The sequence below is a fragment of the Pseudomonas sp. BCRC 81390 genome (assembly GCF_030341915.1).
Taxonomy (GTDB): Bacteria; Pseudomonadota; Gammaproteobacteria; order Pseudomonadales; family Pseudomonadaceae; genus Aquipseudomonas.
In genome coordinates this window covers 21584-75753 of sequence record NZ_JATAAG010000045.1, presented here as the reverse complement: position 1 = coordinate 75753, position 54170 = coordinate 21584, and the positions used below count along the sequence as shown (strand labels likewise).

Sequence of the window (54170 nt, the reverse complement as noted above, 5' to 3'; positions counted from 1 at the left end):
GATGCATCGCCGATGGTAGTGTGGGGCTTCCCCATGTGAGAGTAGGTCATCGTCAAGATTCATTTCGCAAAACCCCTATCTGCGCACGCAGGTAGGGGTTTTGTCTTTGCGCCGCCCAGGCAACCGCGATCCCTGCAACCCCCATCTCCCTGGCCAACCGCGTCGCCTGTTTCGCGGCTAAAGCCGCGCTTACACCGATCGCGATGCAAGGCCGCGCTTACAGCGCTGGACAACATTAGCCCTCCCGCACCAAGCACGCACAGCGCTCAACCGCAATCATGAAAAGTGCGTCATTTAGGTCTGAGAATCCGCGCACAATGGTACGCTCGTGGAAACACTCAGCACGGAAACCCACCATGGAAATGAACTGGCACCAGGCCCTGCAAGAGAGCCTGAGCTGGCTGGCAATCGCCTCGTTCACCACCTTTGTCTGCTTTGCTGCAATCGCCACGCTGGCCGCCCGCTATACGCGCTGGGGCAGGCAGTTCTGGCAGCTTGCCGGGCCATATCTCAATGTCAGACGCAGCTGGCAACCGCTGTTGGTATTCGCCCTGCTACTCGTACTGACGCTGTTCTCGGTGCGCCTGAACGTGCTGTTCTCGTTCTGGTACAACGGCTTCTACAGCGCCTTGCAGGGCCTTGACCAAGCTGCCTTCTGGTACCTGCTCGGCGTCTTCGCGATATTGGCCACCATCCACGTACTACGCTCGCTGTTCAATTTTTATGTAAGCCAGGCGTTCAGCATCAAATGGCGGGTCTGGCTGACCGAGCGCCTGACCCATGACTGGATGCAAGGTGACGCCTACTACCGTGGCCAGTTCCTCGCCGAGCCGGTAGACAACCCTGACCAGCGTATCGAACTGGACGTCAATGCCTTCGTCAGCAACTCGGTAACCCTGGCGCTGGGCGCGGTCAGTGCGCTGGTGTCGTTGGTGGCTTTCACCGGGATCCTCTGGGGACTGTCCGCCCCGTTGGCGGTCGCCGGCGTGGAGATCCCGCGGGCGATGGTATTTGCCGTGTACCTGTATGTCATTGTCGCCACCTGGATTGCCTTCCGCCTCGGCCGCCCACTGATTCGCCTGAACTTCCTCAACGAGAAGCTCACCGCCAACTTCCGTTATGCCCTGATGCGCCTGCGCGAGAATGCCGAGAACATTGCCTTCTACCAGGGGGCACAGGTCGAGCGTGGCACCTTGCTGGGCCGCTTTGGCGCATTGATCGTGAACGCCTGGGCACTGGTTTACCGAAACCTCAAGTTCAGCGGTTTCAACCTGGGTGTCAGCCAGGTTGCGGTGGTATTCCCGTTCATTCTCCAGGCCCCACGCTTCTTCAGCGGGGCGATCAAGCTGGGCGATGTCATGCAGACCTCCCAGGCCTTCGGTCAGGTGCAGGATTCGTTGTCGTTTTTCCGCGAATCCTATGATGCGTTCGCCCAGTATCGGGCGACTCTCGACCGTCTTACCGGCTTCCTCGATGCCAACGAGCAGGCGAATGCCTTGCCACGTATTGCTACCCAAGACCAGGCGCACGCCCTGGAGATCTCTCGGCTGCAGGTGCTGCGCCCGGACGGGCACACCCTGATCGCCGATCTGGATCTTGACCTGCGCGCCGGCCAGGCCCTGCTGATCAAGGGCCCGTCGGGCAGCGGCAAGACCACGCTGCTACGTGCACTGGCGGGCCTATGGCCCTATGCCGACGGCGTGGTCAGGCGGCCGATGGGCCATCAGGCATTGTTCCTGTCGCAACGGCCTTACCTGCCGCTGGGGGATCTGCGCGCTGTCATTGCCTACCCGGAGGCTGGCAACCCGGAAGACGCAATACGCATGCAGCAGGTGTTGCGCCAGGTCAACCTTGGCCATCTCGCCGAGCGCTTGGAAGTCAATTGTGACTGGTCACACATTCTCTCGGTCGGCGAACAGCAGCGCCTGGCGTTTGCCCGAGTGCTGTTCAATCGGCCCCAGGTGGTGTTCCTCGACGAGTCCACATCCGCCATGGACGAAGGTCTCGAGCATGCCTTGTACTCGCTGTTGCGCTCGGAAATGCCAACCACCTTGCTGGTCAGTGTGGGGCACCGCAGCACGTTGGCCGGGTTCCATACTCATCGTCTGGAGGTGGATGGGCAGGGTGGTTGGTCACTATTGGAGCAGCACCCGGCGCTGGTGTAGTGGGTTTTCAGCGCACAACCGTGAATGGGTCTTCAGCCGGCCTCAGCGCAGCAATGCTATGCCCAGCAGCGTGAAGCCGGCAAACCCCGCCCCGGCCAGGAAGGTTGCATGGAAACCGGCTGCATCCCACAGCAGTCCAGCGACCACGCTGGCCGCCAGCAGCGCCACCCCAGTCAGCAGGTTGAACAGGCCGAAAGCCGTACCGCGCAACTCGGCGGGGGCGCTGTCGGCAATCATGGCGGCAAAAATGCCTTGGCTGAAACCCAGGTGCAGCCCCCAGGCGGCAACCCCCAGGGCCAGCCCGGCCCAGCCTGGCAGCAAGGCCAGCAGCAGGTCGGCGGCGACCAGCAGGCCCAACCCCATCATCAATACGGCCCGGCGACCCATGCGGTCCGACAGGGCCCCTGCGGGGTAGGCCGACAGCGAGTAGGCCAAGGCCATGAGCACCAGCACCGCCGGTGCCCACAACGGCGCCAGGCCCATGTCCTGTGCACGCAGCAGCAAAAACGCCTCGCTGAAGCGGGCGAGGGTAAACAGCGTAGCCAGGCCGATCAGCCGCCAATAGGCTGGCCCCAGGCGGACCAGTGCATGCAGTGCCAGCGGCGAACGCACCGGTCTGGAGGTGGCTGGCGTTTCGGGCTCATGCACGAAGGCGATGAGGATATACACCGCCAGGAACGCCGGAATCACCGCCACCCAGAACACCGTCTGGAAATGGCTTGCCGTGAACCACATCAAGGCGATCGCCAGCAACGGCCCAAGGAAGGCACCGACGGTGTCGAGTGCCTGGCGCAGGCCGAAGGCGGCGCCGCGCAGTTCGACCGGCGTGACATCGGCCACCAGCGCGTCCCGCGGCGCTCCGCGGATACCTTTGCCGACCCGGTCGACGAAACGCGCCGCGACCAGCCACTCCAGCCCCGAGGCCAAGGGGAACACCGGCTTGGTCAGCGCCCCCAGGCCATAGCCCAGCACTGTCAGCAGCTTGCGTTTGCCCAAGCGGTCGCTCAGGGCGCCAGAAAACACCTTGGTAATCGAGGCGGTCGCCTCGGCGATGCCCTCGATCACACCCACTGCTACCACCGAGGTGCCGAGCACCGTGACCATGTACAACGGCAGCAGGGCGTGGATCATTTCCGAAGAAATATCCATGAACATCGACACGAAGCCCAACGCCCAGACGCTGCGGGGAATCTTCAGCAGGTTTTTGCTGGCGCCCATCGGGCGGCTTTGCTCGTGGCTGTGCATCGAGGGTCTCTGCAGGGTCGCTACGCTCCAAACTGTAGGTTCCAGCGCGCAGGATGCAAAGGGTGACCGGCACATACCCGTCAGGCGTTTTGTGTCGCGACGGGGCTGTCGAGCACGATTGTTGCGGCAAGAACTGCCCCGGCATGCTAAACCATGCATCCCCTGCCACGCGTGAGAACAAACCGGTGAAAGCCGTACGCCTGACCCTGATCTGCCATGCCCTGACCCAGGCCCAGAAGACCGGGCGTCTGCATCATGCCGACGACGGTATCCTGCCCTTGGCCGAGCAGCCTTTCGCTGACCTTTCCGGGGTGTCGGTGCTGACTGCGCCGGAGCGGCGGGCCTGCGAAACGGCGGCATTGTTGTCAGGCCAGGTGGAGGTCGAGGCGGCGCTGGCCGATTGCGACCTGGGGCATTGGCACGGGCTGACACTGAAGCAGTTGCAGGCCGAGCAACCGCAGGCGTTGGCCGAGTGGCTGCAGAGCCCGACCAGCAACGTGCATGGGGGTGAATCGTTCGTTGCGCTTTGCCAGCGCATGGCCGCCTGGTTGGCGGCTTTCGACAGGCCGGGAGAATGGCTGGCGGTCACCCACCCGTTGGTCATGCGCGCGGTGCTGGTGGAGGTACTCGGTTGCCCGTTGAGTGCCGCCCAGCGGATCGACGTGTTACCGCTGTCGCGGCTAGCGCTGAGTTTTACCGGGCAGTGGCGCTTGCGCCTCGGGTGAGGTTCAGAACGCCAGCTTGTAGCCGATCAGCAACAGCATCGCCGCCAGGCACGGCCGCAACACACGGTCGGAAATCCGCCCGGTGAGGTGGCTGCCCAGGTAGATGCCCGGCAGCGAGCCCAGCAACAGGTAACCCAGCAGCGACCAGTCCATGTTGCCCATCCCCGCGTGGCCCAGGCCCGCCACCAGGGTCAGCGGCACGGCATGGGCGATCTCGGTACCGACCAGACGGCGCGTGACCAGGAACGGGTACAGCAGGAACAGCGCCACGGTACCCAGGGCGCCAGCACCGATGGAGGTGAGGGTGACCATTACCCCGAGCACCACGCCAGTGAGCACGGTAAGGATGTTGAGGCTGCGGTCGCTGAGGTGATAGTGGTCGCCGGCATGACGGCTGGCGAAGGCTTGCAGGCGCGACTTGAACAGGATGGCCAGCGCGGTGAGGATCAGCACCACCGCCAAGCCTTGCTTGATGATGGCGTTGAGTGCCGAGGTGTCGGTGTGCAGAGTGCTGAGGAACCACAGGGTCAGCGCCGCTGCGGGCACGCTGCCAAGGCTGAGCAGGCCGGTAATCTTCCAGTCGACGTTCTTGTTGCGGGCATGTACCCAGACGCCACTGGCCTTGGTCACGGCAGCATAGAGCAGGTCGGTACCGACGGCTGTTGCCGGGCTGATGCCAAACCACAACAGGATAGGGGTCATCAGCGAACCGCCACCGACGCCGGTCATGCCGACGATGAAACCCACGATCAGTCCCGCAATGGTGAAACCGAAAGAACCTACATCCATACGCTACTCGACTGCCCAACTTTGCCCGTTATCGGATGCAGCCAGCATATAGGTTTTTTTATAGCCAAATAGACTTGTTCGTTATTAGGTTATAACCGAGACGGGCTACGCCCCAGTAGCCTGACAGCGCGGGTCAGCGATCGGTCATCACCACCATCACGTGCGCATCGCCGCCGTCGTCACTTTCCGACAAGTAGATATGCCCCACCTGGCTGTCGAAATACGCGGTCTCCTGTGGCCCGATGCTCACGGCTTCGCCGGTTTCGAATTCAATGCGCACGCGCCCGCACAGTACCAGTGCGAACTCTTGCCCGGGGTGACGGATGAAATCGTCGAACTGGCCGCGCTCGCGCGCGATGATACGCGCGTAGGCCGGCGTCATGCGGCGCTCGGGGAAGTCGCCGGCGATCGGGTGATAATCATAGGTGCCGGTCGAGTAGCCCGCCGCCGCCGGCAGCGAATCGACCACTACGGTCACCGGTACCGGCGCCGTGACCGTGCCACCGGCACGCAACAGCTGGGCGATGTCGACGTTCAGCGCCCGGGCCGCAGCGGCGAGTTTTTCGTAGCTCACCGAAACCTGGGCCAGTTCCATCTTCGACAAGGTGGACACAGGCACACCACTGGCCTCGGACAATTGCTTCAGGGTCATCTGGCGTGTCTTGCGCACCTGGCGCAGGCGCTGACCGACTACGGCACGGTCCAGCAGGGGTAGGGCAGCGGGCATTCGGGTTCTCGGCATGCATCATGGGACGGGCATCTTACCTTGGACACTTGCATCTGCCGAAATTCTCATATATTAGAATTCTCATAAATGATAATTTCGCCGGGAGCGTGCATGACCCTTATCTACGACACCCTGATCATTGGCGCCGGCATCGCCGGAGCATCGCTGGGCTATCGCTTGGCGGGTCAGCAAAAAGTGCTGCTGATCGAGCGTGAAGCCCAGCCTGGCTACCATTCAACCGGGCGTTCGGCAGCGATGTTCATGGAGGCTTACGGAACCCCGCAGATCCAGGCATTGACCCGCGCCAGCCGGGCCTTCTACGACGCGCCACCGCCTGGCTTCTGCGAGCACCCGCTGCTGGAGGCGCGTGGTTGCCTGTACGTGGCCAGCCTGGAGCAGCGTGGGCTGCTCGAGCAGGCCCATGCGCAGAACCTGGCCAACGGCACCGAAGTCAGCCTGCTGGACCGCGACGCCGCCTTGGCCCTGGTGCCGTGCCTGCGTGGCGAAAAGCTGGCCGGCGCGGTGCTGGAACCGGGGGCGATGGATCTGGACGTGCATGCCCTGCATCAGGGGTTCCTGCGTGGCTATCGGGTGGCCGGCGGTGAGTTGCGCTGCAACGCCGAGCTGATCCAGGCCCGCTACCTGGATCAGCTGTGGCAGGTTGCCCTGGGTGATGGCAGCCATGTGCAGGCGCGGCGGCTGGTCAATGCTGCAGGGGCCTGGGCCGACCGCGTGGCCGAGCAGTGCGGCGTGGCGCGTATCGGCCTGCAACCGTGCCGGCGCAGCGCCTTCACCTTCCCCGGCCCGGCAGACCAGGACTTTGCCCGCTGGCCGGCGGTGATTGGCGTCGACGAGAGCTTCTACTTCAAGCCCGACGCCGGCCAACTGCTGGGTTCGCCAGCCAATGCCGACCCGGTCGAACCCCAGGACGCCGCGCCCGAAGAACTCGATGTGGCGTTGGGTATCTTCAACATCGAAGCCATGACCACCCTGGCAATCCGTCGGCCAAGCCACACCTGGGCCGGGCTGCGCTCGTTCGTCGCCGACGGTGACCTGGTGATCGGTTTCGACGCGCACGCGCCTGCGTTTTTCTGGTTGGCGGCACAAGGTGGCTATGGCATCCAGTCCGCGGCAGGGGCCTCGCGTCTGGCCGCCGACCTGCTGCTCGGCCAACCGCTGTGTGCCGAACTTGTCAGCCAGGGCGTGGCGCCCGAGCGCCTGTCCCCGGCCCGTTTCCAGCAACCCTGAAAGGAGCATCACATGAGCAATGAGATCGAGCGTTTCCCCAGCAGCCTGCCATTCCCGTTTTCCCGTGCGGTGAAGGCTGGCGGCTTTCTTTTCCTCTCCGGCCAGGTGCCGATGAGCGCTGCTGGCGAAGTGCTGCGTGGCGACATCCAGGCGCAGACCCGTGCGGCCTGCGAGCGTATCGGCGAAAGCCTGGCGGCCTGCGGCGCGCGTTTCGACCAAGTGGTGAAGGCCACGGTGTGGCTGTCGGACATGAGCCACTTCGCCGGTTTCAACGAGGTGTACAAGGAGTTCTTCGGCGCGGCGCTGCCGGTACGTTCGACCGTGGCCTCGGCGTTGGCGCTGGGGGTGGATGTGGAGATTGAAGTGCAGGCGTTCGTCGGCGAGTCCTGACCTGGCGTGCAGGAGCGGCCAGTGACACAACAACAATAAAATCCAGAGGTGCACATGCAAGAACAGCTGAAGATTGCCGGCGCGTTCGTTGGCGTGATCGTGGGGGCGGGGTTCGCCTCGGGGCGGGAACTGCTGTTGTTCTTCGTCGATTTCGGTGCCTGGGGGCTGGTCGGAGCCCTGCTCAGCACGGCCCTGTTCACCTTGCTCGGCATGGCCCTGGCAGGGTTGGGCAAGCGCCTGCAGGCCACCTCGCACAAGGACGTGATCGAGGCTATCTGCGGCCGTCACCTGGGCCTGTTCGTCGACTGGCTGATCACCTTCTTCATGTTCGCCGTCACCGTGGTCATGCTGGCTGGCGGCGGCGCCTTGCTGGAGCAGCAGTTCGGCATATCGGCACTGGCTGGCAGCGTGCTGGTGACGCTGGTAGTGGTGGGTATCGTGTGCCTGGATGTACGCAAGGTCATCGTGGCGATTGGCGCCATTACGCCGCTGCTGGTCCTGGTGGCGTCGGCAATCGCGTTGTATGCCGTGTTCACCCGTGCGCAAAGCTTCGCCCAGCTTGACCAGCTGGCCAGCCAGCAACAGCCCGGTGCTCGCCACTGGTTGCTGGGGGCATTCCTGTATGTGTCCTACAACGTGGTTGCCGGTGCGCCGATCCTGGCCATTCTGGGCGGCTCGGCCAAGACCGAGAAAAGCGCAATGTGGGGAGGGCTGCTCGGTGGCGTGGTGTTGGGTGGCCTGATGCTGGTGATGAGTGCGGGGCTGCTGTCACGCCTGGACAGCGTGGCCGACCTGCCGATGCCGATGTTGTCGATTGCCAACGAGGTCTCGCCATTGCTCGGGCTGGTGATGTGTCTGATCATCTTCGGCATGATCGTCAATACCGCAGTGGGTACGCTGTTTTCCTTCCTTTCGCGGTTGTTGCCGGCGGGTACCGCGAAGTTCCGTTGGGGCTCGCTGGTGACCGGGGTGGTGGCGTTCGGCTGCAGCCTGGCGGGGTTCATTAGCCTGGTAGGCGAAGTGTATCCGCTGTTCGGCTATCTGGGTTTCGTGCTGATGGCGGCGGTGTTGCTGGCCTGGGTACGGCGGGGCAGGGCTGGGAAAACAGCGGTGGCGTAGCGACGTCCCAGGCGGCAACTGGTTGTTGCCGCCTGGGACCAGGGGGTCAGATCCTGAAGCTGCCCACCAGCTGCTTCAGGCGCCCGGCCTGCTGGGCCAGCTGGTCGCAATGGCGCAGGGTCTCGTTGAGGTTTTCCACCCCTTGCTGGTTCAGCGCGTTGATCTGGGTGATGTCCAGGTTGAGGCTCTCGACCACGGCGGTCTGTTCCTCGGTTGCGGTCGCCACCGACTGGTTCATGCCATCGATCTCGCCAATGCGCTGGGTCACGCTGGCCAGGCGCTCGCCGGCCTGGTTGGCCACTTGCACGGTTTGCTCACTGGAGACCTGGCTGGTGTTCATGGTGTGCACCGCTTCCCGCGAGCCGACTTGCAGGCTGGTGATCATGCGGTGGATCTCTTCCGCCGATTCCTGGGTGCGGTGCGCCAGGTTGCGCACCTCGTCGGCCACCACGGCAAAGCCACGGCCGGCTTCACCGGCGCGGGCTGCCTCGATGGCGGCGTTCAGCGCCAACAGGTTGGTCTGCTGCGAGATGCCCTTGATCACGTCAAGGATCTTGCCAATTTCGTCGGTGCTGGCATTGAGCGTTTCGATTTGCGCGCAGGATTCGCTGATGCGCTGCGACAGTGCGGTCATGGCATTGATCGCTTCTTCGACCACCTCACGGCCCCCGTGGGCCTGCTCGCTGGCGCCACTGGCATGCTGCGAAGCATCGGCGGCATTGCGGGCGATTTCCTGGGTGGCCGCCCCCAGCTGGTTGATTGCCGCTGCGACGCTGTTGGTACGCATGCTCTGCTCTTCAGAGCCGATGATCGAAGCGTTCGAGGCGTTGATCACTTTCTCCGACAGGTCGTGCACCAGGCGGGTGGCCGAGGACACTTCGCTGATCGAGGCGTGAATGCGCTCGACAAAACGGTTGAACGAGCTGGCCAGCTCGCCGAATTCGTCCTTGTTCTGCACGGCCAGGCGGCGGGTAAGGTCACCTTCGCCCTCGGCAATGTCACGCATGGCGCGGCCCATGGTGGTCAGCGGGCTCATCAGCACCGGGATCAGCAAGCCGAGCAGGCCGGCGATGACGGCCACGGCGATCAGCATGGCGATGATTGCCGAGGTACGGAACTGGCTGAGCGCGGCGTAGGCCTTGTCCTTGTCGATCGACAGGCCGATGTACCACTGCGCCGAAGGCAGGCCGGCCACCGGGGCGAAGGAGATGATGCGGTCCTGGCCATTGAGGGTGACATCCTGCATGCCGGTGGCAACCCGCAGGTTACTGCCAGGGTAGATGTCCTTCAGGTTCTTCATCACCTGGTCTTTGTCGGGGCTGACGATCACCTGGCCACTGCTGTCGGCCAGGAAGGCATGGCCGATGCCGCCGAAATCGACCGAGTTGATGATCTCGACCAGGGTGTCGAGGGTCACGTCACCGCCGACCACACCCATGAGTTCGCCATTGGCCTTGCTCTTCACCGGCGTGGCGATGGTGACCATGAGGCCGCCGACAGCACCTTGGTACGGGGCGGTCAGTACCGTCTGCCCGGCGTTGGCTGCAGCGCCATACCAGGGCCGCTGGCGTGGGTCATAACCGGCGGGCATCTGCGCATTGGGGCGCTGGGTGAATGCTCCGTTGGCCTGGCCGAGGTAGGTGAACAGGAAATTTCGCGTGTAGGAAGGTTGCTCTATCAGCCCCGCCAGGTTGTCACCGGCACCTTGCTCGGCGATGTCCTGGGCCAGGTTTTCCAGCACCAGGATGCGCCCGCTCATCCAGTTCTGCACGCTGCTGGCGGTCAGTGCGCCGGACTGCTGTACCGAGGCCTCGATGTTCTGGCGGATGGTGTTGCGCTGCAGGTAGTCGTTGTAGAGCGTGAACAGGGCGAATGCTAGGACCACGACACCGCAGGCGCTGAGCAGGATCTTGTGGCGAAATTTCAGGTTCATGTTTCGAGACCTTGGGCCATTGAGGGGAGGGACGCAGCGCGCTCATGACACACTGCGGAACCTATCGATAGGGATATCGGCGTGCGCGGTAAAAGGTTGAAGCGCCTAAGGAAATTTCTGACAGTCGTATCGACGGACGGTGATCACTGGCTGCACAGCTGCTCGATCAACAGGCGTGCGGCCTGTCGCAGCGGTTGTTGCTTGCGCCAGAGGACGTGTACCGGTAATTGCAACTCGTTGCGCGTGTTGTGAAAATCCAGCCGCACCAGGCGCCCGCTGGCCAGCAATGGCGCGACCCGCGACAGCGGCAGGTCGCCCCAGCCCAGCCCGGCCTCGACCATCTGCAGGGCGAGGTCGAAGCTGTCGGTGGACCAGTGCGTGGTACCGATCAGCGGGCGCGGGTCGCTCAGCGGCAAGTCGCGGCTGCGCACCAGGATCTGGCGCACCCGGGTCAGGTCCTCGAGATACTGGATACGCCCGTCGCGCAAGGCCGGGTGGGCAGGGGACAGGGTGGCCACCAGCGACTCCATGCCAATGTGCTGGAAGCCACGGCGGGCATCGACCTGCAGCCCGGCAAAGGCCACGCAGAGGTCGGCACGCCCGCTGTCCAGCAGTTGCAGGGCTTCTTCCTGCGGGGCGCTGAGCAGGGCGATGTCCAGCAGCGGGTGGCGTTCACCGAGGCAGGCGATGGCGGCCAGTAGTGGGCGCTGGTCGATATCCGGTACCACGGCCAGGGTCAGGCTGCTTTCCAGGCCTTGGGACAGCTCCAGTGCATGCACCTGCAGTAGCCCCAACTGCTCGGCGATCAGCCGGGCGTGGGGTTCCAGCGCCAGCGCCTGTGCGGTCGGGCGCACTTCGCGTGGGCCACGTTGGAAAAGGCTGTAGCCCAGTTCAGCCTCAAGGTTGGCAATGGCCATGCTCACCGCCGACGGCACGCGCTGCAGCATGCGCGCGGCGGCAGAAAACGAACCGCGGTCGAGCACGGCGAGAAACAGCTGGATGTTGTCGCTGGAAAAGTTCATGGCAGCCTCCTATCAGAAGATCTGACAGCTGCTGACTTTTTCTGTCAAGAACGATGAAGCATGATCGCACCCCATCGCTTTTCGACATCTAGAGGTAACCGCGGTGCAGGGACTTAAACGCAAACTGGTCTACGTGGCTTTCTATGAACTGATCGGGTTGTGCATGTCGACCCTCGGGCTGGCCTACCTGTCGGATACGCAGGCTTCGCATACCGGGCCTCTGGCGGTAATGATCACCACCATCGCCATGCTCTGGAACCTGATCTACAACACGCTGTTCGAGTATTGGGAAAGCCGCCAGGCCACGCGCGGGCGCAGCGTGGCGCGACGGCTGGCGCATGCCATTGGTTTCCAGCTGACGCTGGTGGTCTACCTGATCCCGCTGATTGCCTGGTGGCTGGACATGACGCTGCTGCAGGCACTGCTGGTGGACATGGCCTTCATAGTGCTGGTGCCGTGCTACACCTTTGCCTACAACTGGGCGTTCGATCGGCTCTTCGGCTTGCCCAGCTCGGCCATGGCGCCAGCCTGATGCCGGCTGTGATGGCAACAGGGTTGGTGCAGGCGGCGTCTAAGGCGGCAGGCGTATGATCAAAGGCTCCTGCTGTTGTTTCACCTGCTGCTCGACCGCTTGTTCGGCCGGCCGTGGTGCACTCGCCAGCAGGCTGTCCTCGACCTGCCCCGACAGGTAATACACGCCCGCCATGGCGCCACTCTGGCGGTTCTCCATCAGCTCTTGCCATTCCTGGTTCAACGCCACGTTGAGGATCACCCGCAACTGCTCGACCATCTGTGGGTGTTCGCGGTCGTGGGTCATCATCCCGTAGCCGGCCGCTGCTATGGAAATCATAGCCCCCGCCACCTTGCCTACCGCCGACGCCACGGCGCTGGCGATACCGCGTGGAGCCAGGGTTGCGCCGAGCTTCTCGCTGGCCTGCGTGGCCACCGAATTCAGCCCGACCTCGGTCCTGCCGGGGCCTTTGCTGACCTGTTGGTGCAAGTGCTGGCGCAGGGCCTGCCAGGCCGGTTGCTGGGCCAGTGACTTGGCCCGTAGCAGTTGGTACAGGCTGGCGTTGTGCGCATCCGGCGGCCCCAGTGTGATGGCCGGGATGCGGTTGAGGCGTTGGCTGAACTGCTCGGGCGGGGCATTGTAGCGGCCGATGATGGCTGGCAGTTGCTGGCCGAGCAGTTGCAGGTACAGTTCGCAGGCACGGTCGCGAATGCCTTCGGGGTTGATCTGCTCGGCCACCGGCTCGATCACCCGTTTGTGGTACTGCTCCTGCAGGTACAACGCCAGGCGTTTTTCTGCCGGCTCGCGGCCTTCGCCGCTGTCGAGCTTGTACCAGGCCACCTTGAGGGTCAGCCATTGCTGGGTCCAGTAGCCGGTGAACCACGGTATGAAGTCGCTTTCGGTGCGCTGCTGCACTTGTTCCTTCCACACCCGCATCGAGCGCCGGGCATAATCGTTGGCCGAGCCGGCGGCACCGACCGAGGCGTCGATCAGTTCCTGGTCGATGCGTTGCCAGGTGGCAGCGGTGAGTACCACCGGTGGTGGCGGGGCAGGCGGACGCTTGCCCGCGCAACCGGCGAGGGCCAGCAGCAGGCATGGCAGCAGAAGAACTCGAACGCTCACGCAACCGCCTCCCTGGTAGAGGCTGGGGTGGTCATCGCAGTATAGGGGCGCCTGGAGGGGGCTGCTGTGCAGCCCATCAGCTGCTACAGGCTTTATTCCAGATCGAGTTTTTCTTCCAGACGGTCGAGGTGCTGGTGCATCAGCGCCAGGGCCGCTTCGGCATCGCCTTGCTCCACTGCATCAATGATCGCCGCGTGCTCTTGCCACGCGCAGTGGTCGCAGCACGGCGATTCGTAGCGGGCGATGATCAGCGAGGTCATCGGCACCAGCCCATTGAGAAAGCGTGCCAGTGGCGTATTGGCAGCCACCTGCGCCAGCGTCAGGTGAAATTCGCCGCCCAGGCGGATCGCTGCACAGCGCTCGCCGCTTTCATGGTGCTGGCGCTCGCGCTCCACCAGTTGCCGCAGCTGGCGTATCTGCAGCGGCCGGGCGCGCTGGGCGGCGAGGGTGATCAAGGTGGTTTCGGCCAGGCGCCGGGCACTCAGTACCTGGCGTGCCTGCGCCGGGTCGGGCGCGGCCAGGTGCGCGGTGTGGCTGGGGCGCTGCACCACTACCTGCTGGTCGGACAGGCGCCCGAGTACGCGGCGGATTACCGTACGGCTGACACCGAACGCATGGCCCAGCGCCTGCTCGGGCAAGAGGCTGCCGGGGGGCAGGCGCTGTTCAAGAATGGCATCGAACAGCCGCGGGTAGATCTGCTCGGCCGACAGGCGGGTTTCGCCGGCCGCGAGCAGCGCCGGCAAGTGGGGGGCGGCATTCATGGTCGCTCTCCTGGGGTCATGGATGCGGGTGTTCGTCCGGAATGTTCAGGGCGATGCCCATGCGCAAGCCTTCGGCGAGGATATGCTGGCGCATCTGGGCACTGGCCTGGGCGCTGTTGCGTTCGCGGATGGCGCGCACCACCGCTTCGTTTTCCTGCAGCCGGGCGGCGAGGTGCTCTGGCGATTTGCGCAGCATGTCGGCGCTCTGCTTGAGGGCATTGCCGGTCTGCTGCACCACGCTCTGGAAGATCGGGTTGGTGGTCAGGGCGAACAAGGCTTCATGGAAGGCGATGTAGGCACTGACCCCGGCTTCGCTGTCTGCGGCTTCCAGCGCTTCGCGCATGTCCATCAGGGTCAGGCGCAGTTGGCCGATGTCCTGGCTGTTGGCCGACTGTGCCACCAGGCCGACGATGAACGGCTCGAGGGTATAGCGCAGTTCCAGCACGTCGGCCAGGCTGGCCGCCGCGCTGGTGTCCAGGGCGGGCTCCTGAACGGCGGCATCGGCGTCCAGCACCAGCACGCCCTTGCCCGGCAGCGAGCGCACCAGGCCCAGCGTCTCCAGCACGGTCACCGCTTCGCGCAGGCTCGGCCGGCTGATGCCCAGTTGTTCGGCCAGCTCGCGCTGGCCCGGCAGCATGTCACCGCTGCGCCAGTGGCCACGGGCGAGGGCCTGGCGCAGTTTTTCCACCACGGAGTTGACGACGGTCGATGAGCTGATCACGGTTTGCTCCTGGAAGGGCCGACGTCAATGCCGGCCACGTTCGCTCAGAATTCCTGTTGATGGTTGTTGGGCTGCTTGCGCGGCGTGACTGCGAAACCAGGTTTGCCGTCCAGCACGTTGTGCGCCCGCTCCAGGTCGATGTCCTTCTCCCAGCGGGCAATGGCCACGGTGGCCACGCAATTGCCGATCAGGTTGGTCAGCGCCCGGCCGATACCCATGAACCAGTCCACCGCCAACACCAGCACCAGGCCGACCACCGGTATCGCCGGCACGGCAGTCAGGGTGGCGGCGAGAATCACCAGCGCCGAGCCTGGGATGCCATGAGCGCCCTTGGAAGTCACCAGCGACACCAGCAGGATGGTCAGCAGGTCGGTCATTGCCAGCGGTGTACCGGTGGCATTGGCGATGAATACGATGGCCAGGGTCAGGTAGATGGAGAAACCGTCGAGGTTGAACGAGTAGCCGGTGGGGATCACCAGGCCGACGGTCGAGGTGCCGATGCCCAGGTGCTCGAGCTTGCGCATGACCTGTGGCAGCACGGCGTCGGAAGAAGCCGTGCCAAGGACGATGGTCAGTTCTTCGCGCAGGTACTTGATCAGCGGCAGCAGCCTCAGGCCCGACAGGCGCATGACCGTGCCCAGCACGATCAGTACGAAGCCGGCACAGGTCAGGTAGAACAGTGCCACCAGCCCGCCCAGGTGTTGCAGCGATTCCAGGCCGTACTTGCTGGTCGTAAAGGCGATGGCACCGAACACGCCAAGCGGCGCCAGGCGCACGATCATGCCCATGATGCGGAAGATCACGTGGCTCAGCTCGTTGATCAGCCGCGAGATGCCCGCTGCCGAATCGCCGACCAGGTTCAGCGCACTGCCGAACAGGACCGAGAACAGCAGCACCTGAAGGATGTTGTTGTCAGCGAAGGCGCCGACTACCGAGGTGGGAATCAGCTCCAGGAAGAACGCCGTGGCACCGTGGATGTGCTGGCCGCGTTCGGCCAGGCTGCTGGCGTCGGCACTGGACAGTTGGTCGAGGTGGATATTGGCGCCGCTGCCGATACCGCTGCTGAAGGCGAACACCAGGCCGATCACCAATGCCAGGGTGGTCAGCACTTCGAAGTAGATCACTGACTTCAGGCCGATACGCCCGACCTTCTTCAGGTCACCAGCGCCCGAAATGCCGCTGACTACCACACAGAACACGATCAGGCCGATGAGCATCTTGATCAGTTTGATGAAACCGTCGCCAAGCGGTTTCAGTTGCAGGGAAAGGTCGGGGAAGCTGAGGCCGCAGGCGATGCCGAGGGCAAGGCCGAGCACGACTTGAAGGAAGATCGAACGCGAGCACCATTTGAGCATGGGAGGAGTCTCTGATCGGTGTCCTTGCTTCGGTAGCCGCACGGGGCGAAAGAGCGCAGGACTTAATTATTGTGGTCATACCGGTTTGTTCAGCGCGAAGCCATAAAAGCGCGAAATATCCCACATTGCAAGGATTTTTGGCCTTACCGGTCTGACCAGTTTGGGGCGTCCCGGTCTGTAGGGCTCTAGTTCGGTGCATGCCGCACATGGCATTTGCACGAATCAAACAGCGTCAGCGGGTGCCTGATACACCCTTAGCAATCCGCTTGCCAGGCTTCAGCCCGACCTCATTTTTTTCGATAACGCCATGATTCATAAGGTTTATTTGCTTTATGCAACTGAACTCGTAGAATCCGCGCGCGACCGGTCAGTCACGAAGCGGCCGATGTTTGGGGTGGTTATCCCAATAATCATCCGCAAGCTGGCGTCTGGCGTTTATATGAATGGAGTCTCACAGTGCGTCTCAATCTCCCGGTTACCCCGGTCGAGCAACGTTTCCCCGCTGATCAGCGGCTGATTTCTGCAACCGACACGGCCAGCCTGATTACCTACTGCAACCCCGAATTCGCCGCCATCAGTGGCTACAGCGAGGCCGAACTGATCGGCAGCCCGCACAACCTGGTGCGCCATCCGGACATGCCGCCTGCGGTGTACGAACTGATGTGGCGCTACCTGAAGGCTGGCAAGAGCTGGATGGGTATCGTCAAGAACCGCTGCCGCAATGGCGATTACTACTGGGTCAATGCCTACGTCACGCCGATCCTCGAAGCCGGGCGGGTGGTGGGCTATGAGTCGGTACGGGTGTGCCCCACGCGCGAGCAGGTGGCCCGTGCCGAGGCCCTGTATGCACGCATGCGTAACGGCCAGGCGCTGCTGCCTTGGTCACGCCGCGCGAGCATGCTGGCGCGCGACCTGGCCGTACCGCTGGCGGGCGGGGGGCTGGCACTGGGGGCCAATCAGCTCTGGCCAGGCCTGGTGGCGCAGGGGCTGACCCTGGGGCTGTTCCTGGCCTATGGCCTGTTGGCTCGCAATGCCGTGGGGCGGCAGATGCAGCGCGTGGTACAGGGCGCCGACGGCACTTTCGCCGACCCGATCGCCGCCTTGACCTACAGCGACCTGCCCGGTGCTGCCGGGCAACTGCAACTGATGTTGATCAGCGAGGAGGCGCGGCTGAAGACCGCCTTGACCCGGTTGAGTGACCTGGCGGCACAGATGGCCGTGGCTGCCCATGATGCCGGTGAGTTGTCACGCGGCACCGAGGCGGCGCTGCTGCAGCAGCGTGCGGAAACCGACCTGAGTGCCACTGCCATGAACCAGATGGCCGCCTCCATCGGTGAGGTGGCCAATCATGTGCAACTGACGGCTGCCGAAGCCCACACCGCGCACCTGCTGGCCGAGCAGGGCAGCCAGGTGGCGGATGCCAGCGGTGCGGCGATTCGCACCCTGGCGGGTACCGTGACGCAGATCAACCAGGCGGTCACCCAGCTGGCTGGCCAGACCGGTTCCATCGCCGAGGCCACCGGCATGATCCGCGGCATTGCTGAGCAGACCAACCTGCTGGCGCTCAACGCCGCCATCGAGGCGGCCCGTGCCGGCGAGCAGGGCCGTGGCTTTGCCGTGGTCGCCGATGAAGTGCGGGCGCTGGCCGACAAGACCCGGCAGTCGACCCTGCACATCCAGGCTATCATCGATGCTTTGCGCAGCGGTGCCGAGCAGGCCGTGGCGATCGCCAGCCAGGGCATCGACGGTGCCGAGCAGGGCGTTGCCCAGGTGCAGGAAGCCCGCCAGGCGCTGCACGGCATCCGAGAAGCGGTGCAACGCATCAGCGCCATGAGCCAGCAGATGGCTACGGCCTCGCAGCAGCAGTCGGCCGTGGCCGAAGACGTCTCGCGGCAGATCAACGGCGTGGCCGGCATCGCCCAGCACAGCGCCCACAGCGCCAATGCCGCCGCCTCGCGCGGCGCCGAACTGGAACAGGTGTGCGCCGGATTGCGTGCCCTTGTGGAGCGTTTCAACCGTTAAGGCAGGATGCTTTATGGATGACAACTATCGCGCGGCCGTGGACGCGGCTGCGATCTTTTCCGAAACCGACCTGCGCGGGAACATCACCTACGTCAACCAGCAGTTTTGCAGCATTTCGGGTTACAGCCGCGAAGAACTGCTCGGCGCCAACCACCGCATCCTCAATTCCGGCTTGCACGAACCGGCGTTCTTCGTCGGCATGTGGCGGGCCCTGGCCGCTGGCCGTGTATGGAAAGGCGAAATCTGCAACCGTGCCAAGGACGGCTCGTTGTACTGGGTCGACAGCACCATGGTGCCGCTGGTCGACCCGCTCAGCGGCCAGGTGCGCAAGTACGTGTCGATCCGCTTCGATGTCACCGAGAAGCGCCAGCTGCTGCATACCTTGCAATGGCGGGTGGGCCACGACGTGCTCACCGGCTTGCCCAACCGCGCCTACCTGTCCGACCTGCTGAACCAGGCCCTGGCCTGTTCGCGCCGTGAAGGCATTGCGCTGGCGGTGTGCATGCTCGACCTGGATGGCTTCAAGGCGGTCAACGACGGCTACGGCCACGCCATGGGTGACCTGTTGCTGGTTGAAGTGGCGCAGCGCCTGAAGCACATCCTGCGCGAGGGTGATGCCGTGGCCCGGTTGTCGGGGGACGAGTTCGTGCTGATCCTGCGGAATGTCGACCAAGGCCACCAGTTGTATGCCGCGCTGCGCCGAGTGCTGCAGGCATTGGCGGCGCCGTATGTGGTGCGTGAACAGTGCCTGTCGCTCAGCGCCAGTATCGGCGTGACCCTGTACCCGCAGGACGACGAGGATGCCGACACCCTGGTGCGCCATGCCGACCAGGCCATGTACGTGGCCAAGCAGCGTGGGCGCAACCGCTACCACCTGTTCGACGTGACCCAGGAGCAGGAACTCAAGGCCACCCACCAGACCGTGGCGCGGGTGCGCCGGGCCCTGCACAACGACGAGCTGTGCCTGTATTACCAACCCAAGGTCAACCTGCGCAGCGGCCAGGTGCTGGGCTTCGAAGGGTTGCTGCGCTGGCAGCGGCCGGGCCGAGGGTTGGTGCCGCCTGGCGACTTCCTGCCATGGGTCGAACAGACCGACCTGATCGTCGAGATTGGCGAATGGGTGCTCGACAAGGCACTGAACCAATTGCAGGCCTGGCAGCGCGAAGGGCGGCCCTGGTCGCTGAGCGTGAATATCGCGGCGCGGCATTTGCAGCGCAGCGACTTCGCCGAGCGCCTGCGCCATTTGCTGGCGGAGCACCCGGAGGTGGACCCAGCGCGGCTGGACCTGGAAATTGTCGAGTCGGTGGCCATCGACAACCTGCAACACGTCAGCCGCTGCCTCGACGCTTGCCGCGCGCTGGGCGTGCGCTTCTCCCTGGATGACTTCGGCACTGGCTACTCGTCGCTGAGTTACCTGAAGCGTTTGCCGACCCAGACGATCAAGATCGACCAGTCGTTCGTGCGCGACATCCTCCATGACCAGGACGACCTCGCACTGACCCGGGCGGTGATCGGCCTGGCGCGGGCATTCGGCCGCGAGGTAATTGCCGAAGGGCTGGAGAGCGTCGAGCACGGCCGGGTGCTGATGGGCCTGGGGTGCGAACTGGCGCAGGGTTACTGCATTGCCCGGCCGATGCCGGCCCGTGAGGTCGGGAACTGGGCACAGGCCTACCGGCAGCCGGCGCAGTGGCGCGACCCTTGAGAGGTGAGTCGGCGCAGCAAGTATTGGCCGGCGGGTGAGCGGCTGGCGCGCTGAGTGGCGCGCTGCGGCGCCATTCGGGTGGCTACAGTTGCCGCAGGCGCTTGTACAGCGTGGTGCGGCTGATCCCCAGCGCACGTGCCACCGCCGACAGGTTGCCATTGGCCTGCTGCACCAGCGCTTGCAGGTCTGCCTCTGCGGCCACCAGCGGTACCGGCACCTGCGCCTCGGCCAGGAAACCCGCAGGTAAGTGTTCCAGGCCGACCGGGCCGTTGCCGGCCAAGGCCAACGCCACCTGCAGCACGCTCACCAGTTCACGCATATTGCCTGGCCAAGGATGCTGGTCGAACAGCTCGACAATGGCTGCCGGCAGCCGTGCAGGTTGCCCGGGCTCGCGGTAGCGGGCATGCACCTGCTCGATCAGCTGGCGCCGGTCGCTGCGTTCGCGCAGCGGCGGCAACAGCACTGCCAGCCCGGCGATGCGGTAGTACAGGTCCTGGCGAAAGCGCCCGGCACGCACCTCTTCGGCCAGGTCTCGATTGCTCGCCGACACCACGCGGACATCCACCGCTACCGGCTCGCCGCTGCCCAGCGGCTGGATGCTGCGGGACTGCAGGACGCGCAGCAGGCGGGCCTGGGTTGGCAGCGGCATGTCGCCGATTTCATCGAGGAACAGAATGCCGTGGTCAGCCTTGCGGATCAGCCCCGGGTTGCCCTTGTGATGGGCACCGGTGAACGCGCCTCTGTCGTAGCCGAACAGCTCCGACTCCACCAGCTCGGCGGGGATTGCCGCGCAGTTCACCGCGACCAGCGGCTGGCCGGCGCGGCTGCTGGCGCGGTGCAAGGTGTCGACGAACACTTCCTTGCCGACGCCGGTTTCGCCCTGCACCAGCACTGGGATGTCCTTCTCCAGCAGCAGGCTGGCCTGCGCCAGGGCTTTCTCCAGGCGCGGGTCGGTGCTGCTGGCGGTGGGGCGGCAGGAGGCCTCCCTGGCAGGCTGCCACTGGCAATGAAAGCGGTTGCGCCCGGTGGCCTGCAAGGCGAAGGGCTGTTGCCGGGGGTGGCTTAGCAGTTGCCCCAGCGGCAGCTGGAACAACTGCTCGACGTTCTGCCCTAGCGGGTTGCCGCCGAGCAGGCTGTCGGCCCGGTGATTGGCCGCCAGCACCTGGCCCTGTTCATCGAACACCAGCAGGCCGGCCCAGGGGCTGTCGAGGTTGTCGGAAGCGCTGTTGAACATCAACTGGGCATGCCGGTCGCCATGTTCGGCAAGGATCAGGCGGTTCTCCAGGCTCTGGCTCATCATGCGTACCAGGCCCAGCGTCTGGCTGGCGGGCAGGTAGCCGTCGCTGGCGACGTCGAGCACCCCGACCAGTTGTCGCGTTGCGTCGAACAGTGGCGCGGCGGCGCTGGACATATAGCGGTTCTGGCGCAGGAAGTGCTCGTCCTGGCCCACGTGAATGGCCTCGGCGCAGACCAGTGTGGTGCCCAGGGCGTTGGTGCCGACGCCACGCTCGTGCCAGTGGGCGCCGGCGCTGAAACCGTGCTGCTGGCGCGGTTCGATGAAGCGCCGCGAGCCCCAGCTATCAAGCAGGCAGCCACTGGCATCGGCCAGCATCACCAGGTAGCTGGCATTGCCCAGCAGGTGTGCGTAATGCGGCAATACCGCCTCGCGCGTCAGGCGCAGCAGCGCCTGGCGCCGCTCCAGCAGGGCGCTCAGCTCGGCGCGGGTCAGGCAGTCGAAATCCGGGGCGTGCTGGGGTTGCAGGCCGTGGTCGCGGCAGCGCGCCCAGGAGGCCTGGATCAGTTGGGCATGGGTCGAAGCGGATGCGGCCATGGGCCTGTCCTGTGTGATTGTTGTAATGGAGCCGACCGCTGTTCAGTGTCGTTCACAGTTGTTCAATGTCAAACCCGCGAGTGTTCAGTTGTTCAGCGCTTGTGTTCACTTGTGAACCTCTGCCTTGACCAGGCTGCCGGGCAGGGCGCGGGCCAGACGGGCGCGGCGTAACTGGCATGAAACTGGCTGTATCCGGCAGACAACAATCACAAGAAGGCCACGCCATGTCCCTGGTGCTGGAACAGGTCAGCCGCAGCGTCGACCACCAGGCCTGGATCGTCGATGCCTCGCTGCGCTTCGAACCCGGCTCGTTCAATGTACTGCTGGGCCGTACCCTGGCTGGCAAGACCAGCCTGATGCGCCTGATGGCCGGGCTCGACCGCCCGGACCGTGGGCGGGTGCTGATGAATGGTCAGGACGTGACCGGCGTGCCGGTGCGCCAGCGCAATGTGTCGATGGTGTATCAGCAGTTCATCAACTACCCCACCCTCAGCGTGTACGAGAACATCGCCTCGCCGCTGCGCCAGGCGCGCATGGCCGAGCCGGAGATTCGCCGGCGGGTGCAGGAAACCGCCGAGATGCTGCGCATCGAAGCCTACCTGCAACGCCTGCCGCTGGAGCTGTCGGGTGGCCAGCAACAACGCACGGCGATGGCCCGGGCGCTGGTCAAGGATGCCTCGCTGATTCTGTTCGACGAGCCGCTGGTCAACCTCGATTACAAGCTGCGCGAGGGCTTGCGCCAGGAGCTGCGCGAGCTGTTTGCGGCGCGCCACTGCATTGCCGTGTATGCCACCACCGAACCCAACGAAGCGTTGGCGCTGGGTGGCACCACGACGCTCGTACACGAAGGCCGGATCGTCCAGAGTGGCCCTACCGCCGAGGTTTACCAGCGCCCCGGCAGCGTGCTGGCCGCCGAGCTGTTTTCCGAACCGCCGATCAACCTGGTGCCCGGTCGTATCAGTGGCAACGAGGTGAGCCTGGCCCAGGCCGTGCACTTTGCCCGCAATGCCGACCTGCAGCCGCTTGCCGAAGGCGATTACCGCTTTGGCGTGCGGCCCAGCCACATCAGCCTGGTGCCGGCCCACGACGATGACCTGGAGCTGGCCGTGCTGGTCGAGCTTGCCGAGATCAGTGGCTCGGAGACCTTCCTGCATGTGCGCAACGACCACTGGCGCATGACCCTGCATTTGCCAGGGGTACACGAATACCAGGTGGACACGCCGATCCGCGTGTTCATTCCCACCCACAAGCTATTCGTGTTCGACAGTGCCGGGGCGCTGGTGCAGGCCCCCGGGCTGCGCCAGGCAAGGAGAGGGTGATGGCCGAAATCCGTCTGCGCCAACTGGCGCACAGCTACAGCCGCCAGCCCGCCAGCGAGGCGGACTATGCCCTGCACGCACTGGAACATGTGTGGGAGCAGGGCGGTGCCTACGCCTTGCTGGGGCCGTCGGGCTGTGGCAAGTCGACCTTGCTCAATATTATTTCCGGGCTGTTGACGCCGTCCCATGGCGAGGTGCTGTTCGATGGCAAGCCGGTCAACCAGTTGCCGCCGCAGGCGCGCAACATCGCCCAGGTGTTTCAGTTTCCGGTGGTGTACGACACCCTGTCGGTGTACGACAACCTGGCGTTTCCGCTGCGCAACCAGGGGCTCGACGAAGCCCGCGTGCGCGCCCGGGTGGAGGAGATTGCCGAGGTGCTCGACCTGACCGCGGCGTTGCGCAAGAAGGCCCGCAACCTCAGTGCCGACGAAAAGCAGAAAGTTTCCATGGGCCGTGGTCTGGTGCGCGACGATGTGTCGGCGATCCTGTTCGACGAGCCACTGACGGTGATCGACCCGCACCTGAAGTGGAAGCTGCGGCGCAAGCTCAAGCAGATCCACGAGCAGTTCAACATCACCATGATCTACGTCACCCACGACCAGCTGGAAGCCTCGACCTTCGCCGACAAGATTGCGGTGATGCACGGCGGACGTATCGTCCAGTTCGGCACCCCGCGCGAGCTGTTCGAGCGGCCACGCCACACCTTTGTCGGCTATTTCATCGGCAGCCCGGGAATGAACCTGATCGAGGTGCGTGCCGAGGCGGACGGGGTGAGTTTCGGCGATATCCACCTGCCACTGCCAGACGGCTTGCGTGAACGCCTGGCGGCGACGGCAGGCGGGCGCTTGCAGGTCGGCATCCGCCCCGAATTCGTGCAGCTGTGGGACAGCCCGTTCGATGATGCCTACCCGGCACGGGTGCTGGATGTCGAGGACCTGGGCACCTACCGCATCGTCACCCTCGAGCTGGGCGGCGTGGCGCTCAAGGCACGTCAGGGCGAGGACCGCCCGGTGCCTGTGGTCCAGGCCTGGGTCAGCCTGCCGGCGCAGTGGCTGATGCTGTATCTCGACGATGTGCTGCTGGAGGTGGCACCATGAACAAGGTGCCCAACAACAAGGCCTGGTGGCTGGTGCTGCCGGTGTTCCTGCTGGTCGCATTCAGTGCCGTGGTGCCGATGATGACCGTGGTCAACTATTCGGTGCAGGACATTTTCGACCAGTCAAACCGTTACTTCGTCGGCGCCGACTGGTACCGCCAGGTGCTGCGCGACCCGGCGCTGCATGACGCGCTGCTGCGCCAGTTCATCTATTCCGCCTGCGTGCTGCTGATCGAGATCCCGCTGGGCATCGCCATTGCCTTGACCATGCCGACCAAGGGGCGCATGGCGTCGGTGTGCCTGATCGTCATGGCGATCCCGTTGCTGATCCCGTGGAACGTGGTCGGCACCATCTGGCAGATCTTCGGCCGTGCCGACATCGGCCTGCTCGGCGCCACCCTGGCCAGGCTGGGGGTCAGCTACAACTACGCCGGCGACCCATTCGACGCCTGGCTCACCGTGCTGGTGATGGACGTCTGGCACTGGACCTCGCTGGTCGCGCTGCTGTGCTATTCAGGCCTGCGCGCCATCCCCGATGTGTATTACCAGGCCGCGCGCATTGACCGCGCCTCGGGCTGGGCGGTGTTCCGCCATATCCAGCTGCCGAAGCTGAAGAACGTGTTGCTGATCGCGGTGATGCTGCGCTTCATGGACAGCTTCATGATCTACACCGAGCCCTTCGTGCTGACCGGCGGCGGGCCTGGTAACGCGACCACCTTCCTCAGCCAGACCCTCACGCGCATGGCCGTGGGCCAGTTCGACCTGGGCCCGGCGGCGGCGTTTTCGCTGGTGTACTTCCTGATCATCCTGCTGGTGTCGTGGCTGTTCTACACAGCCATGACCCATGCCGACAAGGACTAGGCCATGAGCACGCGCAAATCGCTGGCCCTGCTGCTGTACTTTTTCTTCCTGCTGGTGCCGATCTACTGGCTGCTGAACATGTCGTTCAAGAGCAATACCGAGATCCTCGGTAGCCTGACCCTGTGGCCGCAGGCATTCACCCTCGACAACTATCGGGTGATCTTCACCGATGCCAGCTGGTACAGCGGTTATATCAACTCGCTGTACTACGTGTGCCTGAACACACTGATTTCGCTGCTGGTGGCGCTGCCGGCGGCGTACGCCTTCTCGCGCTACCGCTTCCTCGGCGACCGGCACCTGTTCTTCTGGCTGCTGACCAACCGCATGGCACCGCCGGCGGTGTTCCTCCTGCCGTTCTTTCAGCTGTACTCGTCGATCGGCCTGTTCGACACCCACATCGCCGTGGCCCTGGCCCACTGCCTGTTCAACGTGCCGCTGGCAGTGTGGATCCTGGAAGGGTTCATGTCGGGTGTGCCGAAGGAAATCGACGAAACGGCCTACATCGACGGGTACAGCTTCCCGCGCTTCTTTGTGAAGATTTTCATTCCGTTGATCGGCTCCGGCATCGGCGTCACAGCTTTTTTCTGCTTCATGTTTTCCTGGGTCGAACTGCTGCTGGCGCGCACGCTGACTTCGGTGAATGCCAAGCCGATCGCCGCGGTAATGACCCGTACCGTGTCGGCTTCGGGCATCGACTGGGGGGTGCTGGCAGCGGCGGGCGTTTTGACCATCCTGCCCGGCATGCTGGTGATCTGGTTCGTGCGCAACCATGTGGCCAAGGGCTTTGCCCTGGGCCGGGTCTGAGGAGGGTAGGGCATGGAGTGGATGGCCTGGACCTTGCCGACGGCGCTGTTCTTCGCTGCCGTGGGTGTGCTGCTGCTGGGCATGACCTTGCTCGAGCTGCGCCGGCCTTGCGTGGAGCGACGCGGCTTTCTACCGCTGGTCACCAGCCGTGGCGACCGCTTGTTCATCGGCCTGCTGGCCAGCGCCTACCTGCATCTGCTGGTGGTCGGTGTCAGCGATTGGCCATTGTGGGTAGCCTCGCTGCTGTCTCTGGTGTGGCTGCTGGTGGTACTGCGCTGGGGCTGAGCGAGCGGCCCTGTGGGATAACTGAAACGGGAGATCACAATGTTCGACAACAAGTACAACAGGCGACATTTGACCCTGGCCGCGTTGCTGGTGCTGGCCAGCATGCAGGGCACAGCCTGGGCCGACCAGTACGAGGACGCGGCGAAGAAATGGATCGGCAGCGAGTTCAAGCCGTCGACCCTTACCCCTGAACAGCAACTGGCCGAACTCAAGTGGTTCATCAAGGCAGCCGAGCCGTTCCGTGGGATGAAGATCAATGTGGTGTCCGAAACCATCACTACCCATGAGTACGAGTCCAAGGTGCTGGCCAAGGCCTTCAGTGAAATCACCGGTATCCAGCTGACCCACGACCTGCTGCAGGAAGGCGACGTGGTGGAAAAGCTGCAGACCCAGATGCAGTCGGACAAGAACATCTATGATGGCTGGGTTAACGATTCCGACCTGATCGGTACGCACTTTCGCTATGGCAAGGTGGAATCGATCACCGACCTGATGGCCAACGAGGGCAAGGACTACACCTCGCCGACCCTCGACCTGAAGGACTTCATCGGCATTTCCTTCACCACCGCGCCTGATGGCAAGGTCTACCAGTTGCCCGACCAGCAGTTCGCCAACCTGTACTGGTTCCGTGCCGACTGGTTCGAACGGCCCGAGCTGAAGGCCAGGTTCAAGGAAAAGTACGGTTACGAGCTGGGCGTGCCGGTGAACTGGTCGGCCTACGAGGACATTGCCCGGTTCTTCACCGAAGACGTCAAGGAAATCGACGGCAAGCGCGTCTATGGCCACATGGACTATGGCAAGAAAGACCCGTCGCTGGGCTGGCGCTTCACCGACGCCTGGTTCTCCATGGCTGGTGGCGGCGACAAGGGCTTGCCCAACGGCCTGCCGGTGGACGAATGGGGCATTCGCGTGGAGGACTGCCACCCGGTGGGCTCCAGCGTGACCCGCGGTGGCGACACCAACGGCCCGGCTGCGGTCTACGCCACGCAGAAGTACGTGGACTGGATGCGTGCCTATGCGCCCAAGGAAGCCCAGGGCATGACCTTCTCCGAAGCGGGCCCGGTGCCTGCCCAGGGCAACATCGCCCAGCAGATCTTCTGGTACACCGCGTTCACTGCCGACATGACCAAGCCCGGCTTGCCAGTCGTGAATGCCGATGGCACGCCGAAGTGGCGCATGGCGCCCTCGCCGAAGGGGCCGTACTGGGAGGAGGGGATGAAGCTGGGCTACCAGGACACCGGTTCGTGGACCTTCTTCAAGTCCACCCCCGAGAAGCAACGGCTGGCGGCATGGCTGTACGCTCAGTTCGTCACCTCCAAGACGGTATCGTTGAAAAAGACCATCGTCGGCCTCACGCCGATTCGTGAATCGGACATCAACTCCCAGGCCATGACCGACCTGGCGCCCAAGCTCGGAGGTTTGGTGGAGTTCTACCGCAGCCCGGCGCGGGTGCAGTGGACCCCCACCGGAACCAACGTGCCGGACTATCCACGCCTGGCGCAGTTGTGGTGGAGCCACATTGCCGAGGTGGCCAGCGGCGAGAAAACCCCGCAGGAAGCTTTGGATGGGCTGGCCCGCGACCAGGATCGGATGATGGAGCGCTTGCAGCGATCCAACGCCCAGGCCACCTGCGCGCCGAAGCTGAACCCGGAGCGGGATGCCCAGTACTGGTTCGACCAGCCTGGTGCACCGAAACCGAAACTGGCCAACGAGAAGCCCAAGGGCGAGACGGTCAGTTACAGCGAACTGCTGAAGTCGTGGGAAGCAGCCAGGAAGTGACCGGCTGGGCACCGCGCTGGCTTCTTCGCGGGTAAACCCGCTTCCACAGAGAGAGCGCCATCTTCTGGGACGGCGCGCATCCTGTGGGAGCGGGTTCACCCGCGAAGAGGCCGGGTCAGTCATCGGCAAAGGTCAGGCAAAAAAAACGGCACCTGCCAGAGGTGCCGTTTTCATCTCACGCGGTATTACTTGTGCAGCTCTTCCGCCGCATACAGCGTGTTTTCCAGCAGGCACGCCCGGGTCATCGGCCCGACGCCACCCGGTACTGGAGTGATCCAGCCCGCGCGCGGCAGGGCGGTCTCGTAGACCACGTCGCCGACCAGCTTGCCATCGTCCTGACGGTTGATACCGACGTCGATGACGATGGCACCTTCCTTGATCCATTCGCCCTTGACCAGGCCCGGCTTGCCGGCAGCCACGACCACCAGGTCGGCACGCCCGACATGGCCGGCCAGGTCTTTGGTGAAGCGGTGGCAGACGGTCACGGTGCAGCCGGCCAGCAGCAGTTCCATGGCCATTGGCCGGCCAACGATATTGGATGCGCCGACGATGACTGCGTTCATGCCGTACAGGTCCTGGCCGGTGCTTTCCAGCAGGGTCATGATGCCCTTCGGCGTGCACGGGCGCAGCAGCGGGATACGCTGGGCCAGGCGGCCGATGTTGTACGGGTGGAAACCGTCCACGTCCTTGTCCGGGCGAATGCGCTCGAGCAGCAGCGAGGCGTCCAGATGCGCCGGCAGTGGCAGTTGCAGGAGGATGCCATCGACGGCCGGGTCGTCATTGAGGCGGTCGATCAGCTCGGTCAGGGCCTGCTGCGTGGTGTCGCTGGGCAGGTCGAACGCCTGGGAAATGAAGCCGACCTCTTCGCAGTCCTTGCGCTTGTGCGAGACATAGACTTGGGAGGCGGGGTCGGTGCCGACCAGGATCACCGCCAGGCCGGGGGTACGCAGGCCTTGCTGGCGACGCTCCACGACACGTTGAGCGATCTGCTGGCGCAGGCTGGCGGCGATCGCCTTGCCATCGATTAGGTGTGCAGTCATAGACGCGTGATTAACCATCGAGAAGGAAACAATTAAAGAGGGCGCATTCTCGCACGACACGGGCCAAGGGCAAAGGCGGATGGTCGGGCAAATCCCCTAAGCCCTTAAATAATTTAAATTTTTTTGAGAAAGGTGTTGACGACATTCAGGCTCGCCTATAAGATTCGCCGCACTTGTCGGGCACAGCCTAGCACTGGTTGGCGAAGTCGGGCAGAATGAGTGGTTTAGCAGCTATCTGTTAAGGTCTCGTTCGGTTAGGCTTCAAGCTTAAGCGCCCGTAGCTCAGCTGGATAGAGCATCCGCCTTCTAAGCGGATGGTCGCAGGTTCGAGTCCTGCCGGGTGCGCCATTAGGCAGCTTTGGCAAGCAAGTAAGTTGTAATGCGATATGGTGGGCGTAGCTCAGTTGGTAGAGCGCTGGATTGTGATTCCAGTTGTCGTGGGTTCGATTCCCATCGTCCACCCCATATTCTTCAAAGGCGCCGCGATAGTATCTGGCGCCTTTGTTTTAAGCGTTACGCGGACGTGGTGAAATTGGTAGACACACTGGATTTAGGTTCCAGCGGCGCAAGCTGTAAGAGTTCGAGTCTCTTCGTCCGCACCATGTTTCTGTAAGGTTGTATCGCAACATCGCAAGACCGCAATATGGTGGGCGTAGCTCAGTTGGTAGAGCGCTGGATTGTGATTCCAGTTGTCGTGGGTTCGATTCCCATCGTCCACCCCATATTTTTCGAAGGCGCCTTGGTCGTGAGACTGGGCGCCTTTGTTGTTTTGGGGTGTATGCTTCAGGCGCTACAAGGCTCAAGCCATGGACTTCGCAGCCATAACGCAATCCCGCCCTTGCAATCCTCTGGTGGCACCCCAATAAAAGCTGTTAGATTTCAGCCGGTTGAAACGCCGGCCCAGCTGACTGGCAGAGGAACAACCCTATGATCGCAAAAGAAGCCCGTCAGGCACTGGCGCTGCAGCGTTTTGCCGAGGCCAACCCGCAACTGCTCGAAGAGATCCGCGAGCTGGATGCGCGCGAGCAGGCCCAGCAGATCGAATGGGCTTTCGAAGATGCAGCCGAGGAGCAGGGCATCCAGCCCTGGGAGCTGGCCTTGCAACTGATCGCCGAAACCCCGGAGCAGCTGCAGGCCATGCGCCTGGAGACGCACCGCGAGGTGGCTGAAGCGCTGGGAATGGAATGGGAAGAGTACTGCCAGTTCAACGAAATTGATCCTGAATAAAGGAAGCGAATTCGTCGCGGCAGTTGTTTGACAAGGTATTTCGGCTGTTGGGCGCCCATGGCGCCGCGCAGCCCTTTTTGAAGCAGGCCCTGCGGCATGCCGTAGGGGCCTTGAAAGCTAATCGACCGGCGTGGCTTCCCGTCGTCCCGGGTGGGGTGACTTCTGCTGCGCGACTCACTAGAATGCTTGCCCTTGATTCTGGAGTCGGGCTAACGCCGGCTAACGTCTGTGCAACGAGGAATATCCATGCAAGTTTCTGTTGAAAACACTTCCGCTCTCGAGCGCCGCATGACCATCGCCGTTCCGGCCGAGCGCGTCGAGAACGAAGTCAACAAGCGTCTGCAACAGACTGCCAAGCGCGCCAAGGTTGCAGGCTTCCGCCCAGGCAAGGTGCCGATGAGCGTGATCCGTCAGCGCTTCGAGGCCGATGCCCGTCAAGAGGCGTTCGGTGACCTGGTCCAGGCTTCCTTCTATGAAGCCATCGTCGAGCAGAAGCTGAACCCGGCTGGCGCCCCTGCGGTAGAGCCGAAGTCCTTCGAGAAGGGCAAGGACCTGGAATTCGTTGCCACCTTCGAAGTGTTCCCCGAGTTCACCGTTGCCGGCCTCGAGTCGATCAGCGTCGAGCGCCTGAGCGCCGAAGTGGCTGACGCCGACCTGGACAACATGCTGGAAGTGCTGCGCAAGCAGAACACCCGTTTCGAGGCCGTCGAGCGCGCTGCGCAGAAAGACGACCAGGTCAACATCGACTTCGTCGGCAAGGTCGACGGTGAAGTGTTCGCTGGCGGTTCGGCCAAGGGCACCCAGCTGGTGTTGGGCTCCGGCCGCATGATCCCGGGCTTCGAAGACGGCCTGGTTGGCGCCAAGGCGGGTGAAGAGCGCGTTGTCAACGTGACCTTCCCTGAGGACTACCAGAACCTGGATCTGGCCGGCAAGGCCGCCGAGTTCACCATCACCGTCAACAGCGTTGCTGCCCCGGTGCTGCCAGAGCTGAACGAAGAGTTCTTCGCCCAGTTCGGCATCAAGGAAACCACCCTGGAAGGCTTCCGCGCCGAAGTTCGCAAGAACATGGAGCGCGAGCTGCGCCAGGCCATCAAGGCCAAGGTGAAGAACCAGGTCATGGATGGTCTGCTGGCCGCCAACCCGATCGAAGTACCGAAAGCCCTGCTGGAAAACGAAGTCAACCGTCTGCGCGTGCAGGCTGTTCAGCAGTTCGGTGGCAACATCAAGCCTGAGCAACTGCCGGCCGAGCTGTTCGAAGAGCAAGCCAAGCGTCGCGTGGTCCTGGGCCTGATCGTCGCCGAAGTGGTCAAGCAGTTCGAACTGAAGCCGGACGAAGGCAAGGTTCGCGAAATGATCGAGGAAATGGCTTCGGCCTACCAGGAGCCTGAGCAGGTCATCGCCTGGTACTACAAGAACGACCAGCAACTGAACGAAGTCCGTTCGGTTGTGCTGGAAGAACAAGTTGTAGATACTGTTCTGCAGAAAGCGACTGTGACCGACAAGTCGGTCTCGTACGAAGATGCCGTTAAGCCAGCACAGGCCCCTGCCGCCGCTGAGTAACAGGCTTCTCTCGTAGGAAACCCCCACAAGCCAGCCTTCGAGCTGGCTTGTGCGTATTCAAGCCATGACTATTTGGGAGTGAGCGCAGGACATGTCCCGCAATTCTTATATTCAGCAGAGCTCTGACATCCAGGCCGCAGGCGGCCTGGTCCCGATGGTTATCGAGCAGTCCGCCCGTGGCGAACGCGCTTACGACATCTACTCGCGCCTGTTGAAGGAGCGTGTGATCTTCCTGGTTGGCCCGGTAGAGGACTACATGGCCAACCTCGTCGTGGCGCAACTGCTGTTCCTGGAAGCAGAAAACCCGGACAAGGATATCCATCTGTACATCAACTCGCCGGGCGGTTCCGTCACCGCCGGCATGTCGATCTACGACACCATGCAGTTCATCAAGCCGGACGTCTCGACCATCTGCATCGGCCAGGCCTGCAGCATGGGCGCCTTCCTGCTGGCCGCCGGTGCCAAGGGCAAGCGTCACTGCCTGCCAAACTCGCGCGTGATGATCCACCAGCCGCTGGGCGGCTTCCAGGGTCAGGCCACCGATATCGAGATCCACGCCCAGGAAATTCTCAATATCAAGGCCCGTCTGAACGAGCTGCTGGCCTATCACACCGGCCAGGACCTCGAGACCATCAAGCGTGACACCGAGCGTGACAACTTCATGAGCGCCTCGCGCGCGGCCGAGTACGGCCTGATCGACTCGGTCTACGACAAGCGGCAACTGGCCTCCTGAACCGGGGTGCCAGAGCAGGTAGGCGCGGAAAGCGCCTACCTGCGGACTTGAAAAAGCCCGCAATTGCCTTCATCTTGTGTTGCAAGCCTACCGGATTGGATCGATCGAATGACTGACACCCGTAACGGCGAGGACAGCGGCAAATTGCTCTATTGCTCCTTCTGCGGCAAAAGCCAGCACGAAGTGCGCAAATTGATTGCCGGGCCCTCGGTATTTATCTGCGACGAGTGCGTCGACCTGTGCAATGACATCATCCGTGAGGAGGTGCAGGAAGCCCAGGCCGAAAGCAGCGCGCACAAATTACCTTCGCCGAAAGAAATCAGCGGCATCCTGGACCAGTATGTAATTGGTCAGGAGCGCGCGAAAAAGGTGCTGGCCGTAGCGGTGTACAACCACTACAAGCGCCTGAACCAGCGTGACAAGAAGGGTGACGAAGTCGAGCTCGGCAAGAGCAACATCCTGCTCATCGGGCCGACCGGCTCGGGCAAGACCCTGCTCGCCGAAACCCTTGCACGCCTGTTGAACGTGCCGTTCACCATTGCTGACGCCACCACCCTGACCGAAGCCGGTTACGTGGGTGAGGACGTCGAGAACATCATCCAGAAGCTGTTGCAGAAGTGCGACTACGACGTGGAAAAGGCCCAGATGGGCATCGTCTACATCGACGAGATCGACAAGATCTCGCGCAAGTCGGACAACCCGTCCATCACCCGTGACGTTTCGGGCGAGGGCGTGCAGCAGGCACTGCTGAAGCTGATCGAAGGCACCGTGGCCTCGGTACCGCCGCAGGGTGGCCGCAAGCACCCGCAACAGGAATTCCTGCAGGTTGATACCCGCAACATCCTGTTCATCTGCGGTGGCGCCTTCTCGGGCCTGGAAAAGGTCATCCAGAACCGCTCCACCAAGGGTGGCATCGGTTTTGGCGCCGAAGTGCGCAGCAAGGAAGAAGGCAAGAAGGTTGGCGAGTCGCTGCGTGAGGTCGAACCGGACGACCTGGTCAAGTTTGGCCTGATCCCGGAATTCGTCGGCCGTCTGCCGGTGCTGGCGACCCTCGACGAGCTTGACGAGGCTGCGCTGATGCAGATTCTCACCGAGCCGAAGAACGCCCTGACCAAGCAGTATGCCAAGCTGTTCGAGATGGAAAGCGTCGACCTCGAGTTCCGCAGCGATGCGCTCAAGGCCGTTGCGCGCAAGGCCCTGGAACGCAAGACGGGCGCCCGTGGCCTGCGTTCGATCCTCGAGGGCGTGCTGCTCGACACCATGTACGAGATTCCTTCGAAGAAGGATGTCAGCAAGGTGGTGATCGACGAGAGCGTCATCGAGGGTACTTCGCAGCCGCTGATGATCTACGAAAACAGCGAGCCGCAAGCCAAGGCTGCGCCGGACGCCTGATCCAGGCGATAGCCGCTGACGCTTGCAAGCAAGGAGGGGGCCTACGGGCCCCTTTCTGCTTTTCCTGCGCTAGCGCTTGTAATTTCCCAGGCGTGCCCCCACATTAGGTCCAAGCATCATTTCCACCGTTTTCCGGCCATAAGGCCGCTGTAGAGGCGAAATCATGAAGACCACCCTCGACTTGCCTCTTTTGCCATTGCGCGATGTCGTTGTTTACCCGCACATGGTCATCCCGCTGTTCGTGGGGCGCGAAAAGTCCATCGAAGCCCTCGAGGCGGCGATGACGGGCGAAAAGCAGATCCTCCTGCTGGCCCAGAAAAACCCGGCCGACGACGACCCGGGCGAAGACGCGCTGTATCGCGTCGGTACGGTTGCCACCGTGCTGCAGCTGCTGAAACTGCCCGATGGCACCGTCAAGGTGCTGGTCGAGGGCGAGCAGCGTGGCACCGTTGAGCGCTTCAGCGAAGTGGAAGGGCACATCCGTGCCGAGGTTTCCCTGATCGACGAAGCCGATGCCGCCGAGCGCGAATCGGAAGTCTTCGTGCGCACCCTGCTGTCGCAGTTCGAACAGTACGTGCAGTTGGGCAAGAAAGTGCCCGCCGAGGTGCTGTCGTCGCTGAACAGCATCGAAGAGCCTGGGCGCCTGGTCGACACCATGGCCGCGCACATGGCCCTGAAGATCGAGCAGAAGCAGGAAATTCTCGAAATCGTCGACCTGCCGACCCGCGTCGAGCATGTACTGGCCCTGCTGGATGCCGAAATCGACCTGTTGCAGGTCGAGAAGCGCATTCGCGGTCGGGTCAAGAAGCAGATGGAGCGCAGCCAGCGCGAGTACTACCTGAATGAGCAGATGAAGGCCATTCAGAAAGAGCTCGGCGATGGCGACGAAGGCCACAACGAAGTCGAAGAGCTGAAAAAGCGCATCGAAGCCGCTGGCCTGCCCAAGGATGCCCTGGCCAAGGCCCAGGCCGAGCTGAACAAGCTCAAGCAGATGTCGCCGATGTCGGCCGAGGCCACGGTGGTCCGCTCCTACCTCGACTGGCTGGTGCAGGTGCCGTGGAAGGCCCAGAGCAAAGTGCGCCTGGACCTGGCCAAGGCCGAAGAAATCCTCGATGCCGACCATTATGGCCTGGAAGAGGTCAAGGAACGTATTCTCGAGTACCTTGCCGTGCAGAAGCGCGTCAAGAAGATCCGGGGCCCGGTACTGTGCCTGGTCGGCCCGCCTGGCGTCGGCAAGACCTCGCTGGCCGAGTCGATCGCCGCTGCCACCAATCGCAAGTTCGTGCGCATGGCCCTGGGCGGGGTCCGCGACGAGGCCGAGATCCGTGGCCACCGCCGTACCTACATCGGTTCCATGCCTGGCCGCCTGATCCAGAAAATGACCAAGGTGGGGGTACGCAACCCGCTGTTCCTGCTGGACGAAATCGACAAGATGGGCAGCGACATGCGTGGCGATCCGGCCTCGGCACTGCTCGAAGTGCTCGACCCCGAGCAGAACCACAATTTCAACGACCATTACCTGGAGGTCGACTACGACCTGTCGGACGTGATGTTCCTGTGCACCTCGAACTCGATGAACATTCCGCCGGCGCTGCTCGACCGGATGGAAGTCATCCGCCTGCCGGGCTATACCGAGGACGAGAAGATCAACATTGCGGTCAAGTACCTGGTGCCCAAGCAGGTCAAGGCCAACGGCCTGAAGAAGGAAGAGCTGGAGGTCGACGTCTCGGCGATCCGCGACATCATTCGCTACTACACCCGTGAAGCAGGTGTACGTGGCCTCGAGCGGCAGATCGCCAAGGTCTGCCGCAAAGTGGTCAAGGAACATACCGGGCAGAAGCAGGTCAAGGTCAAGGTGGCCAGCGAGCAGCTGGAGCACCTGCTGGGTGTGCGCAAGTTCCGCTATGGCCTGGCCGAGCAGCAGGACCAGATCGGCCAGGTCACCGGCCTGGCCTGGACCCAGGTCGGTGGCGAACTGCTGACCATCGAAGCCGTGGTCATCCCCGGCAAGGGCCAGCTGATCAAGACCGGTTCGCTGGGCGATGTCATGGTCGAATCGATCACCGCCGCCCAGACCGTGGTGCGCAGCCGCGCCCGCAGCCTGGGGATTGCCGCCGACTTCCACGAGAAGCACGACGTGCACATCCACATGCCTGAAGGTGCCACGCCGAAGGACGGCCCGAGCGCCGGTATCGGCATGTGCACCGCACTGGTCTCGGCACTGACGCAGATTCCGGTGCGTGCCGATGTCGCCATGACCGGTGAAATTACCTTGCGTGGCCAGGTGCTGGCGATTGGCGGGCTGAAAGAAAAACTGCTGGCGGCACACCGTGGTGGTATCAAGACGGTGATCATTCCGGAGGAGAATGTTCGCGATCTGAAGGAGATTCCGGAAAATATCAAACAGGATCTGCAGATCAAACCGGTCAAATGGATTGACGAAGTCCTGCAAATTGCGCTGCAATACGCCCCGGAGCCCTTGCCAGATGTGGCTCCGGAGATTGTCGCGAAAGATGAAAAGCGCGACGGCGATGCTAAGGAAAGAATCAGCACGCACTAGTAGTTTCTGGCTGGGGGGCGTTCCTTGACAGTTTTTTCGGGGCCTTGCTATAAAGCGGCACGCTAGTGTCATCAGGCCACCCAGCGCACGTTTCATAAGCTTTTCATTACATACTTAGAAACAAACTCAATTGAGAAATAAGGGGACTTAGAGTGAACAAGTCGGAACTGATTGACGCTATCGCCGCATCTGCTGACATCCCGAAAGCTGTAGCCGGCCGTGCGCTGGACGCAGTCATCGAATCCGTCACCGGCGCCCTGAAGCAAGGTGACGATGTGGTACTGGTTGGCTTCGGTACCTTCTCGGTCAAGGAGCGTGCTGAGCGCACCGGCCGCAACCCGCAAACCGGTAAGGCAATCAAGATCGAAGCCGCCAAGGTTCCAGGTTTCAAGGCTGGCAAAGGCCTGAAAGACGCCGTCAACTAAGTCGTCTCTTTCAGCCGGACCCGGCTTGGCCAGGTCCGAGCACGCTGACGGCGGGGACGCAAACGTTCCCGCCTGACACGTTTGCTAAGAAAAGGCGCATCCTCGGATGCGCCTTTCTTTTATCAGGTTTCTACCCACGCTCCGCGGTTGTCGACGCAGTGGTACAGCCGTTTCTGGGGGACGCATGCTGCAAAATATCAGGGACAATTCACAAGGTTGGATTGCCAAGACCATCATCGGCCTTATCGTCGTGTTGATGGCGTTGACCGGCTTCGAAGCCATTTTCCAGGCCGCCACTCATAGCCAGGACGCCGCCAAGGTGAATGGCCAGACCATCAGCCAGAACGAGCTGAGCCAGGCGGCCGACATGCAACGCCGCCAGCTGATGCAACAGTTGGGCAAGGATTTCGACCCGGCGCTGCTGGATGACAAGTTGCTGCGGGAAGAGGCGCTCAAGGGCCTGATCAGCCGCAAGCTGCTGTTGCAAGGCGCCGAAGACGCCAAGTTCGCCTTTTCTGAGGCCGCGCTGGACCAGGTCATCCTGCAGACGCCGGAATTCCAGGTGGACGGCAAGTTCAGCGCCGACCGCTTCGACCAGGTCATCCGCCAGATGGGCTACGGCCGCATGCAGTTCCGCGACATGCTCGCCGAGGAAATGCTCATCGGCCAGCTGCGCACCGGCCTGGCTGGCAGCAGCTTCGTCACCGACCAGCAGGTCGATGCCTTTGCCCGCCTCGAGAAGCAGACCCGTGACTTCGCCTCCCTGACCTTCAAGGCCGACCCGGCTGCGATCAAGGTCAGCGACGAAGAAGTCAAGGCGCACTACGACCAGCACGCCAAGGAGTTCATGTCGCCTGACCAGGTGGTGATCGACTACGTCGAGCTGAAGAAGTCGGCGTTCTTCGACCAGGTCAAGGTGACCGACGAAGAACTCAAGGCCCAGTACGAGAAGGAAATCGCCAACCTCGCCGAGCAGCGTCACGCTGCGCACATCCTGATCGAGGTCAACGACAAGGTCACCGACGCCCAGGCCAAGGCCCGTGCCGAAGAGATCGCGCAGCGTCTGGCCAAGGGTGAGGACTTTGCCACACTGGCCAAGGAATTTTCCCAGGACCCTGGTTCGGCCGGCAGCGGGGGTGACCTTGGTTTCGCCGGCCCGGGTGTTTATGACCCGGCGTTCGAGGATGCCCTGTACAAATTGCAGGATGGGCAGGTTTCCGCGCCGGTGCGTACCCAGTTCGGCTATCACCTGATCAAGCTGCTGGGCGTGCAGGCGCCGGAAGTACCGAGCTTTGCCAGCCTCAAGGACAAGCTGACCCGGGACCTGAAGATTCCCCTGGTCGAGCAGCGTTACGTCGACGCCAGCAAACAGTTGCAGGATGCCGCCTACGAGGCTTCCGACCTGGCCCAGCCGGCCCAGGACCTGAACCTGAAGGTGCACACCTCTGCAGCCTTTGGTCGTGAGGGCGGCGAAGGCATCACTGCCAACCGTTCGGTGGTGCAGGCTGCGTTCTCCGAAGAAGTGCTGGATGAGGGTGCCAACAGCACCGCCATCGAACTCGACCCGGAAACCACCGTGGTCCTGCGCGTCAAGGAGCACCGCAAGCCGGAGCAACTGCCGCTGGAAGCTGTGGCCAGTAACATTCGCGAACACCTGGCCAAAGAGAAGGCCACTGCCGAACTCAAGGCCAAGGCTGACAAGCTGATTGCCGGTCTGCGTGACGGTTCCATCAGCACGGCTGGTGTGCACGAAGGGCAGGGCTGGAAGGCTTACGAGGCGGTCACCCGTGGCGAGGACGGTATCGACCCGGCCGAGTTGCAGGCGCTGTTCCGCCTGGCCAAGCCGCAGTCCAAGGACAAGCCGGTGTATGGCAGCGTGGTGCTGCGTGACGGCAGCCTGGTAGTACTGCAGCTCAAGGGCGTCAACGAAGGCGCTACCGCTACCGACGAAGAGAAGCAGCAGATTCGCCGCTACCTCGCGTCGCGTGCCGGCCAGCAGGACTTTGCGGCCTACCGCAAGCAGCTGGAAGCCAAGGCAGACATCACCCGCTACTAAGGTGATGGAAGCATGAACGAACAGGCCGCCCAGTGCGGCCTGTTCTATTTCTGCCGCCTGTTCCGGCCTAGCGCTTCACCCCTTCATGATTGTCCAGCGTATCCCGCGCAATCTCTCGCCCCAGGGCAATCAGCTCAGGCGCCTTGTAGAACTCGAAAAACCGGCATACCCGCTTGGGCACGTTGATCAGCACATCCGGTGGATAGCCGGCGATCTTGTATTGCGCCAACGACGTCTGCATCACCTCGAAGCTCTGGTTGATCAGGTCCAGCAGCGAAGCGGGCCCCACGTTGTCGATGATGAACGAGCCGGTCGCCGACTTTGGCGCGCCCTCGCGTTCTGGAGCCGCTGCCGGCTGCTGGCCTTCCGGGTCGGCGGCATCGGCCAGCCACGGGTTGGGCGGTGCAAGCCCTTCGGCGACGATTTCCTGTTCGATGCGAATCAGCTCTTCTGCCGGCTTGCGCCGGAACGGCAGGCGTGACCCCAGCGAGCTGAGCAATGCATCGAAGCGCATCCTGAATGCCGCTGGCCGTTCTATCACCGGCAACTGGTACTGTTTCTGGTTGGTGGCGTTGAGGTTGACCGCAATGATCAGGTCGCAGTGGCTGGACACCACCGGCACGATCGGCAACGGGTTGAGGATGCCACCGTCGACCAGCATGCGGTTGCCTTGCATCACCGGTGTGAACAGGCTGGGGATGGCCGCCGAGGCACGCATGGCCTGGTGCAGGCAGCCTTCCTGGAACCAGATTTCCTGCTGGTTGGTGAGGTCGGCTGCCACGGCCGTATAAGGGATGCGCAATTGCTCGATGTTGATTTCGCCGACGATCTTGCGGATCTGCCCGAACACCTTGTCGCCGCGAATCGCGCCGAGGCGAAAGCTGACGTCGACCAGGCGCAGCACGTCCAGGTAGTCGAGGCTTTCGATCCAGTTTTTGTATTCGTCCAGCTTGCCAGCCGCGTAGATGCCGCCGATCACGGCGCCCATCGAACAGCCGGCAATGCAGGCGATGTCGTAGCCGCGGCGCTCGATTTCCTCGATCACACCGATGTGTGCATACCCCCGGGCTCCGCCCGATCCCAATACCAGCGCCACGCGTTTGCTCATGAACATTCCCCGGCCCGTGCAAGCATGGTTCTACAATGCACCCATCGTTGCCTGTGCTTCAATGTAGATCGCACTGGGCTACTGTAATTGAACTGGCCACGCAAAGCTGGCCCGGGAACGGCACTTTTGAGCCTTTGGGGCGTCGAACGGCCACTGTTTTTTTTCCATTGAGGTATTTATCGATGAAAGCCTGGATCTGCCTTCCACTGATTGCCCTGGCCCTCGCTGGCTGTGCGGGCAAGACGGCCTATCGCGAAAGTTGCGCGAGCCAACTGGATGCCGCCTGGAAGGAACTGGACCTGGCCAAAGCCGAAGGCTTCGCCGGTGCCGTTAGCTATTCCAAAGCCTTGTCGCTGCTGACCGGAGCCAAGACCCAACAGCAGTTCGAAGGCTATGAAAGCTGCACTCGCAAAGCCGAAAAGGCGCGTTTCTACATTCGTGAGTCGCGCGCCGGGCGCTGATCAGGGAGCATCGTTGAATGCCTGCCATGCTCGATCATGTAGTGGCTCAGGTGCTGGCCTTGCAGGTGCGTCTGCTGGCCTGCCGCGAACGCCTGGCTGCCGACACCGACAGTGAGGCCCTGCACGACCTGCGCACCACGCTGCGGCGTCTGCGCAGCCTGCTGCGGCCCTTGCGCGGGTTACCCGGGGTCGAGCAGCTGGAGGATGCCGCCAGGGCGCTGGGGGCACTGACGACGCCGCTGCGTGACCGCGAGGTACTGGCGGCCGAACTGATCGGGCGCGGTTTTACCGAGGCCGGGCAACGCCGCGTGGAAGGGCGTGACAGGACATTTGCCAGCGTCGCTGACAGCCCGCAACTGGCGCGGGTGCAGGCGATTGTCGACGCGTTTCCGCTGTTCCTGCGTGCGGCCGGCCGCGAAGGCCTGACCAGGTCGCTGGAAAAGCGTATCGACAAACGCCTGGTCAAACAGTGGCGCAAACTGCGCCAGGCCCTGCAGGACCCGGCCCACGATCGTCACCGCCTGCGCTTGCTGATCAAGCGCGTGCGCTACGGCGACGAGGCCTACCCCCAGCTCGGCCATGCGGGCAACACACTGCGGCGCCTGCTGAAGCAAGCCCAGGGCGACCTGGGTGACTGGCATGATCGCCTGCAATGGCTGTTGCAGGCGCGCGAGCAGGCCGATCTGGCGCCTTGCAAGGCCGCCTGGGAGCAGGAGCTGCACGAGGCAGAGCGCCAGTCGGATGTGACGCTGGATGCCCTGCAGCGGGCGCTGGCGCGGCGAAAGCCCGAAAAATGACCGATATGCGGGCTGATCGCCAACGGCTTGCTGGCTAGGATGGGCAGACCTTTTCGCGGCATGCAGGAGCCGGCCTATGAACTTCAATCAATTGCTCGACGCCGTGCGGGCCAGCCCCGATGCGGTCAGCATCCCGCCGAGCTGGGCCCAGGGCCGCGCCGTGTTTGGCGGGCTGATGGCGGCCCTGGTGTATGAGACCATGCGCCGGAAACTCACCGATGGTCGCCCTGTGCGGTCGCTGGCAATCAGTTTTGTCGCACCGGCGGCAGCGGATATGCCAATCCGCTTCGAGGCCGAGGTGCTGCGCGAAGGCAAGGCGGTCAGTACCTTGCTGGGGCGTGCCGTTCAGGACGGCCAGGTGGTGACCCTGGTGCAGGGCAATTTCGGTACCGGACGGCCGTCTGTGGTCAATGTGCCGGCATTGCCGGCCATGGACATGAAAGCGCTCGAGGATTCGGCCCCCGAGTTGCCGCATATCAAAGGCATTACCCCTGATTTCATGCAGCACGTGGCCTTGCGCTGGGCGATCGGTGGCCTTCCGTTCAGTGGCAACCCGTCGCGCCATATGGGTGGCTGGGTGCGTTTGCGTGGGGTGGCTGAAGCGCCGGTCAGCGAGGCGCACCTGCTGGCGTTGGTCGATGCCTGGCCGCCAAGCCTGATGCCGTTCCTCAAGCAGCCCGCTGCGGGCAGTACCCTGACCTGGACCATTGAGTTCGTCCAGCCCACGCCGCAGTTGTCGACCCTCGACTGGTGCCGTTATTGCGTGGAAACCGAATATGCGCGCGATGGTTACGGGCATGCCGCCGCGACACTGTGGACGGCGCAGGGCGAGTTGCTGGCCTTGAGCCGCCAGACCGTGACGGTGTTCGCCTAGTCAGATTTCGGCCGCCGCAGGCCTGCGGCCTGGTCGCAACCGATCACTGACGGTGTTTGTGTCGCTCGCGCCAGGCCTTCCACCAGGCGCCGCTGAGCACGAAGCGTGGAAAAGTGATGAACTGCTCGGTGAGCAGGCGCTGTACGGCGTCCTTGCGGTCCGCGAACGGCTCCGGCTGTTCTGCCTCCAGTCGATGGCCCTGGCGTTGCAGGCCCAGGCCGGCGATCAAGGCGATGATACCGACGGCAAGCTGGCCGAAGTCCAGGCTGAACAGCCCGGACAGGACCAGCAGCGCGCCAAGGATGAATAACGGCACGGCGATCAGGTGCAGCACCAGGTTGGTCGGGTGGCGGTGGTTATGGTGATAGCCGCGCCATTGCCAGGCGGGCAAGTTGGGCAGACGTTTGCTCATGGGCATTTCCTCTCGCTATGCCCAAAGCTTAGTGCGGCCCCCGAACGGGGGCCAATCGAGGCTGGCTATGATGATTATAGCTTGAGCTGGCCAATGGCCTTGTTCAGTTCGCCGGCCAGTGTCGCCAGTTCGCTGCTGGTGGTCGCCGAGCCGACTGTCTGCTGGACGGTCTGCTCGGTGACATCGCGGATGCTCACCACTGCACGGTTCATTTCTTCTGCCACCTGGCTTTGCTGCTCGGCGGCCACGGCAATCTGGGTGTTGCTTTCACGCATCTGTGCCACTGCACCGGTGATTTCGGCCAGGGCTTCACCGGCCTCACGGGCCTGCCTGACACAGTCATCGGCCTTGTACGAGCTTTCCTGCATGAACTCCACCGCATCGCGGGTACCGGACTGCAGGGCCGAGACCATACTGGTAATTTCGTCGGTGGAAGTTTGTACACGCTTGGCCAGGTTGCGTACTTCATCGGCCACCACGGCAAAACCACGCCCGAGGTCGCCGGCGCGTGCCGCTTCGATGGCGGCGTTGAGTGCCAGCAGGTTGGTTTGCTCGGCGATGCTGTGGATCACGTTGACCACGCCGTTGATCTTCTGGCTGTCCTCGGCGAGCTGGCGAATCATTTCGGCTGTCTGCTGCACGCCGCTGGACAGCCCGGAAATCGAATCCTGCACCCGGCTGACCACCTCCTGGCCGCTACCGGCAAGGGTGTCGGCCGTTTGCGAGAGGTCGCGGGTGGCACCGGCATGCTGGGCAATGTGGTGCACCGTCGCCGACATTTCGTTGATGGCAGTAGCCGCCTGGTCGGTCTCGCTCTGCTGGCCAAGCATGCCGTGGCGCACATCGCTCATGCTCGCTGCCAGGCGCGCGGCACCGGAGTCCAGCTGAGCAGCGGTGTGGGCGACGGTGCTGACCACCCGGTGGTAGGTTGCCTGCATGGCGTTGAACGCCCCGGCCATCTGGCCGACCTCGTCACCACAGGCCAAGGGCACGCGGGCTGCCAGGTCGCCGGTTTTTTCCACGTGCAGCATGACGTCCTTGAGCGTGTTGAGCTGGCTGAGCAGGAAGCGGATCAGCAGTTGCGAGGCGCCCAGCATGGCCAGCATCAGGATCAGCACACATACCGCGTAATTGCTGAAACGCTCGAAGAATACCTGGCGCAGGCTTGGCGATTGGGCCAGTACCGCCACTTGTTGATCGCCACGACGCAACACCTGCGCGCCGCGCAACGGGTTGTCGCCTAGGAGCCAGGCGCTTGGCAGTTCGACCCAGCCTTGGGCGTTGCGCAGGCCATCGAGGGGCTCGCCGGCGAAGCTGGGCGTCTGCCCCGCTTGCCAGCTGATGACGTTGGCTGCGCGCGGCAACGGCTGCCCCGCTGGCCAGGCAGCCAGCAATTGCGCTTGCGCGGCGGCCTGGGCCTGCGCGGCTTCGGCGCGGGCGCGCTGCTCGAGGTGCACGGCATAGAGCACCAGCAGCAAGGTCGTGACAAAGGCCACCGCGTTGACGGCCCAGAACTTGTACTTCAGGGAAACATTGCTAAGCCAGGCACCCATGGGCAGGTCTTCTCTGAGTTGAGCGGAAACAATATCGGCAAGGTGCCATCATTGTGCCTGCATCCGCCTGCCCTGGTGTTGATGTGTATCAAGAAAAATCCGACGCCCTCATTGCGTCAGCTCTGAATCTGAAAAAACGCTCGCGCCGTCGCCGTGGTATGTGCGGCCGTATGCTCGGCCGACTCCCCTCGATGCAAGGCGACTTCGCGCAGCACCTCTGGCAGGAATGCCGGCTCGTTGCGCCCGTTCTTGGGCTTGGGACGCAGGCTGCGCGGCAGCAGGTAAGGTGCATCGCTCTCCAGCATCAACCGACCCTCGGCAATGTTGCCCACCAGCGGATGCAGGTGGGTGCCGCGGCGCTCGTCGCAGATCCAACCGGTGATGCCGATATGCAGGTCCATGTCCAGGTAGGCGAACAGGGCATCACGTTCGCCGGTGAAGCAGTGCACCACCGCGCCGGTCAGGTGGTCACGGTAGCCCTTGAGAATGGCCAGCAAACGGTCGCTGGCATCGCGCTCATGCAGGAACACTGGCAGCTGCAGCTCGGCAGCCAGCGCCAGTTGCGCTTCCAGGGCCTTTTCCTGCTGTGGGCGAGGGGAGAAGTCGCGGTTGAAATCCAGGCCGCATTCGCCCACCGCGCGTATACGCGGTTCAGCCAGCAATTGGCGCAACCGATGCTCGCTGGCGGCATCCCAGGCCTTGGCATCATGCGGGTGCAAACCCGCCGTGGCGAACAGGTGCGCAGCGCTCGGATCCAGCTGCTGGCAAAGTTCCAGCGCCTGCTCGCTGACTGCCAGGCTGGTGCCGGTCAGCACCATCTGGGTGACGCCGGCTTCGAGGGCGCGCTCGACGACGGCTGCCTGCTGGTCGTGAAAACTGCTGTTGGTCAGGTTGACGCCGATATCGATCAGTTGCATGGTGCTACCTCGTGCCGCGGGGCGGCCAGCATAGCAAAAACCTTGTTTTTGCGAAAAAACCAAGAACTTCATGCTGTTGCCATGGTCTTTTGCCGTCTTTTCTCACTAGGCGGTGCTTCCCATGGTGTCGCCACCGACCACGGACATTCTGCATGCCGCGATGCTGGCTCATTCTACTGCTGACGCTGGGGCTGGCCTTGACCGGGCCGGCACATGGGCGCCTGCCGGGACCGCAGCAGAACATGCCACCTGCCAAGGTGCGTGACCTGCAACAGATTCGCAGCAGCCAGGTGCTGCGGGTGCTGGTCAACCAGAGCCGCAACAGCTCGGGTGAGGTCAAGGGCGAGCCGGTCGGCATCGAATACTATCGCCTGCGCGCCCTGGAGCATTACCTCAATGCCCGCGCCGCCGACGGCCAGGAGATCCAGCTGAAGTTGATTCCGCGTGCCAAGGAACAACTGCTGGGTGCCCTGGCGCGTGGCGAGGGCGACCTGGCCGTACCGGGCGAGCTGCTCGATCCCAGCGCGGTTCGCGGCGTCAGCAATAGCGCGCCGGTGCTCGACCAGGTGCCGCTGGTACTGGTAGGGCGCAAGGGGGAACGCAGCTTCAGCCACGTCGAGCAGCTGTCCGGGCGCACGGTGGCGCTGACCAGCGCCAGCGCCGCCGGCCCGCTGATCCAGCAGCTGAACCAGCAGCTGGCACTGCGCAAACGTGCGCCGATCAAGGTGGAATGGGTCGACTCGACCCTGGCGGTCGAGGACGTGCTGGAGATGGTCCAGGCCGGTATCTATCACCTGACCGTGATCGAGCAGCCGATTGCCCGGCGCTGGGCCCGGGTGATGCCGCGCCTGCGCGTGGACAGCCGTGTACAGCTGGGGGCGCCGCAAGCCATGCGCTGGTACGTAGGCCGCGATGCGCCACAGTTGCTGGCCACGGTCGACCGCTTTTTACAGGGCTACCGAGCGCCGGACAACCAGGACGCTGCGTTCGAGCGCATCTACCGCCGCCAGTACCGGGTGCACAACCCGCTGGCCAACAAGGACCGTCAGCGCCTGAACGCGCTACGGCCGGTGCTGCAGAAACACGCTGAGGCACAGCAGATCGACTGGCTCAACCTGGCCGCGCTGGCTTTCAAGGAGTCGACGCTCAACCCGACTGCTCGCGGCACCGGCGGCGCCCATGGCCTGATGCAGATCACGCCTTCGGCTGCGCAGCGCGTGGGGGTGAGCAACACAGCCACGGTGGACGGCAATGTTCAGGCCAGCGCCCGTTATCTGGCGCTGATCCGTCGCAAGTTCTTTGCCAGCGCGAAGATCAACGAGCGTGAACGCATGGCCTTCGTGCTGGCAGCCTACAACCTCGGCCCCGAACGGGTCCAGGCCATGCGCGCCGAAGCGCGGCGGCGTGGGCTGAACGGCAACCAGTGGTTTTTCCAGACCGAACGCATTGCCATGGAGCAGGTGGGCATGGGGCCGGTCAATTTCGTCAACAGCGTGAACAAGTATTTCCTGGCCTTCAATCGAGAGCGTGCCGGGCTAGAGCGTGTAGCGAAGCGTTAATAAATCGATTTTGTCGATTGTTATGTTGGGTTTTTTGCGATTTTCATATCTGCATATTTGATTATGATGGCGCCATCCCAACACAACTTCCCGCTACAAGGACGCTTCGACATGAACAACACCACCCTCAACGCACTGCTCTCCACCCGTGCCGGCGCTGGCCTCAGCGTCATCCGTATCCTGGTCGGCATCATCTTCATGGCGCACGGTGCGCAGAAGCTGTTCGGCCTGTTCGGCGGCTATGGCCTGGAAGGCACCGGGCAGTGGATGGAAAGCATCGGCCTGGCCCCGGGTTACCTGATGGCCTTGCTGTCCGGTAGTGCCGAGTTCTTCGGCGGCCTGGCCCTGCTGGTCGGCCTGCTGGCGCGCCCGGCGGCCCTGGCGTTGACCGTGACCCTGGTGGTGGCGATCTTCTCGGTGCACATCGGTAACGGCCTGTTCATGTCCAACAACGGCTATGAGTTTGCCCTGGCACTGCTGGCCGGTACCGTCGCGGTGCTGATCGAAGGCGCCGGGCGCTTCTCGCTGGACCGCCTGATCGCCCGGTAACCCGCCGCGATTGGCAAGCCGCAAGCCGCAGGCAAGAGCAGACCAGGGATCGATCTGCTTCTGCCTGCGGCTTGCAACTTGTTGCTGCTCGCTCTAGCATACCGCCTGCGCCGATTTAAACAGCTACTTGCGGGGCGCGGGACAGCCCCCTCCGGGTCATCCGAAATACCGCTAAAGCGCTGGTTCGGTGACGCCTCCCACCGCTGCCCAGCGGGATTCGCGAGGCGGAGAGAAGCTCCATGAGTTGCCCACGTACCAGTGTCTGTTTGAGCCCTTTGCCAGCCAGCCAGGCGTCCCGCACCCCGCGCATCCTGCTCGGCGGCCAGCATCAGCCCACTCTTTTGCGTCACCTCGAAGGCCTGTCCCGGCGCAAGGGGCAGGCGCGTGCCTTCCTGATCCAGTTCGCCGATACCGGCTGCCACCTCGCGCAGTATGGCGATGACCGTTTCGACCTGGCCGTGATCCAGGCACCGGTGCCGGAAGAGGCCGCCGAAGTCATCGGTCACCTCACCCGCATCGCGCGCCAAGGCCTGATCACCCGCCGCTGAGGAGTGCGCTGTTGAGTACCAACATCATCACCACCGAAGGCCATGAGGCGCTGAAGAAAGAGCTGGATCACCTGTGGCGGGTGTACCGCCCGGAGATCACCCAGAAAGTTGCCTGGGCGGCGTCGCTGGGCGACCGTAGCGAGAACGCGGACTACCAGTACAACAAGAAGCTGTTGCGCGAGATCGACCGCCGGGTGCGCTACCTGCGCAAGCGCCTCGAAGATGTGAAGGTGGTGGCCTACTCGCCACAGCAGGAAGGCAAGGTGTTTTTCGGTGCCTGGGTGGAGATCGAGAACGACGAGGGCGAGGCCATGAAGTTTCGCATCGTCGGCTACGACGAGATCTACGGGCGCAACGACTACATTTCCATCGATTCGCCCATGGCCCGTGCCCTGCTGAAAAAGCAGGAAGGTGATGAGGTGGTGGTACAGACCCCTGCCGGGGAAGCCACCTGGTATGTGAACAGCATCAGCTACGGCCAGTGATTTGTGTTGCCTGGGCCGGCCTCCGCGGCTACAGGCAACCCCTCAACTTTCCCGCAATACTGCCAGCGGGCTGGCGTTCAACGCTCGTCGCGTCCCCAGCACGCCCGCTCCGCCCACCAGCAGTGCGCCCGCCAGGGGCAACACCAGCAGCCACGGATGCGGGCTCCAGTGCAGGTCGAAGGCATAGCGATACAGCACCAGCGTTATCAGTTCGCAGCCTATCGCGGCCAACAGCCCGCTGGCGGCACCCAGCAAGCCGAACTCGATCCGCCGGGCCTTGACCAGCAATGGGCGCGCCGCGCCTAGTGCGCGCAGCAAGGCGCCTTGGCGAATACGCTCGTCCAGGGTCGCCTGCAAACCCGCGAACAATACCGCCAGCCCTGCCGCCAGCACGAACAGCAACACGTATTCCACTGCCAGGGTCACCTGGGCGAGGATGCTGCGCAGCTGTTCGAGCAGGGCATCAACTTGCAGGATGGTCACCGCCGGGAACGCCCGTGACAGCGCCACCACGTCCAGGTCATGGCCTGGCGCCAGGTAGAAGCTGGTCAGGTAGGTGGTGGGCAACCCTTGCAGCGTGCCAGGCTGGAAGATCATGTAGAAGTTCGGCTGGAAGCTGTCCCAATGCACGCTGCGCAGGCTGCTGACCCTGGCCTGGTGCTGCTGGCCGCCGATGTCGAAGGTCAACAGGTCGCCCAGGTGCAGCTTCAGGCTGCTGGCCAGTTCCGCTTCCACCGATACACCGGGGATTTCCTCGGCAGCGGGCAGTGCCTGCCACCAGCTGCCTGCAGTCAGTTCATTACCTTCCGGCAGGTCGGCGGCCCAGGTCAGGCTGAGGTCACGTTGCACGGCGCGCTCGCCGGCCGAATCCTTGCTGACCACCTGCTGCACCGGCTGCGCATTGATCTGCACCAGGCGACCCGGTGTCACCGGGTACAGTGGCGCCGAGGTCGCGCTGACCTGCTGCAACTGGCGGGCGAATGGTTCGCGGTCATCTGGCAGGATGTTCAGGGCGAAGTGGTTGGGCGCATCCTTGGGCAACTGTGCTTGCCAGGTGTCGAGCAGTTCGGCGCGAAGCAGGGCGACCAGCGCCATGGCCAGCAGGATCAGGCCGAAGGCCAGGGCCTGGCCGGCGGCGGCCAGGGGGTGCCGCAGCAGTTGGCCCAGCCCCAGGCGCCAGGTCAGTGTTGCTCCGGCAAGCAACCGGCGCAGACTGCGCAAGCCGAGCAACAGCAGGCCGCCGAGCAGCAGTGCGGCGACCAGGCCGCCGCCCAGCAGGGTGAAGGTGAGCAGCAGGTCGAGGCTGAGGCGCCACATGATCAGGCCAAGGGCGAGCAGGGCAGCGCCATAGACCAGCCAGCTGCTGGTCGGAATCGGCAGCAGGTCGCGGCGCAGTACGCGAAGTGGCGGCACCTTGCCCAGTGCGGCAATTGGCGGCAAGGCGAAGCCGGCCAGGGCTACCAGCCCCGTGGCGCTGCCAGCCAGCGCCGGAACAATGCCACCGCCAGGTACCACATTTGGCAGCAAACCCTGCAACAGACGGAACAGGCCAAGCTGCGCCAGCCAGCCAAGCAGGGCGCCCAGCAGCGCGGCGGCCAGGCCGAGCATGGCCAGTTGCAGGCAATACAGGCCCAGTGCCTGGCGGCGGGACAGGCCCAGGCAGCGTAGCAGGGCGCTGGCGTCCAGCCGGCGTGCTGCATAGCGGCTCGCCGACAGCGCGACCGCGACCCCGGCCAGCAGCACCGCCACCAGGCTGGCCATGTTCAGGTAACGCTCGGCTTTGCCCAAGGCACCGCCGATCTGCTGGTTGCCATCGCGGGTGTCGCGCAAGCGCTGGTTGGCCGCCAGGTCTTTCTCCACGGCCTGGCGATAGCGCGCCAGCGCCTCAGGTTCGCCGCGCCACAGGTCGCGGTAGGTCACCCGGCTGCCTGGCTGGATCACGCCGGTAGCCTGCAGGTCAGCCAGGTTCATCATCACCCGCGGGGTCAGGCTGTAGAAGTTGTTGGCGCGGTCCGGCTCGTAGGTCAGCACGCGGCTGATACGCAGGGTTTTCATGCCGACGTCGATGCTGGCGCCGACCGGCAGCCCCAATGCTGCCAGCAGGCGCGGTTCGACCCAGGCCTCGCCCGGCGCCGGCCCACCGCCCGCGGTTTCCGTGGCATAGGGTTGTGCAGCGCTACGCACCTGCCCACGCAGCGGGTAGGCGCCGTCGGCGGCCTTGACGCTGGACAGCTGGATGCCGTTGTCGCCGCCTACCACGCTGGTGAATTCGACCACCTGGGCATGGCGCAAGCCAAGCGCCTTGCCGGCAGCGAGCTGTTGTTCGCGGGCCGGGGAACTGCCCTGCAGTACCAGGTCGGCACCGAGGAACTCGCTGGCACGCAGTTGCATGGCGCCGTTGAGGCGGGCGCCGAAATAGCCGATGGCGGTGCTGGCCGCGACGGCCACCAGCAGGGCAAAGAACAGCACGCGCACTTCACTGGCACGGATGTCGCGCAGCAACTGGCGCAGGGCCAGGCCGCACAGGCGGGACAGCGGCATGTGGGTCATCAGGCCTCCACCGGCGCCACCAGGCGGCCTGCGTCCAGGCGGATCTGGCGGCGGCAGCGCCGGGCCAGGCGTTCGTCATGGGTAACCAGCACCAGGGTGGTGCCGCGTTCCTTGTTCAGCTCGAACAGCAGGTCGCTGATGCGTTCGCCGGTGTGGCTGTCGAGGTTGCCGGTGGGTTCGTCGGCGAACAGCACTGCCGGTTGGGCGGCGAAGGCACGGGCAATGGCCACGCGCTGCTGTTCGCCACCCGAGAGCTGGCGCGGGGTATGGCTCAGGCGCTTGCCCAGGCCGACCCGTTCGAGCAGCGTGCGCGCCTGTTCACGGGCGTCGCGGCGGCCATCCAGCTCCAGCGGCAGCATGACGTTTTCCAGGGCGTTGAGGCTGTCGAGCAGCTGGAACGACTGGAACACGAAGCCCACGTGTTCGGCACGCACCCGCGCGCGCTGGTCTTCATCCAGCGGCCCGAGGTCGTGGCCGGCGAGCATGACCTGGCCGGCGCTGGGCCGGTCGAGCCCGGCGAGCAGGCCAAGCAGGGTCGACTTGCCCGACCCCGAGGCGCCGACGATGGCCAGGCTGTCGCCCCGGGCCAGGTCGAGGGACAACGCATGCAGGATAGTCAGGTCGCCTTCCGCGCTGGGGACCACTTTGCTAAGGTTCTGCGCAACGAGAATGCTGGGGCCCATGGAGAATCCGATGCGAGTGTGGTGGTTGAGTGCCGGTCTGGCCCTGTATTGCCTGGCCCAGAGCGCGGCGGCGGGAACGCTGCTGGTTGTTGGCGATAGTATCAGCGCCGGTTTCGGCCTGGATACCCGCCAGGGCTGGGTGTCCCTGTTGCAGACCCGGCTCAGGGACGAAGGTTTCGACGATCAGGTGGTCAATGCCTCGATCAGTGGCGACACCAGTGCCGGTGGTCAGGCGCGGCTGCCGGCGCTGCTTGCAGCGCACAAGCCGAGCCTTGTGGTGCTGGAGTTGGGCGGCAATGATGGCCTGCGCGGGCAGCCGACGGCGCAATTGCAACAAAATCTTGCATCGATGATCGAGCGCGCGCGCGAGGCCGGTGCCAAGGTGGTGCTGCTGGGCATGCGCCTGCCACCCAATTACGGTGTGCGCTACACCAGCGCATTCGCCCAGGTGTATGAACAGCTGGCGACGGAGAAACAGGTCCCGTTGGTGCCGTTCTTCCTCGAAGGGGTGGGCGGTGTGCCGGGGTTGATGCAGGCCGATGGCATCCACCCGGCCCAGGCCGCCCAGCAGCGCCTGCTGGAAAATGCCTGGCCGGCGATAAAACCCTTGCTGTGATGCTTTAAACGGCGCCGGCTTTCGGCTAATGTTGCGCCCCCCGTTTCGAGTGCCCCCGATGCCGCGCCCTGCCTGGTCCCTGTATGCCTACCAACTGATCGAGCCCGATGAGCAGCTCGATCTGTTCGCCTGCCAGGAAATCCGCGTCCATCTGGTGGCCCGTCAGCTGGAGCTGGGCGTGCCGGTCGACCGTACCCTGTGCGGTGGCCTGCTGCCGGCGCAGCCACGCTGGTCGGGGGTGCCGCGCTCGATCTACCGCGACGGCCGCCTGTGCGACCTGTGCCGCGCCATTCTCGATGCCCAGCGGCGTGGCATGCGCCCGGTGTGGCCGGAGCTGCAGAGCGGCTGAGCGCCACACCTTTCATCATCTGAAACGCTTGCATGGCGGCAATGCCTCCCGCTTGCATCGGCACAGGTGTACAATCGATTCTCTTGACCCATCTTTCGAAGGATTTACCGGATGTTGCCGCGCTTTCCTGCCGTCACCCGTAGCCTGTCCCTGGCCGCCCTGCTGGTAGCGGGCCCCGCTGCTGCGCTGGAGCTGCCACTGCCACCGCCCGGTGAAGACATCGTCGGCCAGGTGCAGGTGATCAAGGCCAAGTACGAGGACACCTTCGCCGACATAGGTACCGCCAACGACCTCGGCTACCTGGAAATGATCGCTGCCAACCCGGGTGTAGACCCGTGGTTGCCGGGCGCTGGCACCGAAATCATCCTGCCGACGCGCTACATCCTGCCGCCTGGCCCGCGTGAGGGTATCGTCATCAACCTGGCGGAGTACCGCATGTACTACTTCCCGAAAGGGCAGAACGTGGTGCATACCTTCCCGCTGGGTATCGGTCGTGAGGGCTGGGGTTCGCCGATTGCCAACACCAAGATTACCGCCAAGACGCCGAACCCGACCTGGACCCCTCCCGCGTCGATCCGTGCCGAACATGCCGCTGACGGCGACATCCTGCCGAGCGTGGTACCGGCTGGCCCGGACAACCCGCTGGGCCCGTTCAAGTTCACGCTGGGCGTGCCGGGCTACCTGATCCACGGTTCGAACAAGAAGTTCGGTATCGGCATGCGTACCAGCCACGGTTGCTTCCGCATGCTCAACAACAACGTGCTGGAATTGTCGAAGATGGTACCGGTGGGTACGCCGGTGCGCATTATCAACGAGCCGTACAAGTTCGGTATCAGTGGCGGCAAGGTCTATCTGGAGGCGCACACGCCGCTGGACGACCAGGGCAATCCGTCGGTAGTCGACAAACACACGGCGGTTATCAATGCCTTGCTCAAGCGCGAAGACCTGGCCAACAACCTGCGCATGAACTGGGACATGGTGCGTGACGTGGTGGCTGCGGAAGATGGCATGCCGGTGGAAATAGCCGTGCCCACCCAGAGCCAGGGCGCTGCACCTATGGTGTCGAGCATTCCTGCCGAACTGCAGTAGGCTAATTGCGACACACCCGGGCCTGCCTTAGTGCAGGCCTTTTCGTTGCTGTCTGGCGCGTTTGCCTTGCGCGCGGGCAATAAAAAAGCCGACCCACAAGTGGGTCGGCTCCATAACAATCCGTGAGGATTATTACTTGCGGCTGGCTTTGTCCAGCATACGCAGAGCGCGCTCGTTGGCTTCGTCAGCGGTCTGCTGAGCCTTCTGAGCGGCTGCCAGTGCGTCGTCAGCCTTACGGTAGGCTTCGTCAGCACGAGCTTGAGCGCGAGCTGCTGCGTCTTCAGTCGCAGTCAGACGAGCTTCGGTTTCTTTGGATACGCTGCTGCAACCGGTAGCCAGAACTGCGGCCAGAGCCAGAGCAGAGAATTTCAGAACGTTGTTCATCGTGTTCCCCTTCAAGGACTTTCTATTAAATAGCCATCTCTCGGAAAAGAGAAACTGGCCGGCGTACATAGTACCCATTACTTGTAGTAAGTAAACTGACTAAGCGCAAGAACTGCAAAAAAAATGTTGCTTGGCGCTGTCCTGACAAGATCCGCGGCAGGTACTGTGTAAAAAACGCGCAGGGCGCGCAAGCATTTGTACTACGGCAACTTTTTTGCTGAACTAACGGTGACTTTAACTGTCCTTCAGCGTCTTAAGCCCTAGTACATCCGGTGTGGCCTGCCGGCATGCGGCCAAGAGTCGCTCTGGCTGCATTTTCGCCATTTTTAGCCGCCACCACCTTGAGCAATCCCGCTTGCGGCGCCTACTATCTTGTGAGTGCCAGAGGCTCCGAACGATCGCAATCGAACGGAGGTCGAAGGGGCAACAGGTGGCGTAGAGGATTCTGTGCCGGATAAACCACCATCGGTTAAGGTATGGGTCTGCCGAGAAGACCTGCGAGGAGTAGTGATGAGCGAAGCGCTGACCATCCACCATGACCAGGCCGGTCATCAGTTCGAGACCAACGTGGACGGTCATCGTGCCTATCTGACGTACATGGATCTGGGCAAGCAGACGCTGGACATCTATCGCACCTTCGTGCCCAACGCCCTGCGCGGTCGCGGGATTGCAGCCGCGCTGACCGAGCGGGCCCTGGAATACGCCGAGCAG

At 63.4% G+C, this 54170-nt stretch carries 50 protein-coding genes, 4 tRNA genes and 1 pseudogene; 36 read left to right on the top strand and 19 right to left on the bottom strand.

What is annotated here, in order from left to right; genetic code table 11:
* Nucleotides 1–356: 356 nt before the first annotated feature.
* Nucleotides 357–2165 carry an ABC transporter ATP-binding protein/permease gene (locus tag QSV36_RS14630; protein WP_289132651.1) on the top strand — a complete coding sequence of 603 codons (1809 nt, stop codon included), beginning with the start codon at nucleotides 357–359 and terminating at the stop codon, nucleotides 2163–2165.
* A gap of 42 nt (nucleotides 2166–2207) precedes the next feature.
* Here the strand turns inward: QSV36_RS14630 and QSV36_RS14625 are convergent, their stop codons facing one another.
* Complete coding sequence (locus QSV36_RS14625; protein WP_289132649.1) at nucleotides 2208–3410, bottom strand: MFS transporter; 1203 nt, start codon at nucleotides 3408–3410, stop codon at nucleotides 2208–2210.
* 185 nt (nucleotides 3411–3595) lie between these two features.
* Here QSV36_RS14625 and QSV36_RS14620 point away from each other — a divergent pair, with 185 nt between their 5' ends.
* Entirely contained in the window at nucleotides 3596–4135 is a 540-nt protein-coding gene (locus QSV36_RS14620) for a histidine phosphatase family protein (protein WP_289132652.1), read from the top strand.
* 3 nt (nucleotides 4136–4138) lie between these two features.
* On the opposite strand, the gene QSV36_RS14615 is transcribed toward QSV36_RS14620, so the two are convergent.
* Nucleotides 4139–4924 (bottom strand): sulfite exporter TauE/SafE family protein, encoded by a 786-nt coding sequence (locus QSV36_RS14615; protein ID WP_289132648.1) that lies wholly within the window; start codon nucleotides 4922–4924, stop codon nucleotides 4139–4141.
* 133 nt (nucleotides 4925–5057) lie between these two features.
* On the bottom strand, nucleotides 5058–5651 hold the full coding sequence (locus tag QSV36_RS14610) for a helix-turn-helix domain-containing protein (RefSeq protein WP_289132646.1): 594 nt from the start codon (nucleotides 5649–5651) through the stop codon (nucleotides 5058–5060).
* 111 nt (nucleotides 5652–5762) lie between these two features.
* Between QSV36_RS14610 and QSV36_RS14605 the strand changes: the two genes are divergently transcribed.
* The 3 genes from QSV36_RS14605 to QSV36_RS14595 are packed head-to-tail and all read left to right on the top strand — an operon-like array spanning nucleotide 5763 to nucleotide 8408.
* Nucleotides 5763–6899: an NAD(P)/FAD-dependent oxidoreductase gene (locus tag QSV36_RS14605; protein ID WP_289132644.1), complete on the top strand. Its 1137-nt coding sequence runs from the start codon at nucleotides 5763–5765 to the stop codon at nucleotides 6897–6899.
* A gap of 12 nt (nucleotides 6900–6911) precedes the next feature.
* Nucleotides 6912–7289: a RidA family protein gene (locus tag QSV36_RS14600; protein WP_289132643.1), complete on the top strand. Its 378-nt coding sequence runs from the start codon at nucleotides 6912–6914 to the stop codon at nucleotides 7287–7289.
* A 54-nt stretch (nucleotides 7290–7343) separates the two neighbouring features.
* Nucleotides 7344–8408 carry a YkvI family membrane protein gene (locus QSV36_RS14595; protein ID WP_289132642.1) on the top strand — a complete coding sequence of 355 codons (1065 nt, stop codon included), beginning with the start codon at nucleotides 7344–7346 and terminating at the stop codon, nucleotides 8406–8408.
* Between the two features lie 46 nt (nucleotides 8409–8454).
* On the opposite strand, the gene QSV36_RS26090 is transcribed toward QSV36_RS14595, so the two are convergent.
* From QSV36_RS26090 to QSV36_RS14585, 3 genes and pseudogenes are all read right to left on the bottom strand, one after another.
* Entirely contained in the window at nucleotides 8455–9195 is a 741-nt protein-coding gene (locus QSV36_RS26090) for a methyl-accepting chemotaxis protein (protein ID WP_372241569.1), read from the bottom strand.
* Between the two features lie 114 nt (nucleotides 9196–9309).
* Nucleotides 9310–10341, bottom strand: a pseudogene (gene mcpA / locus QSV36_RS26085) (methyl-accepting chemotaxis protein McpA); the annotation flags it as partial.
* Nucleotides 10342–10484: 143 nt separating this feature from the next.
* Nucleotides 10485–11363 carry a LysR family transcriptional regulator gene (locus QSV36_RS14585; RefSeq protein ID WP_289132639.1) on the bottom strand — a complete coding sequence of 293 codons (879 nt, stop codon included), beginning with the start codon at nucleotides 11361–11363 and terminating at the stop codon, nucleotides 10485–10487.
* A 103-nt stretch (nucleotides 11364–11466) separates the two neighbouring features.
* On the opposite strand from QSV36_RS14585, the gene QSV36_RS14580 reads away from it, so the two are divergent.
* On the top strand, nucleotides 11467–11895 hold the full coding sequence (locus tag QSV36_RS14580; RefSeq protein ID WP_289132638.1) for a PACE efflux transporter: 429 nt from the start codon (nucleotides 11467–11469) through the stop codon (nucleotides 11893–11895).
* A 39-nt stretch (nucleotides 11896–11934) separates the two neighbouring features.
* Here the strand turns inward: QSV36_RS14580 and QSV36_RS14575 are convergent, their stop codons facing one another.
* The 4 genes from QSV36_RS14575 to QSV36_RS14560 all read right to left on the bottom strand — a co-directional run bounded on the left by QSV36_RS14575 (nucleotide 11935) and on the right by QSV36_RS14560 (nucleotide 15833).
* Nucleotides 11935–12996 (bottom strand): hypothetical protein, encoded by a 1062-nt coding sequence (locus QSV36_RS14575; RefSeq protein WP_289132628.1) that lies wholly within the window; start codon nucleotides 12994–12996, stop codon nucleotides 11935–11937.
* A 92-nt stretch (nucleotides 12997–13088) separates the two neighbouring features.
* Complete coding sequence (locus QSV36_RS14570) at nucleotides 13089–13757, bottom strand: GntR family transcriptional regulator (protein WP_289132626.1); 669 nt, start codon at nucleotides 13755–13757, stop codon at nucleotides 13089–13091.
* A 16-nt stretch (nucleotides 13758–13773) separates the two neighbouring features.
* Entirely contained in the window at nucleotides 13774–14478 is a 705-nt protein-coding gene (locus QSV36_RS14565) for a FadR/GntR family transcriptional regulator (RefSeq protein WP_289132624.1), read from the bottom strand.
* A 44-nt stretch (nucleotides 14479–14522) separates the two neighbouring features.
* Complete coding sequence (locus QSV36_RS14560; protein ID WP_289132621.1) at nucleotides 14523–15833, bottom strand: C4-dicarboxylate transporter DctA; 1311 nt, start codon at nucleotides 15831–15833, stop codon at nucleotides 14523–14525.
* 456 nt (nucleotides 15834–16289) lie between these two features.
* Here QSV36_RS14560 and QSV36_RS14555 point away from each other — a divergent pair, with 456 nt between their 5' ends.
* Both QSV36_RS14555 and QSV36_RS14550 read left to right on the top strand, forming a co-directional pair.
* A complete protein-coding gene (locus QSV36_RS14555) occupies nucleotides 16290–17855 on the top strand; it encodes a methyl-accepting chemotaxis protein (protein WP_289132618.1) in 1566 nt (521 codons plus the stop codon).
* Between the two features lie 13 nt (nucleotides 17856–17868).
* Entirely contained in the window at nucleotides 17869–19557 is a 1689-nt protein-coding gene (locus tag QSV36_RS14550) for a putative bifunctional diguanylate cyclase/phosphodiesterase (protein ID WP_289132615.1), read from the top strand.
* Nucleotides 19558–19639: 82 nt separating this feature from the next.
* Here the strand turns inward: QSV36_RS14550 and QSV36_RS14545 are convergent, their stop codons facing one another.
* Nucleotides 19640–21388, bottom strand: coding sequence for a sigma-54-dependent Fis family transcriptional regulator (locus QSV36_RS14545; RefSeq protein WP_289132612.1), 1749 nt, complete (start codon nucleotides 21386–21388; stop codon nucleotides 19640–19642).
* A gap of 224 nt (nucleotides 21389–21612) precedes the next feature.
* Here QSV36_RS14545 and QSV36_RS14540 point away from each other — a divergent pair, with 224 nt between their 5' ends.
* Genes QSV36_RS14540 through QSV36_RS14515 form a run of 6 tightly spaced genes read left to right on the top strand, consistent with a single transcriptional unit; the run spans nucleotide 21613 to nucleotide 27532 of the window.
* On the top strand, nucleotides 21613–22707 hold the full coding sequence (locus tag QSV36_RS14540) for an ABC transporter ATP-binding protein (protein WP_289132610.1): 1095 nt from the start codon (nucleotides 21613–21615) through the stop codon (nucleotides 22705–22707).
* Entirely contained in the window at nucleotides 22707–23804 is a 1098-nt protein-coding gene (locus tag QSV36_RS14535; protein ID WP_289132608.1) for an ABC transporter ATP-binding protein, read from the top strand. The genes QSV36_RS14540 and QSV36_RS14535 overlap by 1 nt, the downstream gene beginning before the upstream one ends.
* Nucleotides 23801–24664, top strand: coding sequence for a carbohydrate ABC transporter permease (locus tag QSV36_RS14530; protein ID WP_039614302.1), 864 nt, complete (start codon nucleotides 23801–23803; stop codon nucleotides 24662–24664). Before QSV36_RS14535 ends, QSV36_RS14530 begins: the two co-directional genes overlap by 4 nt.
* A 3-nt stretch (nucleotides 24665–24667) precedes the next feature.
* The gene (locus tag QSV36_RS14525) at nucleotides 24668–25468 is read left to right on the top strand and encodes a carbohydrate ABC transporter permease (protein ID WP_186690265.1); all 801 of its coding nucleotides are present in this window, start codon (nucleotides 24668–24670) and stop codon (nucleotides 25466–25468) included.
* A gap of 12 nt (nucleotides 25469–25480) precedes the next feature.
* Nucleotides 25481–25753 carry a DUF2160 domain-containing protein gene (locus QSV36_RS14520; RefSeq protein ID WP_289132603.1) on the top strand — a complete coding sequence of 91 codons (273 nt, stop codon included), beginning with the start codon at nucleotides 25481–25483 and terminating at the stop codon, nucleotides 25751–25753.
* Between the two features lie 39 nt (nucleotides 25754–25792).
* On the top strand, nucleotides 25793–27532 hold the full coding sequence (locus QSV36_RS14515; protein WP_289132602.1) for an ABC transporter substrate-binding protein: 1740 nt from the start codon (nucleotides 25793–25795) through the stop codon (nucleotides 27530–27532).
* A gap of 185 nt (nucleotides 27533–27717) precedes the next feature.
* Here the strand turns inward: QSV36_RS14515 and folD are convergent, their stop codons facing one another.
* Entirely contained in the window at nucleotides 27718–28572 is an 855-nt protein-coding gene (gene folD, locus QSV36_RS14510) for a bifunctional methylenetetrahydrofolate dehydrogenase/methenyltetrahydrofolate cyclohydrolase FolD (protein WP_289132601.1), read from the bottom strand.
* 271 nt (nucleotides 28573–28843) lie between these two features.
* On the opposite strand from folD, the gene QSV36_RS14505 reads away from it, so the two are divergent.
* The 11 genes from QSV36_RS14505 to QSV36_RS14455 all read left to right on the top strand — a co-directional run bounded on the left by QSV36_RS14505 (nucleotide 28844) and on the right by QSV36_RS14455 (nucleotide 38525).
* Nucleotides 28844–28920 (top strand) — tRNA-Arg (locus tag QSV36_RS14505).
* A gap of 41 nt (nucleotides 28921–28961) precedes the next feature.
* Nucleotides 28962–29037 (top strand) — tRNA-His (locus tag QSV36_RS14500).
* Nucleotides 29038–29089: 52 nt separating this feature from the next.
* A tRNA-Leu gene (locus tag QSV36_RS14495) sits at nucleotides 29090–29174 on the top strand.
* A gap of 44 nt (nucleotides 29175–29218) precedes the next feature.
* Nucleotides 29219–29294 (top strand) — tRNA-His (locus QSV36_RS14490).
* A gap of 205 nt (nucleotides 29295–29499) precedes the next feature.
* Nucleotides 29500–29799 carry a DUF6388 family protein gene (locus QSV36_RS14485; RefSeq protein ID WP_025338418.1) on the top strand — a complete coding sequence of 100 codons (300 nt, stop codon included), beginning with the start codon at nucleotides 29500–29502 and terminating at the stop codon, nucleotides 29797–29799.
* A 246-nt stretch (nucleotides 29800–30045) separates the two neighbouring features.
* Nucleotides 30046–31359, top strand: coding sequence for a trigger factor (gene tig, locus QSV36_RS14480; RefSeq protein WP_289132599.1), 1314 nt, complete (start codon nucleotides 30046–30048; stop codon nucleotides 31357–31359).
* Nucleotides 31360–31450: 91 nt separating this feature from the next.
* Entirely contained in the window at nucleotides 31451–32092 is a 642-nt protein-coding gene (gene clpP, locus QSV36_RS14475; protein WP_003259400.1) for an ATP-dependent Clp endopeptidase proteolytic subunit ClpP, read from the top strand.
* 108 nt (nucleotides 32093–32200) lie between these two features.
* Nucleotides 32201–33484: an ATP-dependent Clp protease ATP-binding subunit ClpX gene (gene clpX, locus QSV36_RS14470; protein ID WP_003250242.1), complete on the top strand. Its 1284-nt coding sequence runs from the start codon at nucleotides 32201–32203 to the stop codon at nucleotides 33482–33484.
* 163 nt (nucleotides 33485–33647) lie between these two features.
* Entirely contained in the window at nucleotides 33648–36044 is a 2397-nt protein-coding gene (gene lon / locus QSV36_RS14465; protein ID WP_289132598.1) for an endopeptidase La, read from the top strand.
* A gap of 152 nt (nucleotides 36045–36196) precedes the next feature.
* On the top strand, nucleotides 36197–36469 hold the full coding sequence (hupB, locus tag QSV36_RS14460; RefSeq protein ID WP_003250246.1) for a nucleoid-associated protein HU-beta: 273 nt from the start codon (nucleotides 36197–36199) through the stop codon (nucleotides 36467–36469).
* 184 nt (nucleotides 36470–36653) lie between these two features.
* A complete protein-coding gene (locus QSV36_RS14455; protein WP_289132595.1) occupies nucleotides 36654–38525 on the top strand; it encodes a SurA N-terminal domain-containing protein in 1872 nt (623 codons plus the stop codon).
* A 67-nt stretch (nucleotides 38526–38592) separates the two neighbouring features.
* Here the strand turns inward: QSV36_RS14455 and QSV36_RS14450 are convergent, their stop codons facing one another.
* Nucleotides 38593–39633, bottom strand: a complete 1041-nt coding sequence (locus QSV36_RS14450; protein WP_289132593.1) for a patatin-like phospholipase family protein — start codon at nucleotides 39631–39633, stop codon at nucleotides 38593–38595.
* Between the two features lie 182 nt (nucleotides 39634–39815).
* Here QSV36_RS14450 and QSV36_RS14445 point away from each other — a divergent pair, with 182 nt between their 5' ends.
* The 3 genes from QSV36_RS14445 (at nucleotide 39816) to QSV36_RS14435 (ending at nucleotide 41765) form a co-directional block, all read left to right on the top strand.
* The gene (locus QSV36_RS14445; RefSeq protein WP_225777155.1) at nucleotides 39816–40094 is read left to right on the top strand and encodes a hypothetical protein; all 279 of its coding nucleotides are present in this window, start codon (nucleotides 39816–39818) and stop codon (nucleotides 40092–40094) included.
* 17 nt (nucleotides 40095–40111) lie between these two features.
* Nucleotides 40112–40891 carry a CHAD domain-containing protein gene (locus tag QSV36_RS14440; RefSeq protein WP_289132591.1) on the top strand — a complete coding sequence of 260 codons (780 nt, stop codon included), beginning with the start codon at nucleotides 40112–40114 and terminating at the stop codon, nucleotides 40889–40891.
* Between the two features lie 76 nt (nucleotides 40892–40967).
* Nucleotides 40968–41765 (top strand): acyl-CoA thioesterase, encoded by a 798-nt coding sequence (locus QSV36_RS14435; protein ID WP_289132589.1) that lies wholly within the window; start codon nucleotides 40968–40970, stop codon nucleotides 41763–41765.
* A gap of 43 nt (nucleotides 41766–41808) precedes the next feature.
* Here QSV36_RS14435 and QSV36_RS14430 read toward each other — a convergent pair whose 3' ends face one another.
* From QSV36_RS14430 to QSV36_RS14420, 3 genes are all read right to left on the bottom strand, one after another.
* Entirely contained in the window at nucleotides 41809–42177 is a 369-nt protein-coding gene (locus QSV36_RS14430) for an Mpo1-like protein (RefSeq protein WP_289132587.1), read from the bottom strand.
* Between the two features lie 74 nt (nucleotides 42178–42251).
* A complete protein-coding gene (locus QSV36_RS14425; RefSeq protein WP_289132584.1) occupies nucleotides 42252–43730 on the bottom strand; it encodes a methyl-accepting chemotaxis protein in 1479 nt (492 codons plus the stop codon).
* Between the two features lie 116 nt (nucleotides 43731–43846).
* The gene (locus QSV36_RS14420) at nucleotides 43847–44647 is read right to left on the bottom strand and encodes a TatD family hydrolase (RefSeq protein WP_289132582.1); all 801 of its coding nucleotides are present in this window, start codon (nucleotides 44645–44647) and stop codon (nucleotides 43847–43849) included.
* A 152-nt stretch (nucleotides 44648–44799) separates the two neighbouring features.
* Between QSV36_RS14420 and QSV36_RS14415 the strand changes: the two genes are divergently transcribed.
* The 4 genes from QSV36_RS14415 (at nucleotide 44800) to greB (ending at nucleotide 47788) form a co-directional block, all read left to right on the top strand.
* Entirely contained in the window at nucleotides 44800–46206 is a 1407-nt protein-coding gene (locus tag QSV36_RS14415) for an MltF family protein (protein WP_289132581.1), read from the top strand.
* 111 nt (nucleotides 46207–46317) lie between these two features.
* Nucleotides 46318–46755, top strand: a complete 438-nt coding sequence (locus QSV36_RS14410) for a DoxX family protein (protein WP_289132579.1) — start codon at nucleotides 46318–46320, stop codon at nucleotides 46753–46755.
* A gap of 239 nt (nucleotides 46756–46994) precedes the next feature.
* Nucleotides 46995–47303, top strand: coding sequence for a hypothetical protein (locus QSV36_RS14405; protein WP_225777163.1), 309 nt, complete (start codon nucleotides 46995–46997; stop codon nucleotides 47301–47303).
* An 11-nt stretch (nucleotides 47304–47314) separates the two neighbouring features.
* A complete protein-coding gene (gene greB / locus QSV36_RS14400) occupies nucleotides 47315–47788 on the top strand; it encodes a transcription elongation factor GreB (protein ID WP_289132577.1) in 474 nt (157 codons plus the stop codon).
* Nucleotides 47789–47830: 42 nt separating this feature from the next.
* On the opposite strand, the gene QSV36_RS14395 is transcribed toward greB, so the two are convergent.
* Together QSV36_RS14395 and QSV36_RS14390 are read right to left on the bottom strand one after the other, a co-directional pair.
* Complete coding sequence (locus QSV36_RS14395) at nucleotides 47831–50338, bottom strand: ABC transporter permease (RefSeq protein ID WP_289132575.1); 2508 nt, start codon at nucleotides 50336–50338, stop codon at nucleotides 47831–47833.
* Nucleotides 50338–51021 carry an ABC transporter ATP-binding protein gene (locus QSV36_RS14390; protein ID WP_225777166.1) on the bottom strand — a complete coding sequence of 228 codons (684 nt, stop codon included), beginning with the start codon at nucleotides 51019–51021 and terminating at the stop codon, nucleotides 50338–50340. The genes QSV36_RS14395 and QSV36_RS14390 overlap by 1 nt, the downstream gene beginning before the upstream one ends.
* 10 nt (nucleotides 51022–51031) lie before the next feature.
* Between QSV36_RS14390 and QSV36_RS14385 the strand changes: the two genes are divergently transcribed.
* The 3 genes from QSV36_RS14385 (at nucleotide 51032) to QSV36_RS14375 (ending at nucleotide 53075) form a co-directional block, all read left to right on the top strand.
* Nucleotides 51032–51637 carry an arylesterase gene (locus tag QSV36_RS14385; RefSeq protein ID WP_289132572.1) on the top strand — a complete coding sequence of 202 codons (606 nt, stop codon included), beginning with the start codon at nucleotides 51032–51034 and terminating at the stop codon, nucleotides 51635–51637.
* 58 nt (nucleotides 51638–51695) lie between these two features.
* Nucleotides 51696–51986, top strand: a complete 291-nt coding sequence (locus QSV36_RS14380) for a hypothetical protein (protein WP_225777168.1) — start codon at nucleotides 51696–51698, stop codon at nucleotides 51984–51986.
* A 111-nt stretch (nucleotides 51987–52097) separates the two neighbouring features.
* A complete protein-coding gene (locus QSV36_RS14375) occupies nucleotides 52098–53075 on the top strand; it encodes a L,D-transpeptidase family protein (protein ID WP_225777169.1) in 978 nt (325 codons plus the stop codon).
* Between the two features lie 132 nt (nucleotides 53076–53207).
* On the opposite strand, the gene oprI is transcribed toward QSV36_RS14375, so the two are convergent.
* Nucleotides 53208–53459, bottom strand: a complete 252-nt coding sequence (gene oprI / locus QSV36_RS14370) for an outer membrane lipoprotei OprI (protein WP_003259780.1) — start codon at nucleotides 53457–53459, stop codon at nucleotides 53208–53210.
* 510 nt (nucleotides 53460–53969) lie between these two features.
* Here oprI and QSV36_RS14365 point away from each other — a divergent pair.
* A partial coding sequence (locus QSV36_RS14365) for a GNAT family N-acetyltransferase (RefSeq protein ID WP_289132569.1) occupies nucleotides 53970–54170 on the top strand: 201 nt, incomplete at its 3' end.

Bases quoted from the DNA above. Each gene is read 5' to 3' on its own strand.
- QSV36_RS14515 (WP_289132602.1), top strand. From the start codon at position 25,793: ATGTTCGACAACAAGTACAACAGGCGACATTTGACCCTGGCCGCGTTG.
- QSV36_RS14450 (WP_289132593.1), bottom strand. From the start codon at position 39,633: ATGAGCAAACGCGTGGCGCTGGTATTGGGATCGGGCGGAGCCCGGGGG.
- QSV36_RS14595 (WP_289132642.1), top strand. From the start codon at position 7,344: ATGCAAGAACAGCTGAAGATTGCCGGCGCGTTCGTTGGCGTGATCGTG.
- QSV36_RS14525 (WP_186690265.1), top strand. From the start codon at position 24,668: ATGAGCACGCGCAAATCGCTGGCCCTGCTGCTGTACTTTTTCTTCCTG.
- QSV36_RS14380 (WP_225777168.1), top strand. From the start codon at position 51,696: ATGCCGCGCCCTGCCTGGTCCCTGTATGCCTACCAACTGATCGAGCCC.
- QSV36_RS14605 (WP_289132644.1), top strand. From the start codon at position 5,763: ATGACCCTTATCTACGACACCCTGATCATTGGCGCCGGCATCGCCGGA.
- tig (WP_289132599.1), top strand. From the start codon at position 30,046: ATGCAAGTTTCTGTTGAAAACACTTCCGCTCTCGAGCGCCGCATGACC.
- lon (WP_289132598.1), top strand. From the start codon at position 33,648: ATGAAGACCACCCTCGACTTGCCTCTTTTGCCATTGCGCGATGTCGTT.
- QSV36_RS14440 (WP_289132591.1), top strand. From the start codon at position 40,112: ATGCCTGCCATGCTCGATCATGTAGTGGCTCAGGTGCTGGCCTTGCAG.
- QSV36_RS14405 (WP_225777163.1), top strand. From the start codon at position 46,995: ATGAGTTGCCCACGTACCAGTGTCTGTTTGAGCCCTTTGCCAGCCAGC.
- QSV36_RS14485 (WP_025338418.1), top strand. From the start codon at position 29,500: ATGATCGCAAAAGAAGCCCGTCAGGCACTGGCGCTGCAGCGTTTTGCC.
- QSV36_RS14445 (WP_225777155.1), top strand. From the start codon at position 39,816: ATGAAAGCCTGGATCTGCCTTCCACTGATTGCCCTGGCCCTCGCTGGC.
- QSV36_RS14410 (WP_289132579.1), top strand. From the start codon at position 46,318: ATGAACAACACCACCCTCAACGCACTGCTCTCCACCCGTGCCGGCGCT.
- QSV36_RS14520 (WP_289132603.1), top strand. From the start codon at position 25,481: ATGGAGTGGATGGCCTGGACCTTGCCGACGGCGCTGTTCTTCGCTGCC.
- QSV36_RS14415 (WP_289132581.1), top strand. From the start codon at position 44,800: ATGCCGCGATGCTGGCTCATTCTACTGCTGACGCTGGGGCTGGCCTTG.
- QSV36_RS14535 (WP_289132608.1), top strand. From the start codon at position 22,707: ATGGCCGAAATCCGTCTGCGCCAACTGGCGCACAGCTACAGCCGCCAG.
- QSV36_RS14615 (WP_289132648.1), bottom strand. From the start codon at position 4,924: ATGGATGTAGGTTCTTTCGGTTTCACCATTGCGGGACTGATCGTGGGT.
- QSV36_RS14430 (WP_289132587.1), bottom strand. From the start codon at position 42,177: ATGAGCAAACGTCTGCCCAACTTGCCCGCCTGGCAATGGCGCGGCTAT.
- oprI (WP_003259780.1), bottom strand. From the start codon at position 53,459: ATGAACAACGTTCTGAAATTCTCTGCTCTGGCTCTGGCCGCAGTTCTG.
- QSV36_RS14560 (WP_289132621.1), bottom strand. From the start codon at position 15,833: ATGCTCAAATGGTGCTCGCGTTCGATCTTCCTTCAAGTCGTGCTCGGC.
- QSV36_RS14550 (WP_289132615.1), top strand. From the start codon at position 17,869: ATGGATGACAACTATCGCGCGGCCGTGGACGCGGCTGCGATCTTTTCC.
- QSV36_RS14545 (WP_289132612.1), bottom strand. From the start codon at position 21,388: ATGGCCGCATCCGCTTCGACCCATGCCCAACTGATCCAGGCCTCCTGG.
- QSV36_RS14455 (WP_289132595.1), top strand. From the start codon at position 36,654: ATGCTGCAAAATATCAGGGACAATTCACAAGGTTGGATTGCCAAGACC.
- QSV36_RS14610 (WP_289132646.1), bottom strand. From the start codon at position 5,651: ATGCCCGCTGCCCTACCCCTGCTGGACCGTGCCGTAGTCGGTCAGCGC.
- QSV36_RS14600 (WP_289132643.1), top strand. From the start codon at position 6,912: ATGAGCAATGAGATCGAGCGTTTCCCCAGCAGCCTGCCATTCCCGTTT.
- QSV36_RS14435 (WP_289132589.1), top strand. From the start codon at position 40,968: ATGAACTTCAATCAATTGCTCGACGCCGTGCGGGCCAGCCCCGATGCG.
- QSV36_RS14570 (WP_289132626.1), bottom strand. From the start codon at position 13,757: ATGAATGCCGCCCCCCACTTGCCGGCGCTGCTCGCGGCCGGCGAAACC.
- QSV36_RS14385 (WP_289132572.1), top strand. From the start codon at position 51,032: ATGCGAGTGTGGTGGTTGAGTGCCGGTCTGGCCCTGTATTGCCTGGCC.
- folD (WP_289132601.1), bottom strand. From the start codon at position 28,572: ATGACTGCACACCTAATCGATGGCAAGGCGATCGCCGCCAGCCTGCGC.
- QSV36_RS14585 (WP_289132639.1), bottom strand. From the start codon at position 11,363: ATGAACTTTTCCAGCGACAACATCCAGCTGTTTCTCGCCGTGCTCGAC.
- QSV36_RS14390 (WP_225777166.1), bottom strand. From the start codon at position 51,021: ATGGGCCCCAGCATTCTCGTTGCGCAGAACCTTAGCAAAGTGGTCCCC.
- QSV36_RS14530 (WP_039614302.1), top strand. From the start codon at position 23,801: ATGAACAAGGTGCCCAACAACAAGGCCTGGTGGCTGGTGCTGCCGGTG.
- QSV36_RS14395 (WP_289132575.1), bottom strand. From the start codon at position 50,338: ATGACCCACATGCCGCTGTCCCGCCTGTGCGGCCTGGCCCTGCGCCAG.
- QSV36_RS14540 (WP_289132610.1), top strand. From the start codon at position 21,613: ATGTCCCTGGTGCTGGAACAGGTCAGCCGCAGCGTCGACCACCAGGCC.
- QSV36_RS14420 (WP_289132582.1), bottom strand. From the start codon at position 44,647: ATGCAACTGATCGATATCGGCGTCAACCTGACCAACAGCAGTTTTCAC.
- QSV36_RS14375 (WP_225777169.1), top strand. From the start codon at position 52,098: ATGTTGCCGCGCTTTCCTGCCGTCACCCGTAGCCTGTCCCTGGCCGCC.
- QSV36_RS14625 (WP_289132649.1), bottom strand. From the start codon at position 3,410: ATGCACAGCCACGAGCAAAGCCGCCCGATGGGCGCCAGCAAAAACCTG.
- QSV36_RS26090 (WP_372241569.1), bottom strand. From the start codon at position 9,195: ATGCGTACCAACAGCGTCGCAGCGGCAATCAACCAGCTGGGGGCGGCC.
- QSV36_RS14630 (WP_289132651.1), top strand. From the start codon at position 357: ATGGAAATGAACTGGCACCAGGCCCTGCAAGAGAGCCTGAGCTGGCTG.
- clpX (WP_003250242.1), top strand. From the start codon at position 32,201: ATGACTGACACCCGTAACGGCGAGGACAGCGGCAAATTGCTCTATTGC.
- clpP (WP_003259400.1), top strand. From the start codon at position 31,451: ATGTCCCGCAATTCTTATATTCAGCAGAGCTCTGACATCCAGGCCGCA.
- QSV36_RS14425 (WP_289132584.1), bottom strand. From the start codon at position 43,730: ATGGGTGCCTGGCTTAGCAATGTTTCCCTGAAGTACAAGTTCTGGGCC.